The following is a 57671-nucleotide window of genomic DNA, read 5'->3' as shown; positions in this document are numbered from 1 at the left end:
TTGGATATTGTGCCGCGCATTTTTCTCTTTGGTGCCAAAGCCGCTCCGGGGTATGTGCTGGCAAAGAATATTATTTATGCCATCAACTGTGTGGCGGAGCACATCAACCGTGATAAGCGGGTTAACGATCGCCTGAAGGTCATTTTTCTGCCGGACTATCGTGTTTCACTGGCCGAGCGGATGATTCCGGCGGCGGATGTATCAGAGCAAATCTCTACTGCCGGTAAAGAGGCGTCGGGTACCGGCAATATGAAACTGGCGCTCAATGGCGCGTTGACGGTTGGCACGCTGGATGGGGCGAATGTGGAGATGGCTCAGGCCGTAGGGGCGGACAACCTGTTTATTTTCGGGCATACCGTCGATCAGGTGAAGACCCTGTTGGCGGGAGGTTATGACCCGCTGGATTACCTTGATAAAGAGCCTCTGCTGGCTGCGGTGATTAACGAGCTGGCGGATGGCACATACAGCAATGGAGATAAGACCGCGTTCGCCCCGCTATTGGATAGCCTGCTAAAACAGGGCGACCCCTATCTGGTGATGGCCGATTTTGCGCCCTATTGCCAGGCCCAACAGCGTGTGGATACGCTTTATCGTGAACCTGATGAATGGACGCGCCGCTGCATTTTGAATACCGCCCACATGGGGATATTCAGTGCCGATCGGGCAATTCATGATTATCAAAAACGCATCTGGACGGTGCGTGATTAAGGAATCAATACCATGGTGCTGAGAGCAAAAAAATCCGTACCCCCATACGTGGGGATCGCCGATACCTATAAAGATGCTTACGGTAATGAACGGACAATAGATCCCAAAATCCGCGAGCAGTTGCAGCATTTGCTCGACGAGGACACCCCAGTACACACCTCGCCACTGCCTGCGGTGTGCGTGTTTCGGGAACATCAACCACACAGTTTGCCACTGCGCGAAGCGGCTGATTACGGCTGGACGCTGTTGTATGAAAAAGGCGGCATGATTGAAGGGCGAGTGAACGCTCAGGCAACGTTAGTGTTGCCGGATAACCTGCCGCTCGGGTATCACCAGTTGACGTTAACCCAAGGCGAGCAGCAGTGGCGTTGCCGGGTGATTGTCGCCCCGGCAGGCTGCTACGAGCCGGAGCCGTTGACTCTGGGTAAACGCTGGTGGGGCGTCACGGTGCAACTGTATACCCTGCGCTCGGCGCATCACTGGGGGATTGGCGACTTTGGCGATTTAAAAACGCTGGTAGAGCAGGTGGCGCGTCGTGGCGGTGCCTTTGTCGGTCTTAATCCGCTGCATGCGCTCTACCCGGCACAACCTGAAGCCGCCAGCCCGTATAGCCCGTCGTCTCGCCACTGGCTGAATATTATTTATATTGATGTTAATCAGGTGGATGATTTTCACCACAGCGATGCGGCGCGAGACTGGTTACAGCAGGAGGATATCCAGCAGCAGCTGGCCCGCGTGCGCGCCAGTCGCTGGGTGGATTATAGTGCGGTGATGGCGCTGAAACTGGCGGCGTTACGTCTGGCGTTTGCTCATTTTAACTACCGCAGCGCGCTTGACCCGCGCCAAAGTGCCTTCCGGCAATTTCTGCAAACCCACGGCGAAAGCCTGCAACGCCAGGCAACTTACGATGCGCTACAGGCGTGGTTTAAGCAGCAGGGAGTGCCGGTAACCGGCTGGCAGCACTGGCCGCCGGAATATCAGGATGCGGGCAGTGAGGCTACGTTACGCTTTCGCAAGCAACATGCTGATGAAGTGCGTTTTTATTGCTGGTTACAGTGGCTGGCATACGATCAGCTCGCCGCCTGTTTTGCTCGCAGCAAGCAACTGGGGATGCCGATTGGCCTGTACCGCGATCTGGCAGTGGGTGTGGCGCAAGGCGGTGTCGATACCTGGGCTGCGCCGCAGTTGCACTGCCTGAAGGTTACGCTGGGAGCCCCACCAGACCCACTCGGGCCGACGGGGCAGAACTGGAACCTGACGCCGATGCACCCGGTACGGCTGCGCCAGCGTGATTATCAGCCATTCATTGATTTGCTGCGCAGCAACATGGCGCATAGCGGGGCGTTGCGTATCGATCATGTAATGGGGTTGATGCGATTGTGGTGGATCCTAAGCGGCAATGATGCCAGTCACGGTGCCTATGTGCTCTACCCATTAGACGATCTGTTGGGGATTCTGGCGCTGGAAAGCCATCGCCACCGCTGTCTGGTGATCGGTGAAGATCTGGGTACGGTGCCGGAGGCTATCGTGCATAAGCTGCGTGATAACCGCATTTATTCTTATAAGGTGCTGTTTTTCGAAAAAGACCAGCACGACTGTTTTCGCGCACCCCAAGATTACCCGCCTCGCTCCATGGCGACCATCACCACGCACGATTTGGCGACGCTGCGCGGTTACTGGCAAGGCGTTGACCTGACGCTGGGTAAAGATCTTGGCCTTTATCCCGACCCGGAGCAGCTACAGAGCCAGCTTGAGGCGCGTGAGCGAGCCAAACAGGGGTTGCTTGATGCGTTGCATGAACAGGGCCTGTTGCCGCAGCGGGTGGGGCGCAACGCCGCCCTGACAACCATGAGCGCCCAGCTTAACCGTGGCGTGCAGCGTTATATGGCGGACAGCGCCAGCGCATTGCTGGGATTGCAACTGGAGGACTGGCTGGATATGGCGGCTCCGGTGAACGTGCCAGGTACCGATCAGCAATACCCGAACTGGCGTCGTAAACTCAGTCGTCCACTGGATTCGATTTTCACCGATCGTTATCTGGAGCGATTGATCCGCGATATCGACCTGCGTCGGGGCGGGCCGGTGCCCTCGCGCATTCGTGCTAAAAAGCCTGCGCCTGAGCCAGAAAAAGAGGCGGTTGCCGAGGTGCCGAATACAGGCACAGAATTGAAGCCACAATAGCTTTGTTATCGCCTGGTGGCCCGCCTGGTGTGGGGCTGCGGGCAATGAGCGATGACCAATACCATTGAGCCTGACACATGAACATGAAAAAACGCCACGGGCGGCGGTCGCGGCCTGTGGCGTTGATGCTATTGATATCGCCTGATATTCGTCTGATAACAGAGGATCAGTGATTAATAGTAAGAGTGCTCGCCGCGCTGGTGTTCGGTCAAGTCACGTACCCCTTTCAGCTCGGGGAATTTTTGCAGCAGCTCTTTTTCAATACCCTCTTTTAGCGTGTAATCCACCATCGAGCAGCCGTTACAACCGCCGCCAAACTGCAAAATGGCATAACCTTCCTCGGTGATTTCCATCAGCGAGACGCGACCACCGTGCCCGGCCAGTTGCGGATTAATCTGTGATTGCAGCGTGTATTCCACCCGTTCCATCAGCGGGGCATCATCGCCCACTTTGCGCATTTTGGCGTTTGGCGCTTTTAGCGTTAGCTGAGAGCCTAACTGGTCGGTGACGAAATCAATCTCGGCCTCGTCCAGATAAGGGGCGCTCAATTCATCCACATAAGCAGACAGTTTTTCGAATTTTAGTTCAGTATCGTTCGCTTCAACGGCATCCGGCGGGCAATACGAGACACCGCATTCGGCGTTCGGGGTGCCGGGGTTGATGACGAAAACGCGAATCTGAGTACCTTCTTCTTGCTTTGCCAGCAGTTTGGCAAAATGCTCCTGAGCCGCATCGGTAATACGAATCATAATGTTAACTCAATAGTTGACTACGCCAGTTGGTTATAATACGCCCATCCTGACGGTTACGACAAGGTGCGGCAGAGACACCATACCTGAACCTGATGCGCACCGGCGGCGGTTAACAACCGGCTGAGCTGTGCAACCGTATTGCCGGTGGTGACGATATCATCAAGCAGCACAATGTGTTTACCGCGCAGATCCATCCGGCACTGAAAGGCTCCGTGCAGATTATGCCGCCGCGCACCGGCATCCAGCGTGTGCTGTGCGGCGGTGGCGCGCACCCGGCGCAGCGCTGCCGGGTAATAGGCGCACCCCAGCGCATGAGCCAGGTAGCACGCCAGCAGGTCGGTTTGATTAAAACCGCGTCGCCACTGACGCCAGCGGTGCAGCGGCACGGTGACGATGGCATCCGGGCGCGGGTAAGCCTGCGGCAGTGCCAGTACGGTTTCCCGACGCCGCTCGCGCCAGCGCAGTAACAGCAAGCGTGCCAGCGTGGCAGCCAGCTCGGTACGGCGTTGGTATTTCAGTTGCTTGATAAGCGAACTGAGCGGTGGCTGATAGTCACTGACAAACAGCAAGGCATGCCAGGGCGGCGGTTGTTGCAGGCAGCGGCCACAGGGTAAGGTCGCGCTGGCTGAAGGCAATCCGCAGCGCGGGCAATGGATGTGGGGGGCTTGCAGGTGACGGCGGCAGTGACTGCAAATCCCGTGATGACTATGATAGAGCGGCTGCTGGCAGAGCCAGCATTGAGCCATGATCGTCAACATCGTCTTTTCCCTGACTCATCAGGCGCAGCCGGCGGCATGGCCTGAATCATTCCATTTCTGACGGAGGACACGATAACTCATGGGATCACTGCACTGGCAAACGGAGGGGGAAGGTTCATGCGAACTTGTGATGTTGCATGGCTGGGGGATGAATTTACAGGTATGGAACAACATCGTCGTGCGACTGGCCCCGCATTTTCGGCTGCACCGCGTGGACTTGCCGGGGTATGGTCAGAGTCAGGGATTTGGCGCAATGTCGCTGGCAGAGATGACACAGCAGGTGCTGGCGCAGGCACCCGAGCGGGCGATATGGTTAGGCTGGTCGCTCGGCGGGCTGGTTGCCAGCCAGGCGGCATTAGCGGCACCAGAGCGCGTCAGTGCGCTGATTACGCTGGCCTCGTCGCCCTGTTTTAACGCGCGCGAGGACTGGCCGGGCATTCGCCCGCAGGTGTTGTCCAGCTTCCAGCGTCTGCTGAGCGATGATTTCAACGGCACCATCGAGCGTTTTCTGGCATTGCAGACGCTGGGGACGGAACATGCCAGAAAAGACGCACGGGCGCTGAAAGAGGCGTTATCCGGCCAGCCGTCGCCGTCCACCGAGGTGTTGCTCGCCGGGCTTGATATTTTGCGTGATACCGATTTACGCGTGCCGCTGAGTTCGCTCACCCTGCCGTTCCTGCGCCTGTACGGTGCACTCGACGGGCTGGTGCCGCGCAACGTCGTCGCGCTGATGGATGAGCAATATCCGCATTCAACCTCATTTGTTATTGCTAAAGCCGCCCACGCCCCGTTTATCTCCCACCCGGAGGTGTTTGTGAAACTGGTGGTGGATTTTGTCAAAGCGCAAGTGCAGGCGTAAGGCGTGACGCGAGATTTTCGCCTTATGGCATCATCTATAACAATATAAAACGGGGCGGTTAGCCGACCGCCCCGTCGCGCAATCACCCATGACGGAATATCCCAAGGCGTACGCCTTCTGCGAAACGCCTTTGCAAGGTGTTAGCGTTTTTTAAACGCCGCTGCCAGCGCATCGCTCATGGCGCTGTTGCCTGCCGAGGGGGTATTGGCCGGGCGCGATTTGGCTTTGCCCGCCGGTGCGTTGCGCGGTGCCGCGTTGTCGCGCGCTCCGCCGCCGCGACGGCTGTTGCCTTCGCCGGGCTGTTCGTCCAGCCGCATGGTCAGGGCGATACGTTTGCGCGGCAAGTCCACTTCCAGCACTTTTACCTTCACGATATCCCCGGCTTTGACCACCTGATGCGGGTCTTCTACAAAGCGGTCGGCCAGAGAAGAGATGTGCACTAACCCGTCCTGATGTACGCCGATATCGACAAATGCGCCGAAGTTGGTGACGTTGGTCACTGCGCCTTCGAGGATCATGCCGGGCATCAGGTCATTGAGCGTTTCTACACCGTCGGCAAAGGTGGCGGTTTTGAACTCGGGTCGCGGGTCACGCCCCGGTTTTTCCAGCTCTTTGAGGATGTCGGTCACGGTTGGCAGGCCAAAGCGGCTGTCTGTGAACTCGCTGGGTTTCAGCGCCCGCAGCGCGCTGGTGTTACCCATCAACTCTTGCAGTTTCTGTTCGGTGACTGCGAGAATGCGCTCGACTACCGGGTAGGCCTCCGGGTGAACGGTGGAGGCATCCAGCGGGTTGTCACCGTGGTTGATGCGCAAAAACCCCGCGCACTGCTCAAAGGCTTTCGGGCCGAGGCGGCTGACTTTTAAGAGCTGGGCACGGTTGCTAAAACGGCCATTTTCATCACGCCAGTTGACGATGTTTTGCGCCATCATGCGCGTCAGCCCGGCAACGCGGGTCAGCAAGGCGACCGAGGCGGTATTGAGATCAACGCCGACGGCGTTCACGCAGTCTTCCACCACCGCATCAAGTTTTTTCGCCAGCAACGTCTGGCTGACATCGTGCTGGTATTGGCCGACACCGATGGATTTCGGGTCAATTTTTACCAGCTCGGCCAGCGGGTCTTGCAGGCGGCGGGCGATGGACACCGCCCCGCGCAGCGAAACGTCGAGGTTCGGGAACTCTTGTGCTGCCAGCTCCGAGGCGGAATAGACCGAGGCACCCGCCTCACTGACGATCACCTTCTGGGCTTTCACCTCAGGAAATTGCTGTTGCGTATCGAGGAAAAAACGCTCGGTTTCGCGTGATGCCGTACCGTTACCGATAGCCACCAGCGCCACCTGATGCTTGATACACAGCGCCGCCACCACGGCCGCGGCCTTGGCCGCCTGACCGGTATGCGGGTAGACGGTATCGGTCGCCACCAGTTTGCCGGTGGCATCCACCACCGCGACTTTCACCCCGGTACGCAGGCCGGGGTCAAGCCCCATGGTGGCGTGTAATCCGGCAGGGGCCGCCATCAGCAGGTCACGCAGGTTGCGGGCAAACACGTTGATGGCTTCTTCTTCGGCTTTCTCGCGCACGCTGCCCATCAGCTCGGTTTCCAGATGCAACAGCACCTTGATGCGCCACGTCCAGTTCACCACCGCACGCCGCCAGTTATCCGCCGGAGCGTTATTCAGGCGCAACCCGAGATGGCTGATGATGATGTGCTCACCGTGGCTCTCTTTGGGCGGCTCATCGTATTGCGGGTCGGCATTGAGCGAAAGCTGGAGAATGCCTTCGTTGCGGCCGCGAAACATCGCCAGCGCGCGGTGAGAAGGCACCTGAGCCAGCGGCTCGTGGTGGTCAAAGTAATCGCGGAATTTCGCCCCTTCGTCGTCTTTGCCTTCGATGACGCGAGACACCAGATGGGCACTTTTCCACAGATAATCACGTACTTTGGCCAGCAGTGTGGCATCTTCGGCAAAACGCTCCATCAGAATATAGCGCGCGCCGTCCAGCGCGGCTTTGACATCGGCGACGCCGTTTTCGGCCTGCACGTAAGCCGCTGCCGCCAGCTCTGGTGTTTGCGACGGGTCGTTCCACAGGCTGTCTGCCAGCGGCTCTAGCCCGGCTTCAATGGCGATTTGCCCACGGGTGCGGCGTTTCGGTTTATAGGGCAGGTAGAGGTCTTCCAGCTCGGTTTTACTCAGCGTGCCGTGAATGGCACTGGCCAGCGCTTCGGTAAGTTTGCCCTGCTCATCAATGGATTTGAGGATGGTCTGGCGGCGGTCTTCCAGCTCGCGCAGGTAGCCCAGGCGGCTTTCCAGTTGGCGCAGTTGGGTATCATCGAGCCCGCCGGTCACTTCTTTACGGTAACGGGCGATAAATGGCACGGTGTTACCTTCGTCAAGCAGCTGAATAGCCGCGCTGACCTGTTCGGTGCGAGCCTGCAATTCGCTGGCGATAATCTGACTTAATGCGTTCGTCATAGTGTTATTTGCGAAAATGAACGTTGAAAGGATAAAGATTGGCGACAGTTATACGGATTGATGGCGGAAAATACCAGTCAGACAATGGCGGGTTTTTACGGCATTGCCGCGTTGCGGCGGCAATGCCGATAGGTTATTTCTGTGGGGTGGCGGGCGCGTCATCCACGGCAAAAGGGGCGATATAGCGCTGATAACGTGCCGGTTTGAGCTGCTGTAAATCCACCAGCACTAACCCGTCAACGCAGTGGCTGAAGTCAGGGTCAACGCCGAAATCGATGAACTGCACGCCGCCCGGCTCGCACAGTTCCGAATACTGTTTATACAGCGTCGGGATGGAGCAGCCCATGTTACTGAGCATGCTTTTCAGGCGGGTCAAATCCTGTTGATAGTCATCGCCTTCAAATTGCCGCAGCACCTCCGGCAGGGAAGCCGGGTAAGGGCGACGCGAGCGGGCCAGTGACTGACTGGGGGCGAAGTGCAGCCGGTAAAATGCTATCAGTAAATCGCGCGCCGACGACGGCATACTGCCTGACAGTGACACCGGGCCAAACAGGTAGCGGTATTGCGGGTAACGCGCCAGATACGCACCAATGCCGAGCCACAGGTAATCCAGCCCGCGTTTGCCCCAATAGCGCGGCTGGATAAAACTGCGACCCAGCTCGATGCCATTTGCCAGAATCGGTGACATCTCTTCACCGTACTGGAACAGGCTGTGGCTGTAGAGGCCATCGACCCCCTTTCGTTGCAGCAATTGCGCCGTTGGCGCGAAGCGATAAGCTCCCACGATATCGAGCTCGCGCTCGTCCCACAAAATCAGGTGCAGGTAGTCATCGTCAAAGCTGTCCAGATCGCGGCGCTTACCGGAACCTTCGCCGACGGCGCGAAAGGCGATTTCACGCAGGCGACCCAGTTCACGCAGAATCGGCACATAATCTTCACTGCCACGCTGATAAAGGTAGATTTTTTTGCCATCCGGCGTGGTGCCGAGCATTTCACAGGCTTCCAGCGCATGTTTGAGCGCCGTGCGCTCTTCCGGCAGCGCGATAGGCTTTTCTCCGGCAAAGCAGCCCGGCTTGCCCTGGCCGAGACGGTAGACGTGGCGACGAAAGCGGGCGGCCAGATCGTTTGGCTGCCATTCACCCTGACTCCAGCTGGCGTAGGGGATTTGTGCACCGATGCGAAAACGCAGCCGGTTGCCTTGCTGGCGGAACATTTCGCGCACCAGTAACAGTGTGGAAAGCGGGCGATACAGGAGGGAGGAAAGATAAAACAGGCTACTGTTCCGCCCGCTGATGTGAATGGGCACAATCGGGGCGCGCGCTTTGGCCGCAAGGCGAAGAAAACCGCTGTGCCAGTGGCCGTCGCGGATACCTTGCAGGCTCAGGCGTGACACTTCGCCAGCCGGAAAGACAATCACCGCGCCATCCCCGGCCAGATGGTCTTGAATGGCACACAGTTGCTGACGCCGGGTACGGTTGCTGAAATTATCCACCGCAAAAAACAGGTTTTTGAGCGGTTCGATGTAGCTCAGCAACTGACTGGCGACGATGCGCACATCCGGGCGCACACTGGCGACGGTACGCAGCAGTGCCAGCCCGTCCAGCGAACCTATCGGGTGGTTGGCCACCAGCACCACCGGCCCCTGAGAGGGAATATTCTCCAGCGCGCCTTCCACCATTTCACAATTCAGGTTGAAGTAATCGAGCACTTGCTCGACCAGGTCTAACCCTTTCAGGTGCGGATAACGCTGGGCGAATTGCTGAAATTCATGCTCGAACAGCAGGCTGCGCAATAGCGAGCGTTGCCAGGGGGACGTGGGTCGATGGGGGGCGAGATCGTGTAGTATGTTGTCCAGGCTAAACATAAAAGGGCCTCCAGAATCACCGAAGGCCACGGTACGGCAGGGACGTGACACCTTTATGTCAATACGGTCAACATCAACACAATGGTGTCAGAGCGCGCAGGTTATTTGTCGAGAACACCTTTTTCACGGGCATTGATTTGCCAGCGCAGCAGCGCCGGGTAGGCATCAATTTTCTGGCGCAGCGCCGGGTCGGGCGTTTGCGCATCGGGTTGGGTCAGCATCGGGTTTTCAGGATGCCAGCGGTAATAGCCACCGCCGCCCATCGGCACCACCCCCTCAGCGTTAATCCACAGTTCTTCGTTATAGCCAAACGCGCGCGTTGCATCATCCTGTTTCGCCAGAATATTGCGCCCGCCTATCGTGTAGTAGGGCGTATCCGACAGGCTATAGGCATAGAGCGTCGGGTAAACATCTTTGTGCGAGCCGGGGCGCTGGGCGTCAAAATGCCAGGCGGTATTGGCCAGAATGGTTTTCGGCACATACAGGTAAAACGGCACGGCACGATCGAGGAACTGCTCTTGCGGGTATTTGGCTTTTAAACGCCGCATTTGGTGGTCGCCGGTGGCGGCAATCAGGGTGTTATCGCCCAAAGGAGAGGCTTTTACCGCGGAGATAAAGTTGCCCAGCGCATTGGTGGCGTACTGGTAGGTTTTCGCAATCGACTCTTGCTCTGCCTGGGGCACTTCGGCATGGGCCATCATGTCGGCGGCGGCATAGGCTGGCAGGGGCTGATAGCTGGCGGGCACCTGATAAGGCGGGTGGTTCGTCACCGTCAGAATGCTGATGAAAACCGGCTGGCTCGACTGCGAGAGCAGGGTCTGGGCCAGACGGAAGGCAAATTCGTCCGGTATGCCCCAGTCGGTCAGCATGGCGCGGGACTCGGGGTAACGCTCCATCAGCGAGCTTTGGTCATAGACTTCATCCACGCCAAGTCGCGGCAGGTAGTTGCCCAGATTGCGCCACATGCGGCTGCCTGAGGTGATGAAAATTACCTTGTAACCGGCCTTTTTGTAAACGGCGTAGGGGGTGTCATTCAGTACCGTATGCTGTGCCGAGGAGTGGCTCAGGTTCTGCACCGGGCTTAGGAAAAACATGGCGGCAAACGAAGGCGCGGTGCCGTTACCTTCCGAGACAAAACGCCGGAACACGAAATCCGAGGCAAAATGCGGGCGCAGCGCGCCCAGCAGGTCAGTTTCCGGCAGGTGGTCATAAACCAGCATATTGCTGCCCATGCTTTCCATCAGCGCCATCACCACATTCGGGCGGTGTGCGGCAAGCCAGGGGTTGGCTGGCGTGCGTCCTTCCAGCGTACCCAGGCCGCTTTGCTGGCGCAGCCGTTCGCCGTTGCTGCGCGCCACCGGCTCAAGGCGCACGTCTTCTCCCCGGTCGCCAATGGCCCAGGCTGATGCCATTAAGCCGTTGGGAACCAGCTTATTGAGAATAATGACGGAAGAGATTTGCGCATCGTTGCGGCGCAGCGGAAAGGTGCTCATGCTGCCGCGAATCATGGCGAAAAACAGCAGCAGACTGACAAGCAGGTAAACGACAAAGACCGCGCTATGCCAGAAACGGCGCTGGGGCTGCGGTGCTATCGTGCGTTTGCCAAGCGCGGCCAGCGCGAGCGAAAAAAGCAGTATCAGCAACAGTGACGGCACCACCGGATAATCCTGCCAGATGTTAGCTAACACGGCGGTAGAGTCTTCATCTATCAGCCCGAAAGCGAAGATATCGATGTAGGTGTGGTAGGTCTGATAATAAAAATAGTTGCCGACAGCGATGCCGCTAATCAGCAACGCCGCCGCCGCCAGATACCAGGGGGTAATCCGCTGTAGCCAGCGCCAGCCGCTGCGATGCACGGCAATCAGCAGCCCGATAACCAGCAGCGGAGCCAGAATAATCGACACCGCGCGTAAATCGTAACGCAACCCGGTCAGCCACAGCAGGCTAACGTCGTGTTCATAACCGGATAATTGCTGCTTGTCGGTAAAAACCTGAAACATCACCAGACGGGTGGCCGACAGAAATAACGCTAAGAGCATCACCTGTAACCACAGGGTCTTCAGAAACGAGCGGGCGTGTTGTTGATACATACCTATTCTTATGCTGACCAAATTATGCGTGGCGCAATAGTATAGTTTGATGACACTGAAATCTCAGTGATGTGACGCGCAGGTGAATTGCTAAGGTAAAAAAATGTAAACGGCAGCCTGTGCTGCCGTTTTGTATCAGTTCAGCATCACCAGCCCGCAGGTTGCTGATAATCGATGTGGTTGATGTACCAGGTTCTGGGGCCTGCGGGGGTCGGGACCACCGCTTCTTCGTCTACCGCTTTTTTCAACAGCGCCCGTGCCATAGGCGCATCAATCGAGATGTAATCTTTGCGGCCATAAATTTCATCCGGGCCGACAATGCGAAACCGTTTAATATCACCGTCCTCATTTTCCACCTCGACCCAGGCACCGAAAAAGACTTTGCCATCTTGCTGCGGCGAGTAATCAACCACCCTGACCACTTGCAGGCGCTTACGCAGATAGCGCACGCGGCGGTCAATTTCGCGTAACAGGCGCTTATTGTAGAGATAGTCGGCATTCTCACTGCGATCGCCAAGGCTGGCGGCCCAGGCGACTTTTTCAGTAATTTCCGGGCGGCGTTCTTTCCACAGGTAGTTCAGTTCCTGATGCAGAGCCTCGTAGCCCTCGCGGGTTATCAAATCGGTTTTCATACGCGTTGACTGAAATGTGAAGAGAGTAGAATCGTCATAATCGTTGAGTGTGAGATAACATAGCCTATACCCGCCATACTTCAAACTGCTGGTGCGATGGCCTCTGGCTGGGTGATATAACGCGAACGGCTTGATTACAACGTGTTTTTATATTGTTTGTAACAATTTCGCCTAGAATATATACCAGAAACGGCTGTCAGTCTGTTGCCGGTTTCTTAACAATATTAGCACTGGCGGTTATCACGTCTTTTGGAGAACACGATGCAAGAGAATTATAAGATTCTGGTGGTGGATGACGATATGCGCCTGCGTGCGTTACTGGAACGTTACCTGACTGAACAGGGCTTCCAGGTGCGTAGCGTCGCCAACGCCGAACAGATGGACCGCCTGCTGACACGCGAGTCTTTTCATTTGATGGTGCTGGATTTAATGCTACCGGGCGAAGATGGGTTGTCGATTTGCCGACGCCTGCGCAGCCAGAGTAACCCGATGCCCATCATCATGGTGACGGCGAAAGGCGAAGAGGTGGATAGAATTGTCGGGCTGGAGATAGGCGCTGACGACTATATTCCCAAACCGTTTAACCCGCGCGAACTGCTGGCGCGTATTCGTGCGGTGCTGCGCCGTCAGGCCAATGAACTGCCGGGCGCACCCTCGCAGGAAGAGGCGATTATCGCGTTTGGTAAATTCAAACTGAATTTAGGCACGCGGGAAATGTTCCGTGATGACGAGCCGATGCCGTTGACCAGCGGAGAGTTTGCCGTACTCAAGGCGCTGGTCAGCCACCCGCGGGAGCCGTTATCGCGTGATAAGTTGATGAATCTGGCCCGTGGCCGTGAGTACAGCGCCATGGAGCGCTCGATTGATGTGCAGATTTCCCGCCTGCGTCGCATGGTGGAAGAAGATCCGGCGCATCCGCGTTATATCCAGACGGTCTGGGGGTTGGGGTACGTCTTTGTGCCAGACGGCAGTAAAGCATGATTCGATGGCGCTTCTCTCCGCGCAGCGCCTTTGCCCGTACGCTGTTGCTGATCGTCACGCTGCTGTTTGTCAGTCTTGTCACCACCTATCTGGTGGTGCTTAATTTCGCTATCTTGCCCAGTCTGCAACAGTTCAACAAAGTGCTGGCCTATGAGGTCAGAATGCTGATGACGGATAAATTGCAACTGGAAGACGGTTCGACTCTTGATGTGCCACCGGCATTTCGCCGGGAGATTTACCGGGAGCTTGGCATCTCGCTTTACACCAATGCGGCCGCTGAAGAGAGCGGTTTGCGCTGGGCGCAGCACTATAAGTTCCTCAGCCAGCAAATGGCCCAGCAACTGGGCGGACCGACCGAGGTGCGGGTTGAGGTGAGCAAAAATACCCCGGTTGTCTGGCTGAAAACCTGGTTATCGCCGGATATCTGGGTGCGGGTGCCGTTAACGGAAATTCATCAAGGGGATTTTTCACCGCTGTTCCGCTATACGCTGGCGATTATGTTGCTGGTGATTGGCGGGGCCTGGCTGTTTATTCGGGTGCAAAACCGGCCATTGGTCGAGCTTGAACATGCGGCGATTCAGGTCGGCAAAGGGATTATTCCGCCGCCGTTACGTGAGTATGGCGCATCAGAGGTGCGCTCGGTGACGCGGGCGTTTAATCAGATGGCAGCCGGGGTAAAACTGCTGGCTGATGACCGCACCTTGCTGATGGCGGGGGTCAGCCACGATTTGCGCACCCCGCTGACGCGCATTCGTCTGGCCACCGAGATGATGGGGCAGGAAGACGAATATCTGGCGGAATCGATCAATAAAGATATTGAAGAGTGTAATGCCATCATTGAACAGTTCATCGATTACCTGCGCACCGGGCAGGAAATGCAGATGGAGGTGGCCGATCTCAACAGTATTCTTGGCGAAGTGGTGGCGGCAGAAAGTGGCTATGAGCGTGAAATTGATAGCGAATTCGCTGATGGCGAGTTGCAGATAAAAGCCAGCCCGCTGTCAATTAAACGGGCAGCGCTCAATCTGGTGGTCAATGCCACCCGCTACGGCAATGGCTGGATTCGTGTCAGCAGCGGCCGTGAGTTACAGCGCGCCTGGTTTCAGGTGGAAGATGACGGCCCAGGTATTGACCCATCGCAGCTTAAACACCTGTTCCAGCCGTTTGTGCGTGGTGACAGCGCCCGCAGCACCAGCGGTACCGGGCTGGGGCTGGCGATTGTACAACGGATTATCGACGCGCATAACGGCTCACTGGATATCGGCACCAGTGAACGTGGCGGGTTGCGGGTGCGGGCATATCTGCCGCTGCTGTTTAACGCGCTGCCTGGTTCGGGCTCGGTACGTGAGGGATCACATCAGGTTGTAGCGACGATTGGCCCGCGCAGCCGGAAAAAACGCGGCGATAAACCGCATTTTTGACGGAAAGTGAAAAAAGCCCAAGGCACAGCGAGTGCGCCTTGGGCATTCCCCTGCATGAAAAGAAGGGGAATAAGCGGCCTTGCCGGGGCGCGTTAGCGTTTCGGCCCGGCGCTGACCAGCGCGGCACCTGCTGGCGTGTCGGTGTATTTATCAAAGTTGGTGATAAAGCGCTGCGCCAGATCGTGCGCTTTCTCTTCCCACTGTGCCGGGTCGGCGTAAGTATCGCGCGGATCCAGAATCGCCGGGTTCACGCCAGGCAGCGCGGTCGGGATCGTCAGATCAAAGATAGGCAACGTCTGGGTTTCGGCATCATCAATGCTGCCATTCAGGATTGCGTCAATAATGCCACGCGTGTCCTTGATGGAGATGCGCTTGCCGGTGCCGTTCCAGCCGGTATTGACCAGATACGCTTTGGCCCCTGCCGCCTGCATCCGCTTCACCAGCACTTCGGCATACTGCGTTGGGTGCAGCGTCAGAAACGCCGCGCCAAAGCAGGCGGAGAAAGTGGGTGTCGGCTCGGTGACACCGCGTTCAGTACCCGCCAGTTTGGCGGTAAAGCCAGACAAGAAGTGGTATTGCGTCTGGTCAGCCGTCAGGCGAGACACCGGTGGCAGCACCCCGAATGCATCAGCCGTGAGGAAGATGACCTTGGTGGCATGCCCGGCTTTGGAAACCGGCTTAACGATGTTCTCGATGTGATAAATCGGATAGGAAACACGGGTGTTTTCCGTTTTCGAGCCGTCGTTAAAATCAACGCTGCCATCAGCGCGTACCGTCACATTCTCCAGCAGCGCATCGCGGCGAATCGCATGATAAATATCGGGTTCGGCTTCGGCAGACAGGTTGATGGTCTTGGCATAGCAACCGCCTTCGAAGTTAAACACGCCGTCATCATCCCAGCCGTGCTCGTCATCGCCAATCAACTGGCGTTTCGGATCGGTGGACAGGGTGGTTTTGCCGGTGCCGGACAGGCCGAAGAACACCGCCACATCGCCTTTCTCACCGACATTCGCCGAGCAGTGCATCGAGGCGATTCCCTTGAGCGGCAGCAGGTAGTTCATGATGGAGAACAACCCTTTTTTCATCTCGCCGCCATACCAGGTGCCGCCGATTAGCTGAATCCGCTCGGTCAGGTTGAACGCCACGAAGTTTTCCGAGTTCAGGCCCTGTTCCTGCCACTGTGGGTTGGTGCATTTAGCGCCGTTCATCACGATGAAGTCCGGCTCAAAGCCTTGCAGCTCTTCTTGCGTCGGGCGGATAAACATGTTTTTCACGAAATGCGCCTGCCAGGCCACCTCGGTGATGAAGCGCACCTTCAGGCGGGTATCGGCATTGGCACCACAGAAAGCATCCACCACAAACAGGCGTTTGCCAGACAACTGCTGAGTGACCCGTTGTTTGAGATGCTGCCAGGTTTCCTGACTGAGCGGGTGGTTATCATTTTTGCCTTTGCCTTGATCAGACCACCACACCGTGTCGCGGGTAACATCATCACGCACAATGTATTTATCTTTTGGGGAACGGCCGGTAAAAATGCCGGTATCTACGGCAATAGCACCCAATTGGGTTTCGATACCGCGTTCATAGCCTTGTAGGGTAGGGGATGTTTCTTCAGTAAAAAGTAAATCGTAGCTCGGGTTGTAGACAATTTCGCGGACATCATTGATGCCATAAGCCGTCAGTGCTTGTGGCTGAATGTCGTTCATCTGCATGTTGCTACTCCTTGGTTGTTATTGTGGCACTTACTGTTAACAAGTGTAGGAGGTGAGCTTATTTTAGCCGCGATAACAATCAAAAAATTAAATAAATTCATTAATAACTTTGCTTATACATGTGAATAAAAAGTAACCAAAGGGTGATTTTTTGGGGGGATTCTGATGGTAATCCGCTGGAGGAACACCAGAGGCTGGCGTGCGTTGTTGAGCGTAATTGTAGGGTCGTCATGGCCGCGCGCATAACACAACGGCCCGCAATGGGCCGTTGTCAGAACAAAGATGACCGGGGAGAATCAGTGCAGTGTGGCGGAGGGGGCCGACTGGCGAATATCGGCAATATCCTGCGCGTTGAACAGATAGTGGCTGCCGCAATAGTCGCAATGCATGTCTATCTGCCCATCTTGTGCCAGCATATCGCTGACTTCTTCTGGCTGTAGCGTCATCAAAGCATCAGCACAGCGTGCCCTGGAACAATGGCAACGAAATGCCACCGGCTGCGGCTCATACAGCGTGACGTTTTCCTGATGATACAAGCGGTAGAGCACATCATTAGCGCTAAGGCCAAATAGCTCGTCGCTTTTTACCGTGGCGGTCAACTGCGTGAGGTGGTCAAAGTCATCCCGGTTGCCTTGCTGGGCTGGCAGCACTTGCAACAACATGCCAGCGGCACAAGCGCGGCCGTCGTGCTCACCGGTACGAATAAACAGGCGAGTGGGTAACTGTTCAGATTGCTGGAAATAGTTTTCCAGACAGCTTGCCACATTATCACCTTCCAGACCGACCACGCCCTGATAACGCTCGCCTTCGGTTGGGGTAATGGTGATGACCAGATAGCCATTGCCGATCATGTCGTGCAGCGAACTGTCGGCGGCTATCTCGCCTTGCAAGCGGGCTACACCGCGCATCTGCTGCTGGTGGTTGCCGTTGATGACGGCAAGCTTCAGCGGGCCGTCGCCTTGTAGCTGCACGGTGATGTCGCCGCTGAATTTCAGCGTAGCGGTCAGCAAACTGGTGGCAACCAGCATTTCACCGAGCACGTTTTTCACTGGCTGTGGGTAATCATGGTTGGCCAGCATCTGCTGGAATGTGTCGCTTACTGTTACCAGTTCACCGCGAACGGCATGGTTTTCAAACAGATAACGATGTAATTGGTCGTGATTGGCCATAATGCTCTCTCGTGGTGACAGTGGCTTATTCCACGTCACTGTATTTGAATTTGATTAAATCCCGGCGCTCTTTTTTATCCGGCCGCCTGTCCGGGTGCGGCATGGATAACGCATTCATTTTTCTGGCGATGGCCAGCTTTTCGCGTTTTTCAATGCTTTGTGGTGTTTCTTCATACAACGTTTGTGCCTGGGCCGCCTGACGACGTTGTGTACTGAGCAGATGAACCCTGACCGTGCGTTCATCATTGCCCTGACGCAGGGTGATTTCTGCCCCCAGCTCTACCAGTTTTCCGGGTTTGCTGCGCTGGCCGTTGTAATGCACTTTGCCGCCGTCGATCATCTCCCGTGCCAGCGCGCGGGTTTTGTAAAACCGCGCGGCCCACAGCCACTTATCCAGCCGGACGCTGTTGTCATCGTCAGGCTCATGCGCCTTGCCTTTACTCATGAGCACTCCTGAGGGGTCGTGAATGTTGACTGAGCGATGCCCGGCAGCAGTGCCAGATAATCACTCATTGACGGATGCTGGCGAAAAACGGTTTGTTCACTGCGGGTCGAATCCGGGTTGCGCACCCCCAGGCAATAACGAATGCCAAAGGCTCTCGCTGCATCCAGAATCGGCTCGCTGTCATCCACAAACAGCGTTCGTTCCGGGTCAAAGCCGGTCTGTGCCTGTACTGCCAGCCACAACCGCCTGTCCTCTTTGGGATACCCATAAGTATGGGTGGAAAGCAGTAAATCAAGGTGCTTATCAAGGCCAGTATGAGCAACTTTCACCGCCAGACTGTGTGGATGCGCATTGGTGAGCAAAATGGTGCGACGGCCACTTTCGCGCAGTGCCCGCAAAAATGGGGCCGTGTCGTCACGTAAACGCGCCCGATGCCCGATATCACTGGTCATTTGATAAATATCCAGCCCCAGCCGCTCACTCCAGTAATCAAAACAATACCAGTTAAGGGTATGACGAACGGCGTGGTATTCCGTATGAATGAGGGCGTGGGCCTGCTCAAGGCTGATGTTGCGCTGACGGCTGAGTGATTCTGGCACCAGTTGTAGCCAGAAATAGCTGTCAAATGCCAGATCGAGCAACGTACCATCCATATCCAGTAAAACGGTATCAATCGTATTCCAGTTCAGTTCGGGGTTCATATGTCCTCCAGGCTAATGCCCTGACCTGGAGAAACCGGGTATCAGGCAGTGGATATTCTCAGCGCAGCTGCTATTACCAGCATAATAAATGTTACCAGCGTAGCATCAGCGCTCAAAGCGGCAGATGACAGACCAACGCGGATACCGTATCAGGAATGGATGACGTTACCGTAGATGACGTTGCCCGTTGCGGGAGCCTCGGGCACCAGATGGCGTGCGTAATATTGCTGGATATTGGCGATACGCTGCTGACTGCGGCGGCGTTTGACCACCACTAACACCAGATTCAGTATCAGGATCACACTGAATGCCAGCAACAATACACACACGCCCAGTGAGCGCCACATTGTCACCGCATCCGGCTCACTGTGTAGTGAAATATGACGGGTGCCGTTGGCATCGATACTGAGCTGAGTAATCACACCGCTGGCTTCAAACGGCGTGTGTAACAACATGGCGGAGAGCCGCAGTAACTCCTGCCACTGCTCTTGCGGTGGGAAATCACGCAGTGGCGTGGGGGGCGGCGGGTGATTAACGAACTGGCGGCCTTCGTCACTGTGCAGCAGGAAACCGCCCGGTGATGGGCTGTTCAGCGCACTGGAAGCGGCTTTTGTCTCACGATTGTAGAAATCATCGGTGGCGTTTTTGACCAGTGATTCGAGTGACTCGGCGCTGACCGGGCGCAGCACCACATTCATCCCTTTGAGTGCGCCAGAGCGTGCCCGTTTTACCAGTGAATCCCAGTTTTTGGCATTCCCCAGATTCGCCAATGCATTTTTGAGGCGGGTGCAATCTTCCTCTCTTTCACACAGCGCATCGGTTTTAAGCACAATGTCTGAAAAGTTGTTTAGCAGGATCATCCCGGATTTCTGAATTGCATCAGCTAACTGGGCGCTGACCTGATTATCGCTTTCGGCCGGGTGTAACTGCTCCTGAACGGTTTTTTGCAGTGCGGCGGTCTTATCGATAACGTCTGATTCGGGCAACGGCAACGGAGCCGCTTTGTTCCAGTAAATACCCGCGCAGTCAAAAGGTGCAAAGGCAGATTTGTTGACCGAGTGAGCGGGCGCAGGTGGCACGTAGCACATACCGGAGCCGCGAACCTGGAGTTTGTCGCCGACGTGCAGAGCCATATGCTCGAGCTCTTCAACCTGCGTAACTTTGATGTTTTCAGCCCCTTGCACCCAGGCCAGACTGAGCTTCAGCGGTAAATCGAGTGGTACTGACGTGAGCAATAACACCAGACTGACCAGCGCCCCGGTCGCCAGAACGGCGTTTTTACCCCAGTGTTGCAGCGGGAAAAATTTGACTTCGTTATGTAATGACAGGTACTTGCCCTGACGGACTACCTGACGATTCAGGTAGATGTCTACATCGGTTTTGGTACCGAGATCGTAGCCGATATAGGGTTGCCAGTGTGGCGGATAAATCAGATCAATGTTACCCAGCGAGACGTTGTTAATCGGGTTGTTGCTGGTATCGCTGAACAGGCCCATGCACTGCGGTGTGCCGTTCAGGCAGTGCACTTCGCGCAGTTCTTTTTGTGATGCAGGACGAAGCAGTTGCCAGCATCCCCAGACCACCATCGTACATGCTGCTGCGGCCAGCCAGAACAGCACCGTAAGCGGGCTGGTCAGGCTGAACACCAGCAGTATAAACGCCAGACTTAATACCGCTGCTTCACGCAGGCCGCGTGAACGATGTACGGCGTGTTCTTCCGGTGTTTCCTTTCGGATGGCGACCAGTTCAGTATGCTCGTGAACTTCCGGCCGGATTGAAGCCTGCTCACCAGGAATATCCCCACCGGTTGCACCGTCTAGCTCATGAATAAACTCGGTGAGCGAATGACCATTTAATGAAATGACCAAGGGCATCGACCGGGTTTTGATAAGCTCGATTTCATTGTTCTGCGTAATGAATTGTTCCCAACGGGCGGGCAGATGGACTTCCTGAGTATCAATGTAATAACGCCATTTATTCGGCGCATCGGTACTGAGTCCGTAACGGGTGATGCTATGGGTAATCGGGTATACCCGATTGCCTGGTAACAGTCGGGGAAGGCGTGATGCAGGAACAGGCAGTGATGGCGTCGTTGTGCCGTCTGGGTGAATCATAGCCAGATAACGTTCAATAGCAATACGCTCTGACGCCGTCAGTTGACGATGCCCTGACGGTGTAACTGGCAAACGCTTGGCAAATAAAAGACGACGATACATGAGATAGCCAATGACCCCCCCTGACACCATCAGGCAGGCAAACAATACAGCCAATATGATGAGTATTGTGCTCATATTATCTCCAGCCAACAGTGTAAGGTTCCCCTTTGTTATTGCTTGATAGTAACAAAACTACACGAACCTTGTTAATCCATGACGGATAGTTACTGGCTGAATTAACCGGCGATTACTTGTTTAACTGTGCATCGTAGCAAGCAAAGCATGAAGCAAAAATGAGGAAAGTCTGAATTTTTTTGATGAATGCATCGCGGCTGATGTTGTTTTGGGGCTCTTCCTTCCATAAGAAAAATTAATGTGTTGAATGTGTTGCCAGGATGTGAGTTTGCCATGATAAAGTTGCAGCAGCTGTTAATGTTAACGCACAATGTGACTCACTGAATAGTCTTTAGGAAACAGCGGTTCTGCCCGATTTTTTCTGTGCGAACAGTAGCCCCGGAGATGTTTCCTTACAGAGGCCACGATGAATAATAACCTGCAAAAACCCAAAATTCTCAAGGTTGAGACTGTTGCGCGATCACGCCTGTTTAATGTGGAGTCGGTGGATCTGGAGTTTAGCAATGGCGAGCGCCGAGTCTACGAGCGGATGCGCCCATCAGGCCGTCATGCGGTAATGATAGTTCCGGTGCTGGGTGAGGAGTTGCTACTGGTTCGTGAATATGCAGTGGGGATTGAGCAATACGAGCTGGGCTTTCCGAAAGGGCTTATCGACCCCGGTGAAGGCGTGTTTGATGCGGCCAACAGAGAACTGATGGAAGAGGCTGGTTTTGGTGCACAACGCTTTGAACTGCTCTCTACCCTGACCATGGCACCTTCCTATTTTTCCAGCAGCATGAACGTGGTGGTGGCAAACGGGCTTTATCCACAGCGCCTGCAAGGCGATGAGCCAGAACCACTACAGTTGGTGCGCTGGCCGCTGGCCGAGATGATGCGGCTGTTAAACGAGCCTGATTTTCGTGAGGCGCGTAATGTCAGTGCACTGTTTTTGCTGCAACGCTGGCTGGCAGAACAATCACGCCTGTAATCAGGGTGGCAACAGTACCGGCTGGGCTGGATGTAAAAAAGGCGCGATGAACGCGCCTTTTTGCTTGTCATTCCGGCCCTGATGGGGGCCGGTTATTATGCCGGTTCGGAGGGTATTGGTCACGCTGTGTTCCCGAACGCGGTTATCAAAACAGTTCTTCTGCCTGCCCACTGCTGCTGTTGAACAACGTGGTACCGGCATCATGCACCGCACGCTCGGTTGGCTGAGTGCCTTCAATGAAGAATTCCTGACGGCTATTACCCCCGCCATCTGACAATTTGCCACTGCTGCGATCAATCGTCACAGTGACAATACCCGGCGGTGGCGGCGTTTTTTGTTCAGTCACGCCAGCGAGGGCGATTTTCATGAAGTCATCCCAGGCCGGTTCAGCGGTTTTTGCCCCCCCTTCGTAACCGGAGGCCTGATCGCGAATGACACCGGAAGCGGATGCTTTACCAAGATCGCGCCGATGGTCATCGAAACCAATCCAGACTGAGGCCACAATATTTGGGCCATAGCCGGAAAACCAGGCATCTTTCGAGTTATTGGTCGTACCGGTTTTGCCGCCAATATCGTGACGTTGCAGCACTTTACCGGCACGCCAGCCCGTGCCCATCCACCCCGGTTCACCAAACACGTTGCTGTTGAGCGCATCTTTTATCAAAAACGCCAGTGGTGTGCTGATGACGTGTGGCGCATAAGGCTGTGCCGCGGCCTGACGAGCGACTTCTGCCGGTGTAATGGCATCGGGCTGAGGCTCGGTGGCGGCGCGGCTCTCTGCTGAGGTAGCCACATTCTCCATGCTGTCATCAGATAACACGGCGGAACGCTGGGTATCGCCGTAAATCACCGGCAGATTACAGGTATCACACACCACTTTTGGTGTGGCGCTAAACAGCGTATTGCCTGCGGCGTTATCAATTTTGGTGATGAAATACGGGTCAACCAGATAACCACCGTTTGCCATCACCGCATAACCGCGCACCACTTGCAGTGGTGTGAAGGAGGCGGCACCCAGGGCCAGTGATTCGGTATGCACGATGTTTTGCTCCGGGAAGCCAAAGCGTTCCAGATAGCTGGCCGCATAATCGACCCCCATTGCCCGCATTGCGCGCACCATCACCACGTTTTTCGATTGCCCCAGCCCCTGACGCAGGCGAATCGGGCCATCATAGACGGCAGGCGAGTTTTTCGGGCTCCAGTCGGAACCGGCACCGGGGTCCCAGCGGGTGATCGGTGCGTCATTGAGGATGGTTGCCAGCGTCAGGCCTTTGTCCATCGCTGCGGTATACAGGAATGGCTTGATGTTTGAACCGACCTGCCGTAATGCCTGCGTCGCGCGGTTAAATTTGCTCTGGTTAAAATCAAAGCCGCCTACCAGTGCCAGAATGGCACCATCTTTAGGATTGAGCGAAACCAGAGCAGAATTGACATCCGGCACCTGCGCCAGCCACCAGTCGTTATCGACTTTACGTATCCAGATTTGCTGACCGGCCTCGAGCACTTCCGTTACCCGCTTGGGCGTCGGCCCCTGCTGGTCGTCAGAGCGATAGGGGCGAGCCCAGCGAACGCCTGCCAGTGGCAGTTCGATTTTCTCGCCACTTGCCATCATGGCATGGGCTTTATCGGCACTGGCATCAGTCACGACTGCCGGGAAGAGCGGGCCGTAAACCGGCAGTTTTTTCAGCGCCTCGACAATCTTATCCTGCGTCCAGGCAGGCGTACCGACTTTCCACAGCACCTGATCCGCACCGCGGTAGCCGTGGCGCATATCATAGGCGAGCACATTATTGTGCACCGCATCTTCGGCGGCGAGTTGCAGCTTGCGCGTAATGGTGGTGTACACTTTATAACCGTCGTTATACGCATCTTCACCATAGCGCTTGAACATTTCCTGGCGCACCATTTCTGCCATGTATGGCGCAGAAAACCCCATTTCCGGCGCATGGTAATCGGCGACCAGTTTTTCACTGCGCGCCTGATCGTATTGCGTCTGGGTAATGTAGTTCTCATCAAGCATACGTGAGAGCACCACATTGCGCCGTGACACCGCCCTGTCGTAGGAATAGAGCGGGTTAAAGGTGGACGGTGCTTTGGGTAGCCCGGCGATCATCGCCATCTGTGCCAGTGAGAGCTGCTCCACCGGTTTGCCAAAATAGACCTGCGCTGCCGCACCGACGCCATACGCGCGGTAGCCCAAATAGATTTTGTTCAGATACAGTTCGAGAATTTCTTCTTTCGTCAGCGTTTGCTCAATACGAATGGCCAGAAACACTTCTTTGATTTTTCTCAGTAAAGTGCGTTCCGGGCTCAGGAAGAAATTACGCGCCAACTGCTGGGTAATGGTGCTGGCCCCCTGAGAGGCGTGGCCGGATGTCAGCGCAATCACTGCCGCACGCACAATCCCTTGCGGGTCAATGCCGTGATGTTCGAAGAAACGGCTGTCTTCGGTGGCGATGAAGGCATTCACCAGCGTAGGGGGGATTTGATCCAGCTTCAGCGGAATGCGCCGTTTTTCGCCAAACTGGGCGATTAATTCACCGTCTGCGCTGTAAACCTGCATAGGTGTTTGCAGGCGCACATCCTTGAGCGTGGCGACATCAGGTAACTGTGGCTCAATATAGCGATAAAGGCCAAAGAGCGAAGCGGCTCCCAACAGAATGCAACTTACTGCAAAGATGAATAAGTACTTTACGAACTTCACCGGAGATTTTCCATTCAGTAGCAATTGAATAGTTTATAAACAGACGGGCGCTAGTATAAAGGGAAGCCAGCAAGGTGGATATGTTCTTTATGACGATATTTATGACGATAAGGAGATCGAACACCCATGGCTTATCCCATCTGGCAGGTTGGGCTGGACATACAGAACAACATGGTGCGTGCTCTGGCCGTACAGCGCCGCCGACATGGCTGGCAATTGCGTCACTGGTGGCAACTGCCTTTGCCGGACGATACGTTACGCGGCGCTAGTCTACATCATCCTGAGGCGCTTTGTACGGTTCTTCGTCAATGGCGGCAGGAATTACCCCGTTATATCTCACTGCGGCTGGGTTTTCCCGCTTCGCGGGTATTACAGCAGCGGCTGGCGATGCCTGACTCGCGTTTGCGCGAACCTTATCGCGGTGGTTATATCCGCAGCAGAATGGCTCAGCTATTACCTGTTGGCATTGAGGATGTCGCACTCGATTATCGCCCTGATCCTCAAGCGCCAGAATCACTGCTGGTTATCGCCGCCCGGCAAACGGAGCTTAATGCCTGGCTACACTGCCTGATGGCCGCAGGATTGTACGCGGATATTGTAGAGATAACGCCCTGTGCGCTGCGCTGCATGGCTGCGTGTGCCGGTTTGGCACCAAACCGGTTGTTATTGCACCGGTTTGATGACCACTGGCTGTGGGTATCGCCGCTCGAGGCCCCACTGGCATTTGGTACGCTTCACCCAGAGGAGCTGGCCGATGAATCCACGCGGCTTGCTACCATTAATGCGCGTTATCAGCAGGGCGCTGCATACGATGCTTATCTGAGCGCCAGTACACCACAGGCTGTGCCGGTCGCCTCGCCTGCTATTCTTGACTGGCCGGTGTTGAGCGCCTTTCGCGTACATCCCCCTTTACCGGCTTTTCCGGCGGCATTTGCGATTGCCGCCGGGCTGGCAGTGCGCCCGGAGGATACCCCATGTTGATGATGAATCTCTTGCCCTGGCGTCAGCGTCTGGCCTATCGGCGTCTCCGGCTGGCGGCGGTGGTGAGTGCGGGGGCGTTACTGGTGGGGCTGGTCATCGGGATGGTGCTACGGGGTGATGCGCACCAACAGCGCCTTAGATTACAGCAGCAGTTAGCCCAGACTCAGGCACAGCAGGTACGTTATGAACGGCTCTATCGTGAGGTGCACCGTGATTGGCTGATGTATGAAAAACAGCAGGCGTTGCAGGCAGCCCGGCTATATGGCCGCAGGCAGGCTCAGCGCTACCAGCAACTGCTGGAACAGTTGCCGGCACGTATGCCCGCAACGCTTTGGTTAACCGACATTGACGGGGCTGGCAGGCAACTGCATCTGTCGGGGATTAGCCATCGTTATGATGACATCATGCAGTGGGTCAACCGTCTGTCGCAGTGGCCTTTGATTGAACGCGTGGTTTTGGAACAGGCGCGGCTTGAAAAAACACAGCCAGATGAAATGCACTTTTCATTACGCCTGTACTGGCAGGTGTCCGGTGCGCCGCAGGAGCGCCAATGAAGGTGGCGTATCCCGTAAACTGGCTCATCCCATTCATGCTTCGCTGGCTTGCTGTGCCGCTGTGGCAACTACTGCTGCTGCCTGTCATGGGCGTGTTAGCGCTGGCGCTGGTTGTCATCGGGCTTTGGTCTTTGGCAGAGCGCCAGTCGCTGCAAGCAACCGAACAGCAATATCAGCATCACCGGCAGGCAATTGAACAAATACGAGACAGCATCGCGCATATACCGCTACAGGCAATGCTGCGCGATATTCCCCCGCTGACTGGCACAGAGAATACACAACCTGATGTGGCAGCACTGCTGGCTCGCCCGATAAGCCAGTCGGGCGTAGTGTTGGCCAACTGGCAGCCGGGTACCTTGCAAGGTGCAGCCACTGCGCCTGCAACCTGGCAACTGACCTTGCATGCCGATTATGCCGCCATCCTCAACTTTCTTGCCTGCCTGAATGCGCTGGACGTGGTGGTGCGCATTGACCAGCTTTCGTTGCGAAAGGGCACCACCGGGCTGATTGCCGCGCTGCAATTATCACTGCCAGCAGACACGGAGCAAGCGCAATGACTCGCATGAGGTGGTGCTTTCTTTTATCGTTCTCACTCACTGTACAGGTCGCGCCAGCTGCGGCGGAACCTCTGCGAGACCCGTTTGTGCCGCCCGTTTCAGCACAGCCTTGTGAAGCCATGTCCGCGGTAAAGACCTGGCAATTAAAAGGCGTTATCGGGTCAGCGTCCGGTTGGGTCGGTTGGCTTGCACAAGCACACCGTTGGCGGCGAGTCACCACAGGGGATGTGATTACACCAGAGGGCTGGCAAATCGGTCAGGTGGATAACCACGGTGTCGCGCTATGGCCGCTTGCCAGTACCACCGGGTGTGGCAAGGCAGCGTGGCACCTGCTTGCGCCTTTTCAGCATCGGGAGTAAGTCATTAGCGCTTGAGCAATTTAAGGAGTCAGGAATGTATACAGGATGTATAGCGCGTGGTTTGTGTGGTTTTTTACTGCTGGCAGGCCTGGCCGCAGAGGCTGGTGATACACCGCCGATTTCACTGGCTTTTGAGGATGTCCCGGTTCAAAAGGTGTTACAGGCGCTGGCGGATCATCAGCAGCTCAATCTGGTGGTAGCTCCGGGCGTCAGTGGGAACCTTAGCCTCAATTTACATCAGGTGCCCTGGCAGCAGGCGCTCGACATTATTCTTCAGATGGGGCAATTGACACTGGAAAAGCACGGTACGGTGATGATGGTGTATCCCGAAAGCCATATAAAAGTGCGCCAGCAGCAGCAAGAGGAGAATGCGGAAAAACAGCGCCAGCAATCGCCATTAGAGAATCGCGCACTGACGTTGCAGTACGCCGAGGCAAGTGACGTGCTCACGAGTCTGCAAAGTCAGCGCAGCACGCTGTTAACATCGCGCGGCAGTGCTTCGGTAGATAAACGAACCAATACGCTATTAGTGCGTGATACAGCCAGTGCGCTTGAGCAAGTAGCGGCGTGGGTTGCCGCGCTGGATAAGCCATTGGCACAAGTACAACTGGCTGCACATATTGTGACGATGAGCAGCGAGCATCTCAAAGCACTTGGTGTCAACTGGGGCATGCAAGAGGCTACGAATACGGCGCAAGCCTTACAAATGCAGCGCTTTAATGTCAGCCTGCCGGTTGAATCACCCGCAATCAATGCAGGTTTCCATCTGGCTCGTCTCAACGGACGTCTGCTGGATTTGGAGCTGATGGCGCTGGAGCAGGAAAATGAGGTGGAGATTATCGCCAGCCCGCGCTTATTTACCGCCCATCAGCAAACGGCCAGTATCAAGCAGGGCACCGAGATCCCTTATCAGGTTTCCAGCGGGGCCAGTGGCTCGACGTCGATTGAATTTAAAGAAGCGGTATTGGGCATGGAGGTCACGCCGAAGGTTTTGCATGGCGGGCAGATAACGCTCAATTTATTGATTAGCCAGAACATGCCGGGACGGGCTATCAAGCAGGGAGAGGAGGGCGAAGCGCTGGCGATTGATAAACAGGAAATTCAGACTCAGGTAACGGTTCAGGATGGTGAAACGATTGTGCTGGGCGGCATTTTCCAGCAACAAAAAAATCTGGGAGCTCGTCAGGTGCCGGGGCTGGGAGCTTTGCCGGGTATTGGTCATTGGTTTCGCAGCACCAGCCAGCAGCATACCCGCCGGGAGTTGGTTATTTTTATTACCCCAACGTTAATTCTTCCGGTAAAGCGTGTGGCCGCAGACTGACTTTCATGTCGCACTGGAGCCCTTTGTCTGCATAAATCGATGAGGTTATGGGGGATGTTATGTGTGAGGTCGGCGGTATCATTCGTCAAATAGTGTCGTTCATCGTTTGACGATACCGCCGTTTTAGCATACAAGGATAGCGGCTTGAGCACGGCAGTGGTGTTCCATCGTCGGTGTGAATCAACGAGGTGTAGATAAAATGTACATTTACCTCAGCCTGATTCATGGGGCGTTTTATTCGGTTGCCAAACTACCCTGAGTATTGAGATAATTTTTTGTCTGATTCTCGCACTATCGCTCATGAGGTTTCAGTTTAGGTTCCGCCGCAGGTTACATGGCGGGGCGGGTTATCATTAACGAATTTCTTAGTAATACCAAAAAAATGGCAGAGAAACGCAATATCTTTCTGGTTGGGCCTATGGGTGCCGGCAAAAGCACTATTGGCCGTCAGTTAGCTCAGCAGCTCAATATGGAGTTTTTCGACTCCGATCAAGAAATTGAGCGACGTACCGGGGCTGATGTGGGCTGGGTATTCGATGTGGAAGGTGAAGAAGGCTTCCGCGAGCGCGAAGAGAAAGTCATTAATGAATTGACAGAAAAGCAGGGCATTGTGCTGGCGACAGGTGGTGGGTCGGTGAAATCCCGTGAAACCCGCAACCGCTTGTCTGCACGCGGCGTGGTCGTCTATCTGGAAACGACTATCGAAAAGCAACTGGCCCGTACTCAACGCGATAAGAAACGCCCGCTGTTACAGGTAGAAACCCCACCACGCGAAGTGTTGGAGGCGTTGGCGAAAGAGCGCAATCCGCTGTATGAAGAAATCGCCGATGTCACCATTCGTACTGATGAACAAAGCGCCAAAGTCGTTGCTAACCAGATTATCAGCATGCTGGAAAACAACTGATTTTGTGTAACTTCCTGCCTATTGCAGGTTTCTGACAGATCAATGGAACGCGCATGGAAAGAGTTACCGTCACCCTTGGGGAACGCAGTTACCCTATTACGATAGCCGCTGGCCTTTTTAACGAGGCCGCCTCTTTTATGCCGCTCAAAGCGGGCGATCAGGTGATGCTGGTGACAAATGAGACACTGGCACCGCTTTACCTTGATACCGTGCGAGGTGTGTTGGAAACCAGTGGCGTGCGGGTTGATCAGGTGGTTCTGCCTGACGGCGAGCAATATAAATCGCTGGCGGTTTTAGAGCAGGTTTTTTCCGCACTGCTGGCAAAACCTCACGGGCGTGATACCACACTGGTGGCGCTGGGAGGTGGCGTAATTGGTGATTTGACCGGATTCGCTGCGGCCTGTTACCAGCGTGGCGTGCGGTTTATTCAGGTACCGACAACCTTGCTCTCGCAGGTTGATTCCTCTGTTGGGGGGAAAACCGCCGTCAATCACCCGTTGGGCAAAAACATGATCGGTGCGTTTTATCAACCGGCATCGGTGGTGGTTGATCTGAATTGTCTGAAAACGTTGCCTGCGCGCGAGCTATCCTCGGGGCTGGCGGAAGTTATCAAATACGGCATCATTCTGGATCGGGCATTTTTTGAGTGGCTCGAAACCCATATCGATGCGCTCAGAAGCTTGCAGCATGAGCCGCTGGCTTACTGTATCCGCCGTTGTTGTGAGTTGAAGGCGGACGTGGTGGCGGCGGATGAACGCGAATCCGGGTTACGCGCACTGCTGAATTTAGGCCACACTTATGGGCATGCGATTGAAGCCGAAATGGGATATGGCAACTGGCTTCATGGCGAGGCGGTAGCAGCCGGGATGATGATGGCGTCGCAGGCGGCTCATCGTCTTGGGCAGTTGAGTCTTGCCGACGTTGAGCGCATCAAAGCGCTGTTGCTGCGTGCCGGTTTGCCTGTTACCGGCCCGAAAGCGATGGCTCCCGAGGCCTATCTGCCCCATATGATGCGTGATAAGAAAGTGCTGGCCGGTGAATTGCGTCTGGTGCTGCCTACTGCGATTGGTCAGTCTGAGGTTCGGGCTGGTATCGCTCACGAACTGGTATTGGCGTCCATTGCCGATTGCCTTCCCTGAAACGCTGTTTCAGTTGGCTGAATAGCCATTGGGCCGTTTTTCGGTAGTTTACGTTTAAAATACAATGCCTTATGATTTAGCTTTCGCAGAGTCAGCCATCTGGGGAAGCTAGCCTTTCAGTTGGAGGGTATACATGGATGAGTTTAATCCAGAAGATGCGTTGAAGCCGGATACCAGCGATCGGCGGCCCGCGCGTCAGCAGAAACGCAGCAAAAGCCTTTCTGCCCCCAGTGTTTCGTTATCCAAACAACATACCATGATAGGGATCGGCATCGTTGTCTTGGTGCTGTTGATTATTGGTATTGGTTCTGCGCTTCAGTCGCCTGGTCAAAACTCGCCAGCGCCTGCGTCGTCGTCGTCCGGTTCCGGCACTGGGAAAAATATTGATTTAGCATCAGCATCATCGATGACTGACAACCCAAACGCATCGGCTCCTGCTGCCGCAGCCCCTTCTGCACCCGCCGCCGCGTCTGTGCAGAATTCAGGTTCGCCGCAGTTGCTGAGCGGGCAGCCGGTTTCCGGTACACCCACTCAGGCTCCGCTGGTGCCACAAAACGGTGGGCAGCAGCGTATCGAGTTGCCTGGGAATATTACCGATGCGTTGTCCCAGCCGCAGCAGCAAGACCGCATGAATGCATTTTCTGCCGGTCTTCCTACTGAACCTGCGACGGTGTATTCCCCGCCGACTAAAGGTGGCCGTGCGGCATCGGTAGAAAAGACACCAGCGCCTGCGCCAACGCGCACTCAGCCGGAGAAGGTTGAAAAGCCGTCATCGCATAAGTCGCCAGAGCCGAAATCCGAGCCGAAAGAGGTGGCGCGTCCGGTTGTGAATATGCACAAGACGCCGACGACGGCGTTGGTGCCCGCGCCATCGAGCAAGCCCGCAGTCGCAGTGGCAACCCCTAAACCGGCCACGGCGGTTGTGCCCCATAGTGCAGCGGCGACACCGGCAGGCGCATCGATTCAAGGCGCACCTGCCAGCCATTTCACGTTGCAGCTCAGTAGTGCTTCTCGTGAAGACTCTTTGAAAACGTATGCCAGAGAGCTGCACCTGACGAATTACTGGGTGTATGAAACAAAGCGCGATGGGCGTCCGTGGTATGTTTTGGTGAATGGTGTGTATGCCTCGCCGGAAGATGCGAAACGCGCGATATCATCGCTGCCTGCTGATGTTCAGGCGAAAAAACCATGGGTCAGGCCTATCCGTCAGGTGAAGCAGGACTTAACCAAGTAACACCAATTGGCCCTGATGTGCTGTCTTAACAGAGTACAATCCGTGGCTCTGAACTGTATGAGTAATTAACGACGGCATGAAGAAAAACCGCGCGTTCTTAAAATGGGCTGGTGGTAAATATCCGCTGGTGGAAGAGATTCGTCGATATCTGCCAGCGGGAGAGCGATTAATCGAACCTTTCGTGGGTGCCGGGTCTGTGTTTCTTAATACCGACTACGACAGCTATATTCTGGCTGATATCAACAGTGATTTGATCAATCTGTATAACATCGTCAAAAACAAAACCGATGATTTTATTGGTGACGCCCGCAAACTGTTTATTGATGAAATGAATACGTCCGATGCGTTTTATCGGTTACGGGAGGAGTTTAATCTCTGCACCCATGACTACCGCCGGGCACAGTTGTTTCTGTATCTGAACCGCCACTGTTATAACGGGTTGTGTCGCTATAACATGCGGGGGGAGTTTAATGTACCGTTCGGGCGCTATAAAAAGCCCTATTTTCCTGAAGAAGAACTGTACTGGTTTGCACAAAAAGCGCAAAACGCCACCTTTGTGTGTGAACATTACGAGCAAACACTGACCAGTGCATTATCCGGCTCGGTGGTGTATTGCGATCCGCCTTACGCGCCCTTGTCGGCAACGGCCAATTTCACGGCGTACCATACCAGCAATTTCAATACGCAAGACCAGCAAAACCTGGCGCAACTGGCGCAGCGATTGTCATCTCAGGGCCACATTCCGGTCCTGATTTCCAACCATGATACGGTGTTGACCCGCGAGTGGTATCGTGATGCGTCATCGTTATACGTGGTCAAGGCGCGTCGCACCATTAGCCGTAATATTTCGGGTCGCAGTAAGGTCAATGAATTGCTGGCGTTGTATTGCTAGCGCCGGTGGTGCGTATGGGTGTGGCGCTATCGCGGATGAAAAAAGAAATGACAGGAAACGACCGCTTGTTTCCTGACTGAGCGGCTGCACAGGTGTGTCTTCACAGTGTCGTGCCCGGCAGCGAAATACCGACTTAATGGTTTGGAGAAACGCATGAAACCGTTTTTAATCGCCCCGTCTATTTTGTCAGCCGATTTTGCCCGCCTTGGCGAGGATACGGCAAATGTGCTGGCCGCCGGGGCGGATGTCGTTCACTTTGATGTGATGGATAATCATTATGTCCCGAACTTGACCATTGGCCCGCTGGTGCTCAAGTCGCTGCGTAACTACGGTATTACTGCGCCGGTGGATGTCCATCTGATGGTTAAACCGGTTGACAGGCTGATCCCTGATTTTGCCCAGGCGGGTGCCAGTTTTATCACCTTTCACCCGGAAGCGTCTGATCACGTTGATCGCACCTTGCAGTTGATCAAAGACCACGGCTGTAAAGCCGGTCTGGTGTTTAACCCGGCCACTCCGCTCAGTTATCTTGATTATGTGATGGATAAGCTGGATATCATTTTGCTGATGTCGGTTAACCCCGGTTTTGGCGGTCAATCGTTTATTCCGGCGACGCTCGATAAACTGCGTCAGGTGCGTCAGCGGATTGATGACAGCGGTTATGATATTCGTCTCGAAGTGGACGGTGGCGTGAAGGTGGAGAACATTGCGCAAATTGCTGCCGCCGGTGCTGATATGTTTGTTGCCGGGTCGGCGATTTTTAGCCAGCCGGATTATCAGGCGGTGATTGCGCGTATGCGCCAGGAACTGGAGGCGGCCACTCATGCCTGATTTCGATGCGGTGCGTGGTATTGCGTTTGATCTTGACGGTACGCTGGTTAACAGCGCACCCGGTCTGGCCCACGCGGTTGATATGGCGTTAGGCGCGTTGTCGTTACCCCATGCCGGTGAGGCACGGGTGGCGACCTGGATTGGTAACGGTGCCGATGTGCTGGTGGAGCGCGCGCTGCGCTGGGCGGGCGTGGAGCCGACGCCACAACAAATCCACGATACCCGAACGTTATTTGATAAGTACTATGCCCGCTCGGTGGAGAGCGGCAGTCTGCTCTATCCCGGTGTGCAGGAAACACTGTCGCCATTGGCGGCGCGTGGCTTTCGCCTCGCGGTTGTGACCAACAAACCCACGCCATTTGTTGCCCCTTTGCTTGATGCGCTGGGTATCGGTGAGTATTTCTCGCTAGTTTTGGGGGCGATGATGTTGCGCAGAAAAAACCCCATCCCGCACCCTCTCTATATGGTGTTGGGCAAGCTCGGGCTGCACGCGCATGAATTGCTGTTTGTCGGTGATTCTCGCAATGATATCCAGGCCGCCCGCGCGGCCGGTTGCCCGTGCGTGGGTATGACGTATGGATATAACTACGGTGAAGCGATAACCCTTAGCCACCCTGATGCGGTGCTGGAGCGCTTTACGGATTTACTGCCCCTTGTCGGGTCATCCCTTTTAAACGATCAGGAAGCATGACATGAGTAAGCCCATTGTATTTAGCGGCGCACAGCCGTCAGGCGAGTTAACCATTGGTAACTACATGGGTGCGTTACGTCAGTGGGTTAACATGCAGGATGATTTTGACTGCATTTATTGCATCGTGGATCAGCACGCGATAACGGTGCGCCAGGACCCGCAGCAGTTGCGTAACGCGACACTGGATACGCTGGCGCTGTATCTGGCCTGCGGTATCGACCCGCAGAAAAGCACCATTTTTGTTCAATCCCATGTGCCGGAACATGCACAACTGGGCTGGCTGCTGAACTGTTACACCTATTTCGGCGAACTGAGCCGTATGACGCAGTTTAAAGATAAATCAGCACGTTATGCCGAGAACATTAACGCCGGGCTGTTCGACTATCCGGTGTTGATGGCTGCCGATATCCTGTTGTATCAGACCAATCAGGTGCCAGTAGGTGAAGACCAGAAGCAGCATCTGGAATTAAGTCGTGATATCGCCCAACGCTTTAACGCCATTTATGGCGATATTTTCCGTATTCCCGAGCCGTTTATTCCCAAATCTGGCGCGCGCGTGATGTCGCTGCTGGAGCCGACGAAAAAAATGTCCAAGTCGGATGATAACCGTAATAACGTCATTGGCCTGCTGGAAGACCCAAAATCGGTGGTGAAGAAGATCAAACGCGCCGTCACCGATTCTGACGAGCCGCCGGTGGTGCGTTATGACGTGCAAAACAAAGCCGGTGTCTCGAACCTGCTGGATATTCTCAGTGGCGTAACCGGAAAAGCGATTCCCGAACTGGAGCAGGAATTTGAAGGCCAGATGTATGGCCATCTGAAAGGGGCGGTGGCGGATGCGGTTTCCGGTATGCTCAGCGAACTGCAAGAGCGTTACCATCGTTTCCGTAACGATGACGCTTTCTTACAGCAAGTGATGCGTGACGGTGCACAAAAAGCCCGCGCCCGCGCCCAGGACACACTGAGCAAAGTCTATGATGTGGTGGGGTTTGTCGCGCGGACGTAGCCCTCAGCGCTGAAATATAACATCTCAATGGTGATGACGCCGTGCCCGCTGGGGACGGCGTTTTTTATTTTCTGAGGTCTTATCCGTTGTAAATAGGGCAAATGCATAATCATCGGGCGGATAATTTTCACAAATGTCGTAAATTGCCTAATGACGTCACAGTAGTGTTGCTCAATAATTATTAAAAATAAAACAGGGTTTTATTAAATCAGCGCTGCGTTCTTATTCCAGACATTATGGTGAATAAAAATGCAGGCTGGCAGGCGCACCTTCAGGCAGGTAATCACCGTGAAAATTGAATCTATTGACGTCACCGTCTTCACTTATCCCACGCGTCGTGTTTCCGATAGCGCAGGGCATTCACATCCAGGGGAAGAACATCAGGCTAGCATGGCGCTCTTGACCATCAGCACGGATGAGGGACATAAAGGCTATGCCTTTGCTCCGCCCGAGGTGGTGCGCCCCTATGTGGTTAACAGCTTTTTCCGCAAAGTGCTGATAGGTCAGAACCCGTTTGATCGTGAGCGGCTATGGCAGGATTTGGTGCACTGGCAGCGTGGCAGCGCACATCAACTGACGGATCGGGCGCTGGCGATTGTGGAGCAGGCGCTGTGGGATTTGGCCGGGCGAGTGCTCAATATGCCCGTGTATAAACTGCTGGGCGGCTATCGCGATAAAGTGCCTGCTTATGGCAGCACCATGTGTGGTGATGAGCTGCAAGGCGGCTTGTCTACACCGGAAGAGTATGGTCAGTTTGCCGAGAAACTGGTTCAGCGTGGTTATAAAGCGATCAAATTGCACACCTGGATGCCGCCGGTTTCTTTTGCGCCCAGCCCGCAGATGGATGTCAAAGCCTGTGCCGCGGTGCGTGAGGCGGTCGGGCCGGATATCAACCTGATGCTGGATGGCTACCATTGGTATAGCCGCAGCGAGGCGCTCTATATTGGCCGTGAATTGCAGAAGCTGAATTTCACCTGGTTTGAAGAGCCGATGGAAGAGCAGAGCATGGCGTCTTACCGCTGGCTGAGTAGCAATCTGGACATTGACGTTATCGGGCCGGAAAGCCTCGGTGGCAAATACTTCAGCCGTGCTGACTGGGTGAAAGAGGGCGCTTGTGACATTCTGCGTGCCGGTGTGCAGGGCGTGGGCGGGATTTCGCCTTGCCTGAAAGTGGCGCATCTGGCGGAAGCGTTTGGCATGGATTGTGAAATTCACGGCAATGGCGCAGCTAACTTGTCGGTGGTTGGGGCGGTGAAAAACTGCCGCTGGTATGAGCGCGGCCTGCTGCACCCCTTCATGAATTATGATGAACCGGCGGCGTACTTACATTCGCTGGTTGACCCGATGGATGACGAAGGTTTCGTGCACTTGTCTCAGCTCCCTGGCCTTGGCGAAGACATTAATTTCGACTGGATCGATGCGCACACATTGAGTAAAGCCTAACCATTCGTGTTGAGCTTTCTCGCCGCTGCATGCCCTGTTTTTCACGGCTTGCAGCGGCCGGTCGCTGTGGTTGTCATGCAATTCAGAGTAAGATGGGGGGCGTAACGCACAAATAGTGCTGTTTTTATCAGCAATGAGTGGGCAGGATCGCGTAAAAAAAAGTAAATGGGTAGCGTAGCGGTGTGTGGCTAATTAAAATCGGTACGCTTTCTGTCGTTGATCCTCAAAAGGAATTCTTCATGTCAAAACGTCTATTGGCTGCGGTAGCAACCGTGCTTTCTCTGACCGCATTTACTCCGGCTTTTGCCGCACCTTCTTCGACTCATGTGTTGCTGACCACCACCGCAGGTAATATCGAACTGGCATTGGATGACCAAAAAGCGCCGGTTTCCGTGAAAAATTTTGTTGATTACGTTAACAGCGGTTTTTATAACGGGACGCTGTTCCACCGTGTTATTCCCGGTTTCATGGTGCAGGGCGGCGGTTTTAGCAGCGACATGAAACAGAAATCCACTAATTCGCCGATTAAAAACGAAGCCGATAACGGTTTGCGCAATTTGCGTGGCACCATTTCGATGGCGCGTACCAGCGAAAAAGACAGCGCCACCAGCCAGTTTTTTATCAACGTTGCGGATAATGCCTTCCTTGACCACGGCCAGCGTGATTTCGGTTATGCCGTGTTTGGTAAAGTGGTAAAAGGCATGGAAGTGGCGGATAAAATTTCGCAGGTGCAGACAGAAAATGTAGGGCCATACCAGAATGTCCCGACCAAGCCTGTCGTCATTCAGTCTGCGAAAATCATTAAGAAATAAGCTGAACACTGCTTTTGGGTCATCGCCCCATTCCGTGGCCTGATGCCGGAATGGGGAGCGTGCGTGTTCACGACGTCAGTAACTCCAGTTTTTTATCCTCAATCAGCATATGCTGGGTGATGACTTCATACACCACGTAGTGAAACAGCTCCATCATGCCGACCTGCTGTTGCTCAAACCGCTGTTGCAGCTCGCCGGCACGCCATAACAGGTGGCTGTGTAATTGTGCATGGTGCCCGGCATCCGGGTGGCGCATTTCCCATAACAGCTGTTCTTCGTGCTGCATGTGATCGTTGAGAATATCGATAAGCTGGCTTATCTGATGTAAAAATACCTCACGCGTCCCGTTATTCAGGATTATCTGCAACAACTCGTTGGCCTGATTAAACAGATACTGATGCTCCTTATCTACATCAGCATGCCCGATTTCATAGTGAGTATGCCAGGTCAAACGGATAAGATGGGTGTCTGGCAGCGTCGTTGTCGTTAAGGTCGGGTCTACCAATAGGGCCTCGGTTTCGATACGGTTGCGCCCTGCGGCTTTTGCCCGATAGAGTGCCAGGTCGGCGCGCCCCAGCCAGCTTTCCCAGTGGTCGGTAGACTGGCAGACGGCGATGCCAATACTGGTTGTCACCTGCAAGTTTTGTGAAAAACGTTGTGATTCCAGTGCCTGTCGCAGGCGTTCTGCGGTCTGAATCGCACCGCTGATGCCAGTTGCAGGCAGGATAACCACGAACTCTTCTCCTCCCCAGCGTCCGAGTACATCGGTGGTGCGCAAAATAGAGCGAGCCGTATGGGCAAAGGCTTTTAGCACCTCATCCCCGGTGGCGTGACCGTAGTCGTCATTCACACTTTTAAAGTGATCCAAATCGAGCATCAGCAATGACACCGGATAGCCGTAGCGCTCTAACCGCGCCATCTCCTGGCGGGCTATCTCTTGTACCCGGATGCGGTTCCAGCAGCCGGTGAGATTGTCTTGTCGCAGCATCAGGCTGTTAAGGTGGTCGGAGCGGTCTTTGGCCATCATCATCAGGCCGTTGGCGACGAATAACAGCGTGGAAAAGTTTGCGACGTTAATCAGGGTTTGCAGCGGAGAACTGGTGAGTAAGGTTGCCGGGTAGTCTCCGCTAAATAACAACATGAGCAGGCGGTGAAGAATACTCACGATGTTAACGCAAAGCCCTAGCACCATCAGATTGCGTCCACGCACGGGCTGGCTGTTATCTTGCGTACTTTGTTGCGTCAACAAATAGCCGATGACTACGCAAGCCTGAAGCATGCATAACAGACCACTGACGACGGTACGCGCATTCTGGTTATCCAGCATGATGCTAAAGAATGCGGCGGCAAAGACGGCAGGCCCCCATAATAATACGCGCGGCACATGGCGTTGCTGGAAGGTGGTGACAGACAGCAGCAGCAGTGAGTAAGTTAACGCAATCAGGGTGTTTGAGGGAATTATCGATATCGCGTTGGGGATCTGTCCTCGCAGTGCGTACAGGATGTAGGCAATACCGTGGAACACCAGTGCCCAGGTGGAAATAATCAACTCTTTATCTCGCTGGCCGTGGGCTGACCAGCGTGCGCACAGTGCCAGAGCAAAGCTTGAGACGATGATCATCAGAAACATGGTTGGGACATCGACTCGCATGGTTCACCTCAAAAGAAAAAAGTTACCGCCGCTGGTGCAGGGGGTGGGCTGCTCAACGGAAAACCGGCGGGGTGTGATTTATCCTTCCATGGCGACACGGCGACAGGTTTATTGATAGTTAAACTGATACCGTGAGTAATGAAATCGAGTCATGACCTCATCCTATACAAACACAACAAGGCAGGCCCGTCTCCAAAGAGCGTGCCTGCGAGCCTTATTGCGCGCAGCGTCGTCCTGTTTATTGCTACCTTTTGGCTTGCGCCAGATCTCCTGAAGGGAGATGTTTTTATGCCACCTGATGCGGCGGAAATATACCCGTATGGCAGTGATTATCAATACCGTGAGGGACTATCAGAACCGCTATGTGCTCGCTGTTATTACGCAGTGGCAGGGATTCATTGTTTTACCGCGTGTAGTCACATTGGTATACGGTTTAGCGGGAGTTTTTGTCAACATCACCGTGATATTTCAGCCAAAAGAAAGGTATGAAGATTTATCCGTCAGATGCCTGGATTTGTCAGTGCGTCTGCGCTCAGCATATCGACACCGCATGTCAGGCGGACGTCAGCGTGGCGGAAACGTGCGATATTTTTGCCTGAATTTTTGGCCTGAAAACAAAACCGGCAGCAGGTATTTTTACTGCTGCCGGTTTTCCAGGTGGGTACTACGTCATGGCGATGATTACTCGAGGTCTTTCGCCATCTGTTGCAGCCAGCTATCCACACCGGTGCTCGGTACGGTCAGGGCCCGTGTGGTGGTAGTGGCTGTCGGATAGCCACCGACTTCGCTCTGGCTGTTCACAAACGCCCCGCTGCGTTTTTGGAAATCGCTGACGATGCGTTTGTCTACGGCATCCCGGTCTTTCGGGCGTGCTCCGGTGTGCTGGGTCACCTGATTGGCAACGGAGGATGCGCTCAGGGCGGTCAGGCCGGTTGGCCAGACGGGGGCGGATTGCAGGAGCTTAATGCCGGTAGCGCTACCGGAGGTAAGGGCAACGGCTTTCCCTGCTTTGTCGAATGCCAGGTTATCACTCATCCAGACATCGCCACCGGTGGTATTGCTGCCAACCAGCGGTAAGCCTGACTGGGTATTGGCCCCGTGATACATCACGTTACCGGCAATCGCCACTTTCGGATTGACGGGCAGCTCGCGCCCTTCCCATTCACTTTGAATGACCCCAACGCGAATGCCCCAAATGCCTGGGTTGTAAATCAGGTTGTTGACCACCACACCCGTTGCCGCGCCCTTAAACCACGGGTTGCGCTCGTTATTGTGGGCATACAGGTTGCCGATGATGGCGGCGTTGGTCACGTTATCGTGTACCAGCGTTCCCATAGAGTGAATGCCTTTTGAATGGCTGGAGTCATACAAGCCTTCGGCAATAATGTTATTGGATAAGGTGACGTTATGTGCCGTACCGGACGGGCCATCGTAACGCGGGCCGGAAATAGAGAGGTTTTCATCCGTACCCCAGGCAAAGCTACAGTGATCGACCACGACGTTGTAAGCGTCTTTTCCGTTGACTGAGACATCTTTTTCAAAGCCGCTCTTTTTGGCATGGCCGTTATCGCCGATACGAAAACGAATATGCTGCATCAGGACGTCGTGCGTGGAGATGGACATGCCGCCTTTAACCAGCGTAATACCCGGTGATGGAGCCGTCTGGCCTGCAATAGTCACAAAGGGTTCGACGAGCTTGATGTCTCTTTCACCCAGATCAATGATGCCACCGACTTCAAACACGATGATGCGCGGCCCTTTGGTGGCCAGCGCTTCACGCAAGGTACCAGCCCCCGTTGAGGCCAGCGAGGTGACGCGAATAATTTTACCGCCGCTACCGGCGACAGTTTCGGTGCCAAATCCTTTTAAATCTGGCGCAGCGGTGCTGGCGGCCTGTGCGCTCAGTACCGTGGCGCTAAACAGCAATGCGGATAATAGAGTCAGTTTCATAATGGCTTAATCCTTATGCCAAACGCAGGCCGGTTTTACGAGCAACTGCGGCAGAAGATAACCGGATAAGTCGATGAGGGTATCGCTTGTCCGAAAACAGTGATAACGGCTCCACCCGAGGCTATCGGGTGGAGCACAGCGTCTCACGCAGGTGTGAGACGCAGGGGGCGGTACTTATTTACCGCACGCGGCGGCGGTCAGTGTGGCCAGGTTTTTGCCAACACCGGCGTAGCTAGCCAGTTTGTCTTTCACACACTGGGCGCTGACCGGGCTGTAGCTATAAGGTACGGTTGGATACGTCCCGGTAGATGTCCAGGCATCGGCGTTTTTATACGCTTTGGTGTCTGCATCCCAGGTAATGTTATAGGTAGCAAAATCAGCCGGTTTGGTGATGTTGTTGCCTTTGAGTACCCAGGTGCCGAAGTTGCTGCCATCGTAACGGGATGTGACCGGGTCAACGGCGTTTTCAAACCAGTTGTTTTCGATCAGCGCTTTACCGTTCTGACGCACGTTGATGCCAGAGCTGGTGATTTTGGTGTACAGGTTGTTATAGGTATGAACGTTACCACCGCGTTGTAACGGCAGACGGGCATTCACGTCGCTGTAGATGTTGTGATGATAAGTGATGTTGCGTTCAGCGCTATCGGTGGCGCTGAAGCCTGCCAGACCGACTTTCTTCACACCGTGAATGTAGTTATAAGAGATGGTGACGTAAGTCGCGCCTTTTTTGATATCAAAGGCAGACTCAAAGGTGGTATCGCCATCTTTGGTACCATCACACTCGTGGTTGGCGGCAAACAGTTCGTTGTGATCAAGCCAGACGTTCGGCGAGTTGTCGATACGGAACATGTCGCCGTCTTGTGCGCCACCCGGCAGGTAGCCGATACGCATGTTACGAACGACCACATTCTCAGAGTTCACAATCCAGATACCAAAGTTGGCAGATGAGCCGTTAGCACCAATGATGGTGATGCCTTTGGTGAAATCTTTGATTTCCACGCCACGGGCGTCTTTGGCGGATTGACTACAGATATCGGCAGCCGCCGCGTTGATCAGGCTGTCTTCATTGCCGGTATAAGTAATAATCAGCGGGTAGGCACCGCCTTTCACTTTCTTACCGTTAGCGTCAAGTTTGGCGTCATCGATAATTTTTACAATGTCCTGCATCGAAGCGGCGGTCTTCTTCACCGCACCGGCGACATCACCGCCGTCTGTCTTGGTATAACCACCAGTATCCGCAGCCAGACTGGCGTGGCTCAGTGCCAGCAGTAAACCTGCGGCAATCGGGGCAACTAATGCTTTCATGTGTCGAGTTCCTGTTTTCGAGAGTAGTGTGATGGGCATTTATCGATCCACATGCCCTTATGTTATCGGTTGGTGCGGTAGGGGCGTCCCATCTGTCGCTTTCCTGCAACGTGAGGTCATCGGCATAGATAAGTAAAACCGAATCGCACAAATCAACCTGTGCTCAGTTTTAGCGCAAAAGAGAAACATTTCAATAGTTGGAACGCCGGTTCATTATCAGTATTGATTATGTTTTTTTGAATTTTGACAGGCGTCACTTTTGTTGGTCAGAGTTCATACCTCTCGGTTATAACCATTAATAATTAAAAAATGCTGAATTATTAGCTTTGATAGCAACGGCGGCTATCAGGGAGATAACTGCATACAAAAATGCAACATTCGCCGATGACGCAGGATTGTGAGTGCCATCACAAAGCGGGCCGAAGCCCGCTTAAATTGAACGCTGTTGACACCCTGGTCAGGGGAATTACTGGCAGGCCGCACTGGTGAGCGTTGCGAGGTTTTTATCCACCCCGGCGTAGTTGGCCAGTTTGTTTTTCACACACTGGGCGCTGACCGGGCTGTAGCTGTAGGTAACGGCAGGGAATGTTCCGTTGGATGTCCAGCTATCCGCATTGACATACGGCTTGGTGTCGCCATTCCAGGTAATGTTGTAGGTAGCGAAATCGGCCGGTTTGGTAATGTTGTTATTTTTCAGCACCCAGGTGCCGAAATTTTTCCCATCATAGCGTGATGTGACGGGGTTCACCGCGTTCTCAAACCAGTTGTTTTCAATCAGTGCCTGGCCATTCTGGCGCACATTCAGGCCAGAGCTGGTGACATTGCCGTACAGGTTGTTATAGGCATGCACCAGGCCGCCACGTTGCAGCGGCAGGCGGGCGTTAACGTCGTTATACAGGTTGTGGTGATAGGTGATATTGCGGCCGGTATCGCTGGAGCTTGAGCCATCCAGGCCGACTTTTTTCACCCCGTGGATGTAGTTGTAAGAGACGGTCACGGTATCCGATGCGCCCTTGATATCCACGGCGGATTCAAAGGTGGTGTCGTTATCCGGTGTACCGGGGCACTCATGGTTCGCCGCAAACAGCTCGTTGTGATCAATCCATACGCTCGGCGAATCATCCACCCGGATCATGTCGCCATCTTTCGCGCCGCCCGGCAAATAGCCAATACGCATGTTCTGTACCACGACGTCAGATGACTTTTTAATCCAGATACCAAAGTTGGCCGATGAGCCTTTAGCACCGATGATGGTGACACCTTTGGTGAACTCCTTGATTTCCACGCCACGCGGGTCCTTACTCCACTGCGAACAGATGTCAGCGGCGGCGGCGTTGATCAGGCTGTCTTCGTTGCCGGTGTAGGTGATAACGAGAGGATAAGCACCGCCTTTGACCTTCTTGCCATTGGCGTCCAGACGCGCAGCGGCAATGATATCGACGATATCCTGCATGGAATTGGCGGTTTTACTGACTGCGCCAGCCACGTTACCACCTGCCGTAACGGCAAAGCCTCCGGTATCGGTAGCCGCCATTGCGGTTTGACTTAATGCCAGTAACAGCCCGGCGGTAATCGGGGTAATGAGTGCTTTCATCGAAAGTGTTCCTTTGTTTTTAAACCATAACCATGATGGAGTGGGCGGAGTGATTCCCTGTGCCCGCGTAACGGGAGTGACAAGACACAATGAATAAATCCATTCGATGTATTCCTGTCACCCTGCGTCAGTTTTAGTGCAAAAATAACGCAATTCAACCAATGGAATGCCATTTCACTATCTGGATCGAAAAGAATTTTTAATAGTTTTGAGCGGGCTCACGATCGCGTGCTGGAAAGGGGTAATAGGAAACTTATTAGGAAACCTTCATGGTTTTGCTTTGGAACTAATTGTCGCACCCATCACGCCGGATAGTTTTCTCTTCAATGCTCACCCCCGTATTTCCACGTCAAAGCGCCGCGCCAGCCTGACGTGCGACTCCTTACCCTGCTGCTAACACTCCCGATATCACCTCAAGCAAGCAGGTAACACATGATGCAACAAACGGATGAACTGACCATTGCGCCCGAAGGGCTGCACGATGTGACACGAAGGCGAAAATTGCGTGATTATGGTGCGCAAATGGCTGAAAAACAGCGCTATTTTGCGGGTTTTCAAACCAATCAGCAGGGCGAGTTTGACGCACAACTGCGACCACTGCTGGAGATGAACCTGTTGAATTTGGGCGACAGCGATGAAGCCGGGGCTTATCAGGTCAACAGCAAACCGTTCGAGCGCGCCGTGGTGGATTATTACGCCCGCCTGTGGAAGATGCCGTCACCCTATTGGGGATACCTGACGGCGATGGGGTCAACCGAGGGCAATATGTTCGGGCTATGGAACGCGCGCGACTTTCTGTGCGGTGCGGCCACGATGGCGTGGCCTGCGCTGACACGCGTGCGTTATGCGCCGGTGGTGCTCTATAGCGCCAGCAGCCATTACTCGATTGCCAAGGCCTGCCGGTTACTACGACTGGCAACCCCCGCAGAGATTGGGCCGATGCTGGGGCGTTGCCCGTTGAATAACGGTATCTGGCCACAGGCGCTGGCGTGTGATGAGCGCGGCCGCATTGATGTGCCTGCCTTGCTGCAACTGGTGACCTTTTTCCACCGTTATCGGCGGCCGGTGATTATCTGCCTGACCTGCGGTACCACCTTTAGCGGAGCCTGTGATGACTGGCAGCAGATAAGCGCGTGGCTTGGGCAAAATTTGCCGCCCAACAGCGCCGAACAACGCAGTTATTGGTTGCATATGGATGGCGCACTCGGGGCGAACTACCTGTCATTTTGGCCGGAGCCGGAAGGGCGGAAACTGGCGATTGATGGTCAACTGGCAGCCCTGCATTCCCTGTGCGCCAGCCCGTATAAATGGCTCAGTATGCCCTGGCCGTGCGGTGTGGTGATGCTGGATGCGCGCTATCGCACCGCTGCGATGGAAAGCCCTCACTATATCGGCAGCCGTGATGCCACGCTTTCCGGCTCCCGACCCGGCCTGTCAGCCGTGGTGCTGTGGAATCAGCTCTGCCGCCTGGGGGATGCCGGGCAGCGCTCGCTTATCCAGCAATGCTACGACATGCAGCGCTACCTCCATCAGCAATTACGTTTTCTGTTTGCAAGGCTCGACCCGACGCAGACGCGTTTACGCCTGCTCCCCCTGTTACCGGGGTCGCTGATGGTGCAGTTTAGTGCGCCGAACCCGACTCTCATCGAGCAGTATTCTTTGTCTTGCGAGTGGGTCGAGGTGCACGGAAAACGCCAACGGCTGTGCCATGTAGTGGTACTGCCGCATTGCCAGCGCGCCCGGCTCGACAGCCTGGTGTGGGCGCTGGGCCGCCCGGGCGCATTTTTGCCAAACGAGGAGGTATAAGATGCGATATCTGCTGTGGCTTCTGTGCGGTTATTGGCTGCTGTCTTTGGCCGCATACGCCGACCCCCTTGCCACCTCTGCACCCATGATACCGGTGCTAAACCGTCCGATTGCGGCTAATCATCCAGTGGCGTTAAACCGGCCGGTGTCATCCAGCCAAACCACGCCACCAGAACCCGAGCCAGACGCTCAACCGGTAGACGTTAACGTCAGCCTGTTTATTAATAAAATCTACGGGGTGAACACGCTAGAGCAGACCTATAAAGTGGATGGCTATATCGTGGCACAGTGGAGCGAAAAACCCCGCAAGACGCCGCAGGGAAAACCACTGGTGGTTGAAAATGCCCAGATAGAGCGCTGGATAACCCGTGGCTTGTGGGTGCCGACGCTGGAGTTTATCAATGTGGTGGGCAGCCCGGATATCGGCAATAAACGGCTGATGCTGTTTCCCGACGGGCGGGTGATTTATAACGCCCGCTTTCTCGGGACGTTCAGCAACGACATGGATTTTCGTTTATTCCCGTTTGATCACCAGCAGTTTGTGCTGGAGCTGGAGCCGTTTTCCTTTAACAACCAGCAACTGCGGTTTAATTCTGTGCGGGTTTACAACGAGAACATCGATAACGAAGAGATAGACGAGTGGTGGGTCAGGGGCAATGCGCAAACCCGGATAAGCGACGTGCGTTACGATCACCTCAGCAGTGTGCAACCGAACCAGAACGTCTTCTCCCGCATCACGGTACAACTGGATGCCGTGCGTAACCCTTCTTACTACCTGTGGAGTTTTATTCTGCCGCTCGGGCTGATTATTGCTGCGTCATGGAGTGTGTTCTGGCTGGAGTCTTTTGCCGAGCGATTACAAACCTCGTTTACGTTGATGCTCACCGTGGTGGCTTATGCCTTTTACACCAGCAATATTCTGCCGCGCCTGCCTTATACCACCATCATTGACCAGATGATCATCGCCGGATATGGCAGCATTTTCGCCGCCATTTTGCTGATTATCTTCGCCCATCATCGCAAGATGCGCGGTGTTGGCGGTGAGTGGCTGATTCGGCGCTGCCGGTTGATTTTTCCACTGGGGATTTTAGTCATCAGCGGCGTGCTGATCGCCCGAGGGGTGAGCTTATGACGCGTTTATCAACACGGGGAGCGCTGGCAGAGGCGGTATTCGCCAGCCTGATTTTCGTGGCGCTATTGGGTTTTTCCACCTACATGGTGTACCACAAGTCCATCAACGCGCTGGAGCAGGAGATCAAAATAGGCTTGTTGTCTACGGTGCGCGCGGCTGCCTCAACGCTGGCAGGCGAACAGTTTCAGACCATTAGCGCCAACACATCGCGCGATGACCCGCACTATCAGCAACTGGCCGCACAACTGGAGCGGATACGCCAGGCATCCCAGGATGTGCGCTATATCTACACCACGATACAAGACGATGAGCAGGTGCGTTTTGTGGTCAATCCCAGCCCGCAAAATGACAACGACGGGGATGGCCTGCCTGACTTGCCTCCGGCGCTGATGCAGGTGTATGACCATGCGCCAGCGGAGTTGGTCAGTGCCTTACAACGCCATCAAACCGGAGTGTCAGACCAGCCGTACCGGGACGAATGGGGCATCTTCATTAGCGCGTATGCACCGTTTTACGACAGTCACGGCACCTTTTGCGGTGTGCTGGCGATGGATCTGGAGCTGTCGAGCTTCTATCAGCGGCTGGAAGCGCTCAATCAGGTATTTCGTAAAGCCATTATTACCATCGTTTTTTTAGGCCTGGTGGTGGGGCTGGCGGTCTGGTGGATGCGGCGCAACAGCCAGCAGGTGCGTGAGCAGTTAGTCAGCCGCGATAGCGCCTATGCGGCTTTGTTACAGGCGACGTCGCCGCTGCAACTGGCGCGGATGCATGACTGGCCATTACCGCTGTGTTTCTTGCGTGGCGGGCCGCCTGCTGCGCCCGCTGAGCTGCCGGTGTATCACGAGATATGCCCTGCGCCGTTTGCCTGGCAACAGCATGATTTACATGCGTGGTGGCAGGCTGCTGCGGCTGCGCTGGCTCCCTGCCCGCGTTCAACCTTAACCCTGCACCTGACCGGGCCGCTGGAAGCGCATTTTTCCCCCGACTATTACCAGCATTTCTGGCAGCACAGCCTGCAACTGTGGCGACAACTGGTGCAACAACCGCTGGTGATTGATGTCCGTTTGCATGAAGAGGCGCTGCTGCATTGGGTGATATCCATACACCTGACATTCACTGATAACACCGCCGAGAAACCTGCGAGTGATGAGGCTGACCCAGGGTGGTGGCCGGTCTTTTTGCACTGGCAGGGTCAGGCGGAGTCAGCCCAGGTGACGCTGTTTTCGCCCGCAAAAGGGCATTTATGCCTGCACTGGCGGGTAGCGAAATTCCCCGAGGGGGCATGATGCGACGTCAATTTGCTGTGTTATTTATTGTACAAACCTTTTTCATTCAACTGGTTTCCGGCATTAACTACGTCACTATTCCGGTGCTGATGAGCCAGCAGGGCAACAGCAATCTGTGGGTTGGGCTGGCGATGTCGTGTGAAATTATCGGCGTGTTGCTGTTTCATCAACGCCTTAACCGGCTGATTCAACGCGTGGGGCTGGTGTGGGCGGCACTGCTGTTGGTGGTGTTACGTGCGGCACTGTGCGCCAGTATGGCCTGGCAGCAGTATTACCCCGGCTGGCTGGCGACGATTCTGGGCTACGGGGTGTGCACCGGCATGCAACTTATCTTGCTGCAAACCTGGCTGAATCAGTTGCCGTTACGGCGTCGTGGGCTGGTGATGGGGCTATTTTCGGCGGCTTTATCACTCGGCGTTGCGCTGGGGCCGGTGATGTTGCAGATGCTGGCCTTGTCGATGCCACACCGTTTTTTCCTGACGGCGTTACTGAGCCTGAGCGCGCTGCTGCTGGTGTGGGTGGCGGGCATCAGCCCGCCAACTGACGAGGTGGCATTGGTGCGTTTTCGCTTTGTCTGCCGCCATGCCCGCGCCATTTTGGTTTCCGCCCTGGTCGGGGGCATCAGCTTTTATGGCTTGCCCAATTTTTTGATGCTCTATGGCATCAGCGACGGGCTTGGCGAAGCGCGCGCATCGTTGCTGATGACCATGTTCATGCTCGGCAGTGTGACGCTTGGTATGGTCGTCAGCCTGCTATCCGATTGGGTGAACCGGCAGTGGATCGTGGTGTGTTGTATTTTCTGCTCGGTCGTCTGTGCGGTGTTTCTGGCTTTGGCGGTCTATTCCGATTATGGCGCAACGCTGTGTTTACTCTATGTCTGGGGCGGCTGCATGGGTGGCATTTACAGCATTGGGTTATCGCTGCTTGGCGATCGGTTTCACCCGCGTCAACAGATGTCTGCCAACATGAGCTACACCATGATGGACTCGCTGGGCGGCATTGCCGGGCTGATTGGCATCGGTTTTATGATGGACCGTATGGGGTCGGAAGGGATGACGCTGGTGCTGGTAGTCGTGGGCTGTGCGTTCCTTTGCTATCTGGTGTGGGAGCTGGTTGAACACCAGACACCCTTCCAGTAATGACGTTTCGCCACGCAGCCGGAGCGGCGATACACACCGGCTGCGTGGCAGCACACGACACATCAGCTATTTGCCCGATTTTGCTGCGTATCTGCCAGCCTTTTGCCGATATCTCCCCAAGAGCGCGCGCCCCTTTCCTCTGCAAACTGGCGCTATTCGACATCATAAGGAGAAAACCCATGAGCCTTGAAATCAGTCAGGAAAAATTAAAAAAAGTGATGACCGCAGCCAGTGCCGATGATCTGGCGCAGTTTCAGCCTGCATTGCAAAAAGAGTGTCTGGCGGCCGGTCTTGATACGGTATTGCGCTTTGCGCATTTTATCGCCCAGATAGCCCATGAAAGTAGCGAGCTTCGTGCCCGGGTCGAGAATTTGAATTACAGCGCCAAGGGGCTGCGCTCAATATTCGGGCGCTATTTCACGACCGATGACATGGCCGCCCAGTATGAGCGCAAGCCGGAATCGATAGCCAATATTGTCTACGCCAACCGCATGGGGAATGGTGCAACCGAAAGCGGCGATGGCTGGAAATACCGCGGCCGCGGGTTGATTCAGTTAACCGGGCGTGACAACTACCATGCCTGCGGCAGTGCAATTGGTCAGGATTTACTGACCAACCCGGATCTGATTAGCCAAAACCCCGATGTATCGGTTGCTGCCGCCCTCTGGTTTTGGAAAAAAAATGGCTTGAGCGAGCTTGCCGATCGGGACGATATCAATACCATCACCCGCCGGATTAACGGGGGGCTCAACGGCCTGGTTGATCGCAAAAATTATCTGGCAAAAGCGAAACGCGCGTTTGGTTAACGCGGCGACAGGCGTAGCCGAGGGGGACGTGAACGTCAGGAACCCGGTTACGCCGTTGTCAGCGATGTGAGAAATGTACGGCATATATTCAGTAAACATACAGTGTCTGGCACGGATATTTAAATTAAGTCATTGAATTTTATGTTTTTCATATAAATGATACTAAAGTGATACCAAAATATTTTTAAAGTGGCGTTAGGATAAGTTCATCAACAAAATATAAATAACCTTTACCCATGTGTGCCATGAATGAGGACGTCTGACGGTATGATTTATTCGAATCATCATGAAATAGCGGCGGATAATTTATTTATTTTTAGTGTTAATTTTTGTGTGGAAAATTTGGTTTCTCTATGGTGAAAGAAATAATGTTTCATGAATGAGATGCGATTCGTGATGAAAATCGGAAATCGTGATTTCAGGCAGTTAATGCTAATTGAAACACCGGGGATTTTTAATTCCATATTCAGGAAAGAGAATGATGATGAACCCATCAAACCATCATGCTGTGTTAGCTGATAATCCGCTTGCAGGATTACAGCAATTAGGGATAAATGGAGAAGGAATAAAGGTCGCTATTATTGATGGTGCTATTGATGGTCATCATCCCGTTTTGAATCATTTAAACATTGAATGCCTTTCTGGCTGTGAGAATAAAAGTACCTCACACGGTACGGCTGTATGCAGCATTATTGGTGGCCAGGGTGTAGGTATTGCACCAGATGTGAATATTGTCAGCATTCCTGTATTTCATGAGGATGAAAGAGGAAATATACAAGGGTGTTCAGAACGCGCTATGGCAAAAGCGATCCGCGATGCCAGATTACATGGCTGCCATATTATTAATATCAGTGGTGCATCCTTGTCATCGAATGGTCATGGTACGGATGAACTGCGTAAAGCCGTCGAGGATTGCGAACAACAAGGAATATTAATTGTTGCCGCTGTTGGTAATGAAGGGCGCAATAGTGAATCGTTACCGGCATCGATGGATTTTGTTTTGGCTGTCGGAGCCTGTGATAAAGAGGGATTACCCGCCTCATTTAATAACTACGGGTTGAAATTAAGAAGGAAAATGTTGCTGGCATCAGGTGTCTCAATCCCTGTTGCTACGCCGAATTATGATCTGTCTGTTGTATCCGGTAGCAGTTTTTCTGCCCCTGTGGTGTCAGCCATATCGGCACTGATAATGGGGGCGATGAATGTAGCAAACGATCGTCGTGCACCAGAAATGATACGGGACGTGCTGTTTAATACCGCCACCCCGTTAATGTTGTCAGCGACAGCGAATCGGGAGTCAGTGATATACCGATTAAATATTCAGAAATTATTCCGGCGCATAGCACAGGAATTTTATCACCAACCATCAAAAAGGATCATGACCATGTCAACTGAAGAAAATAATATTGAGCCTGTGGCGACAGAGCTGCTGGTTCCCTCCATCATCGACACTCACCAGGATATTATTCCGGCGGGTGAGACGTTTGCGGCACCGGTGAGTGCTGGCGTGGACGCAGGCACTGCGGTGGCCGTATCTGCACGAGACAGCGGGCTGTCACTGCCGAGGATCAGCGATCCGGCTGCGAATCATTATGTCCATGCTCCCGCCCGGCGAATTGTGCCGCAATCGTCTTCGCTGGATGCGCGCACCATTCGCGATCAGGAAAAGATCTTTGCTATCGGCCAGATTGGTTATGACTTTGGTACCGAAGCCCGCCTGGATTATTTCACTCAGGTCATGGGTAATAAAAGTGGTTATCCGTTTGATCCCGTCCATATGGCTGAGCATTTAAATACCGGTGATAACGCCGAGCAATCCAACGCATTAATCTGGACGTTAAAAATAGATGGTATTCCTGTTTATGCCATTAAACCGGATGCGCAATTCGCTGTGCTGGAATATGCACGACTAGTGGAATTCCTGTATGAACAGGAAACCAAAGGTGTCGAGCGTGTTTCTATTGCTGGCACCATCAGCGGTGAAACCCGGCTGTTTAACGGCCAGGTCATCCCGACCATCAGCCCGGTATTACGTGGCATGTTTAACTGGGAGTCTCAGGATATTTCCAAAATGCTCATGGGCGAAAGTGCCGTGGGTACGCCGAAATCCAAGGAGCTGGTTAACTTTATTAATCGTATTTATTACGAACTGCGTAACCGGGGCTATGAATCGAACGAACGTGCGATTAACTATGCCGCGACCAATGCGTATCAAATGAAAGAAATCTTTGATGATGCATTCGCTGAGGGGTTATTCCTCAACAAAATCAGTGCAGAGCGCAGCCCGGTTAGCCGCCCTGAATCAGATTGCTGGGACGTGGTGCTGGAGTTCTTTAACCCTAAAGAGCGCCTGACCGCCGCCCGAAAACTATATCGCTACACCATTGATGTCAGTGATGTAATGCCTATTACCATTGGCACATTGCGCAACTGGCATGCTTATTAATGTCATTGGTTATTGCAAACGATATTACCTTACCGTCGGCTTTGGTTTTTCATATTTAAACGCCGCATGTACGGCATGGAAAGATCTCTTTTGCAATCCATGATTTAAAACCAGTACCAGTTTTAAAAGAATCGAAAGTTTTAAATTTGCCACCATTCGGGGGCATTAACCTGGGGAAATCCCCAAATAAACTGTAAATAGACTCAAGGAGAAATACACATGAAACTTCCAACTCAGTCTCAGAACGTAAACCGCGCTAACCGTATCGCTGAAGCTAAAGCTGCTGGTGTTAACCCGGCTTTCTGGGGTGATGTACTGAGCGTGCTGAAAAAAGCAGGTCAGGGCGCGCTGGCCGGTGTACTGAACGGCTAATCCGTCAAAGTGCATGGCCCTGGGCCATGCACTTTTTCACATTCTAATAAAAAAATTATTCTTATGGCCCGCAATAAATGGCCAATGAAACCAGACTTATATCACGTTATTGACATCAGGGGATATCACGTTTAGCCAAATAATATCATAAAAAATTGATATGCATCTTTTGTGGTTTATGGCGTTACTCTCCGGCGCTTTCCCGGTTTAGAGACGTTAACGAGCGCGATGCCATGAAATTTGTGTATTAATTCTCATTGTAAAGAGGAAATTATGTCTAATAACGGAGTTTTAGTGAACACAGTTGTGATTAAAAATCTCAGGCTAAAAAAAAATTGAGTCAGGAGGAGCTGTCAGAGCGAAGTCTTGAGTCAAGGTGCTATATATCAATTGCAACAATAAAAAGAGCTGAACTGGGTAAGCCCGTATCAAGACAAACACTCCATAAGCTGGCTAAATTTTTTGATGTTGCCGTGGATAACCTGATCATGCCAGTCCGTGAACGTATTTATGATAATTTTAACTACAATGATTATGTTAATTTTGTTTTTTCAAGTTCTTATAAATCATTAATTCCTCATGATGCGAATAAAAACTAAAAATAGTGCGGGAGATTAATAGTCTATTTGTTTTTTGGGAAGTGGATGCGTTTTATCTTAATAATAAAAATGGAGGAATTTATGACAGTATGGCAAATATCACATAATAAGACAGCACATAGCCTAAATGGTTTTTATCCCTGTTTAATCAGCCCTTTCATGCTGATAGCTACATCGGCTGATGTCGTCACCGGACGAAAACTGACAGTTAGCATGAGCCCTCATACTCAAGAAAGTCATGATGGTTAAGTGTTAACAGTGTCAGGGAATACATTTATTTTCATCCCAAGGCATGGGTGAATAAACAGTAAAGGGACTTACTTTTATATTTTTATTTTTTATATCATGAATGACTTTATATTTTATTTGATGTGTTATGCATTATTTTAGTTGCACCGGCTCAATGTTTTTATCTGTTCATGATGGCTGTTGTATAAAAGGAGAGTAGTTTTCCTGGTTGCTTTTTTTATATCGAATAAATTTTATTAATATTCACTATAAGAGAAATGGCGAACCATGCAATAAGGAAAGCTATTTATCTGTAAATTATAACGTGCAAGTGTTGAATAAAGGATTTTCCCGTGAAAACAGAAAACAGACTATCTGATACACAGCACAGTATTCCCGCCGGGAATATCCCTTTCAATGGCTATGAACACCGTGGTTATGCCGGTGTGCATCATATCCCCGAATTTATTTTTTTGCCTTCAGCGTTGCGCGGGAAAATAGATCTTCTTTTATCTGCCGGAACGCCGCTGCTGTTATCCGGTGAGCCGGGGGCGGATTTATCGGAAGTGATGGCCTATATTCGCGCCAGACTGCTGGCCTTACAACACACATATCTTGAATTATCGCCGGATAACGATCTGGGGACTCAATTGGCGGCGATTGCCGATGATCTGTGCTCCCATCAGGCACAGGCACTCTGTTTCCTCGATTTTGATACGCTTACCGAGTCCCGGCGTCAGGACATTTTGCCGTATGTGCGGCAGATGCGTGACAGGCATGAGCGGCTGCAATGGCTGTTTTGCCTGCATGCACAGCAGCCCTATAGCCAGGCTGTACTGGCGCAATCGGCAGTGGATCTGGTGTCAGAATTGGGCGTGGAAATGTTATCCATCCCGGCATTAAAAGGGCGCACGCAGGATATCAATGAACTGATTCACAGCGCGAGTCTGGCTTACCGGCAGTCAGCCCGTCAGACGTTACACCCTGATGTGCTAAAGCGATTGCAGCAGTATGACTGGCCGGGCAATGTGCGCCAGCTATGGCACAGTATTGCGCGGTTATTGATGCTCAGTGATGAGACGGAAATTGATTTGCGCCAGGCCGGGCGCATTCTGCCGCATATTATGACGGCATCCACGGCCGGTGATGGGCGGCGGCTTATCAACCGGGCACTGTGTGACGCGATTTTGCATCGAGATAATCAGGCGCTCCAGCAGTTTCATCCGTCTGTTATCAAGGCGCTGATGTATTTGGGCGAACATTTTCAGCGTGAGGTGACGCTGATTGAGCTGGCGGAAAATGCCCATATCAGCCCGTCGCATCTCTCTTATTTGCTGAAAAATAGCCTGAGGCTGTCGTTTAAGCAGATTTTGAATCAGGTGCGTATTTTTTATGCCTGCCAGCGGCTCGAATGCCACCCAATGAGCCGGATAACCAATCTTTATCTCGATTGCGGTTATGGCGACCTGAGCCACTTCGAGAAGATGTTTAAGCGGTATACCGGGCTGACGCCGATTGAATTTCGCAAGCAATTTAACCCTGCGGTACTGCGTGATGAAACCGGGTGAGAGCCCGGTTTTGAACCGCTGTGCGCTGGCGTTCACACTCAGCCACGCGTCACGCGATGCGACCCTGCTTTTACCTGACCTGCTCACCATATTTTAACATTAGAGGATACTAGTAATGTCCGCTGTCAATCTATCTCCCCAAATAACCAGCCGATAACTCAAACCAACACCTTCAACCCATGCTTTTGCACCACGGTAAGCAGTTTCAGCGACAACCCGCTAGGGCGTTTTGCGCCGCTTTCCCATTTCTGCACTGTTGAAACACTGGTGTTCAGGTAGCGGGCGAAAACTGGCTGGCTGACGTTTAACTTCTCACGCAGCGCTTTAATTTCCAGTGGCTGAAGAAACTCGACACTGTTAAGGCACGCTTTGTCAAAATTGCGCATGGTTTCCTGTGGGATGGCATCAACGCTGAATAAGCCAGACGCGGCGCTGTGAATGGCCTCAAATGCCGGGCTTTTGAATTTACTTTTTGCAGTCATGGCAAATCTCCACCAGTTCTTTACGCTTAATCAGTGCCGTAATCTTTTCATCGGCAAGGTTGGCATAGTGCTTCGCCAGTTCGCGGAACCCGGCCAGTTCACGATCATCAATGTTCGCCATATCCTGCTTGGCATACAGGAACGTGTAAAACCAATGTTCCCCGCCTTTCGCCAGTATGATGGCGCGATCGCGGTTTTGGTTAAGGCGTTTCTTGTAAACGCCGCCGCCGAGATCATCCGCCTTTTTCCCCTGAGTCACCGCCTCAATGGCCTGACATAACTCACTATCCTTGATAGCGTGGGATTTAGCCGCCTTAGTAAACCATTTGGTTTTGAATACACGCATCAGGCCAGCATTCCATCCCTTAACTATAGCACTTGGTGCTAGATTACTCCCTTTTGATGAATATTCAAACTACCTGAAGTCTGCAAAATTCCGTCATAATTTTATCCACGCAACACCGCTGTTGATGACAGTAATGCCAGTCAGTTAAGCCACTGACTGGCGTTTTTTATACGCTTTTCCATATTTCTGCGGTCTTTCCTTCGCCACTCGCGGGAAGCGTCCGCTCGTACACGGCCAGTGGCGACGGCTGCACCCGCGCACTGGTGCGCGACGATATGCAGGCGATGGGGTTTGATGTCTCCAAAAAGTTTACCCGCTGGCTGGATAAACTCGTCAGGGATGACCGGATCGCGCTGTATGGTGAAAACATCGTGCCATTATCAAAACGCGGAACGTGGGGGTGTTTACTCATGGCTTACTCCGGCAGAGCATGCTGTGATCTTTCCTGCATTCAAAATATAACTTTTGAGTTATTATAACTTATAACTTATAACTTATAATCCCCCACAGATAAGGGGACTGACATGTATGAATTGATTTTTCACCCCGAAGCTGCAAGCGAAATTTATGACCTCGAACCTGTTATGCAGGCAAAGGCGCTTAAAGGGCTGGAAAAGCTTGAAGCTAGAGGGCCCGGGCTAAGATATCCCGACACGGACATCATTGAAGATGGATTGTTTGAGCTACGGGTTGGTAGAAAAGACATCAGCAGAACGTTTTTTGCTTACGCCAAAGGACGTAAGATCTATATTTTAAGGACATTCATCAAGAAAACCCCTAAGACCCCGAAAGCTGAAATAGCGCTGGCAACGTCAAGATGGGAGGAATTGCAAGATGGCAGTTAAAGGTATCCGATTTTCTGATGTTAAAGCGAAAGCGCTTTCTCATCCTGAAGTTAAAAAAGCGTATGAGGACGAAACTCAAGAAGAAGCGCTTCGCGCTGTTCTGATCGAAATGAAGTCCAGGTCAGGTCTGACAAGTACAGAGATCGCCGCTCGTATGGGGGTAAGCCAACCTGCGGTAAGCCGCCTTGAGAGAAATGTTTCCAGTGCCAGTATCTCAACCTTACAACGATATGCCGCGGCCTGCGGGATGCAGCTTAAGCTGTCACTGGGTTAGGATTAGCGCGGCATTCACACGTCGGATAGCCGACTGGCTGCTGTGCTGCCTGTTCCGGCCTGTTATTTTTATACGGTGCCAGACGCTATCCTGCTATTGCAGATGCAGATTTTTCGCCAAATAAGAAAAATTGCGGGTATTTTTGTGGGTATCGCAGAGTGCTATCCGTATTTTACTTATTATATATCAGTAAGTTAAATAAAACATGCTGCTGCTTATCGATAACTACGACTCCTTTACCTACAACCTCTATCAGTATTTTTGTGAGCTGGGCGCTCAGGTGCAGGTCAGGCGTAACGACACGCTGACGCTGGCCGATATCGAACAGTTAGCCCCACAGCAACTGGTGATTTCTCCTGGCCCCTGCACGCCGGACGACGCCGGTATCTCGCTGGCCGCCATCCACCACTTTGCC

The 57671-nt window shown here is 53.7% G+C and carries 50 protein-coding genes and 1 pseudogene (2 of these 51 cut by a window edge); 33 read left to right on the top strand and 18 right to left on the bottom strand.

The genetic code is table 11. The annotated features are described in order from the left end of the window. Positions 1-708: the 3' end of a maltodextrin phosphorylase gene (malP, locus tag DAQ1742_RS18815; RefSeq protein ID WP_035344716.1), read on the top strand. It extends 1725 nt beyond the left edge of the window; only the last 708 of its 2433 coding nucleotides appear in the window; its start codon lies off the left edge, out of view; it ends in the stop codon at positions 706-708. Between the two features lie 12 nt (positions 709-720). After that, on the top strand, positions 721-2889 hold the full coding sequence (gene malQ, locus DAQ1742_RS18810; RefSeq protein ID WP_051124135.1) for a 4-alpha-glucanotransferase: 2169 nt from the start codon (positions 721-723) through the stop codon (positions 2887-2889). 173 nt (positions 2890-3062) lie between these two features. Here malQ and nfuA read toward each other — a convergent pair whose 3' ends face one another. After that, positions 3063-3638: a Fe-S biogenesis protein NfuA gene (nfuA, locus tag DAQ1742_RS18805; RefSeq protein WP_035344714.1), complete on the bottom strand. Its 576-nt coding sequence runs from the start codon at positions 3636-3638 to the stop codon at positions 3063-3065. Positions 3639-3694: 56 nt separating this feature from the next. Further along, positions 3695-4399 (bottom strand): DNA utilization protein GntX, encoded by a 705-nt coding sequence (gntX, locus tag DAQ1742_RS18800; RefSeq protein ID WP_035344711.1) that lies wholly within the window; start codon positions 4397-4399, stop codon positions 3695-3697. 79 nt (positions 4400-4478) lie between these two features. Between gntX and bioH the strand changes: the two genes are divergently transcribed. After that, positions 4479-5258 (top strand): pimeloyl-ACP methyl ester esterase BioH, encoded by a 780-nt coding sequence (gene bioH / locus DAQ1742_RS18795; protein ID WP_035344707.1) that lies wholly within the window; start codon positions 4479-4481, stop codon positions 5256-5258. 140 nt (positions 5259-5398) lie between these two features. Here the strand turns inward: bioH and DAQ1742_RS18790 are convergent, their stop codons facing one another. The 4 genes from DAQ1742_RS18790 to greB form a co-directional block, all read right to left on the bottom strand. After that, a complete protein-coding gene (locus DAQ1742_RS18790; RefSeq protein WP_035344704.1) occupies positions 5399-7726 on the bottom strand; it encodes a Tex family protein in 2328 nt (775 codons plus the stop codon). Between the two features lie 133 nt (positions 7727-7859). Then, positions 7860-9590 (bottom strand): lysophospholipid acyltransferase family protein, encoded by a 1731-nt coding sequence (locus DAQ1742_RS18785; RefSeq protein ID WP_035344700.1) that lies wholly within the window; start codon positions 9588-9590, stop codon positions 7860-7862. Between the two features lie 101 nt (positions 9591-9691). Continuing rightward, entirely contained in the window at positions 9692-11680 is a 1989-nt protein-coding gene (locus tag DAQ1742_RS18780; protein ID WP_035344697.1) for an LTA synthase family protein, read from the bottom strand. Positions 11681-11826: 146 nt separating this feature from the next. Continuing rightward, positions 11827-12312 (bottom strand): transcription elongation factor GreB, encoded by a 486-nt coding sequence (greB, locus tag DAQ1742_RS18775; protein ID WP_035344694.1) that lies wholly within the window; start codon positions 12310-12312, stop codon positions 11827-11829. A gap of 261 nt (positions 12313-12573) precedes the next feature. On the opposite strand from greB, the gene ompR reads away from it, so the two are divergent. Continuing rightward, complete coding sequence (gene ompR, locus DAQ1742_RS18770; protein ID WP_005969424.1) at positions 12574-13293, top strand: osmolarity response regulator transcription factor OmpR; 720 nt, start codon at positions 12574-12576, stop codon at positions 13291-13293. Continuing rightward, the gene (gene envZ / locus DAQ1742_RS18765) at positions 13290-14714 is read left to right on the top strand and encodes a two-component system sensor histidine kinase EnvZ (RefSeq protein WP_067487343.1); all 1425 of its coding nucleotides are present in this window, start codon (positions 13290-13292) and stop codon (positions 14712-14714) included. The genes ompR and envZ overlap by 4 nt, the downstream gene beginning before the upstream one ends. A 92-nt stretch (positions 14715-14806) precedes the next feature. Here envZ and pckA read toward each other — a convergent pair whose 3' ends face one another. The 5 genes from pckA to DAQ1742_RS18740 all read right to left on the bottom strand — a co-directional run bounded on the left by pckA (position 14807) and on the right by DAQ1742_RS18740 (position 21032). After that, on the bottom strand, positions 14807-16426 hold the full coding sequence (gene pckA / locus DAQ1742_RS18760) for a phosphoenolpyruvate carboxykinase (ATP) (protein WP_035344682.1): 1620 nt from the start codon (positions 16424-16426) through the stop codon (positions 14807-14809). A 296-nt stretch (positions 16427-16722) separates the two neighbouring features. Then, entirely contained in the window at positions 16723-17595 is an 873-nt protein-coding gene (hslO, locus tag DAQ1742_RS18755) for an Hsp33 family molecular chaperone HslO (RefSeq protein ID WP_035344679.1), read from the bottom strand. Between the two features lie 25 nt (positions 17596-17620). Next, positions 17621-18040, bottom strand: coding sequence for a ribosome-associated heat shock protein Hsp15 (gene hslR / locus DAQ1742_RS18750; RefSeq protein WP_035344676.1), 420 nt, complete (start codon positions 18038-18040; stop codon positions 17621-17623). Beyond that, on the bottom strand, positions 18037-18741 hold the full coding sequence (gene yrfG, locus DAQ1742_RS18745) for a GMP/IMP nucleotidase (RefSeq protein ID WP_035344673.1): 705 nt from the start codon (positions 18739-18741) through the stop codon (positions 18037-18039). Before yrfG ends, hslR begins: the two co-directional genes overlap by 4 nt. Positions 18742-18890: 149 nt before the next feature. Beyond that, positions 18891-21032: an intracellular growth attenuator family protein gene (locus tag DAQ1742_RS18740; protein WP_035344671.1), complete on the bottom strand. Its 2142-nt coding sequence runs from the start codon at positions 21030-21032 to the stop codon at positions 18891-18893. Between the two features lie 406 nt (positions 21033-21438). On the opposite strand from DAQ1742_RS18740, the gene nudE reads away from it, so the two are divergent. Continuing rightward, positions 21439-21999 carry an ADP compounds hydrolase NudE gene (nudE, locus tag DAQ1742_RS18735; RefSeq protein WP_035344668.1) on the top strand — a complete coding sequence of 187 codons (561 nt, stop codon included), beginning with the start codon at positions 21439-21441 and terminating at the stop codon, positions 21997-21999. A 145-nt stretch (positions 22000-22144) separates the two neighbouring features. On the opposite strand, the gene mrcA is transcribed toward nudE, so the two are convergent. Beyond that, positions 22145-24703 carry a peptidoglycan glycosyltransferase/peptidoglycan DD-transpeptidase MrcA gene (gene mrcA, locus DAQ1742_RS18730; RefSeq protein ID WP_035344666.1) on the bottom strand — a complete coding sequence of 853 codons (2559 nt, stop codon included), beginning with the start codon at positions 24701-24703 and terminating at the stop codon, positions 22145-22147. A gap of 126 nt (positions 24704-24829) precedes the next feature. On the opposite strand from mrcA, the gene pilM reads away from it, so the two are divergent. The 14 genes from pilM (at position 24830) to ppiA (ending at position 37427) form a co-directional block, all read left to right on the top strand. Continuing rightward, complete coding sequence (pilM, locus tag DAQ1742_RS18725; RefSeq protein ID WP_035344664.1) at positions 24830-25684, top strand: type IV pilus biogenesis protein PilM; 855 nt, start codon at positions 24830-24832, stop codon at positions 25682-25684. Then, positions 25678-26238 (top strand): PilN domain-containing protein, encoded by a 561-nt coding sequence (locus DAQ1742_RS18720; protein WP_035344661.1) that lies wholly within the window; start codon positions 25678-25680, stop codon positions 26236-26238. Before pilM ends, DAQ1742_RS18720 begins: the two co-directional genes overlap by 7 nt. A gap of 2 nt (positions 26239-26240) precedes the next feature. Further along, positions 26241-26795 (top strand): hypothetical protein, encoded by a 555-nt coding sequence (locus DAQ1742_RS18715; RefSeq protein WP_145916219.1) that lies wholly within the window; start codon positions 26241-26243, stop codon positions 26793-26795. Beyond that, positions 26792-27154 carry a HofP DNA utilization family protein gene (locus tag DAQ1742_RS18710; RefSeq protein WP_051124132.1) on the top strand — a complete coding sequence of 121 codons (363 nt, stop codon included), beginning with the start codon at positions 26792-26794 and terminating at the stop codon, positions 27152-27154. The genes DAQ1742_RS18715 and DAQ1742_RS18710 overlap by 4 nt, the downstream gene beginning before the upstream one ends. 34 nt (positions 27155-27188) lie before the next feature. Beyond that, the gene (gene hofQ, locus DAQ1742_RS18705) at positions 27189-28475 is read left to right on the top strand and encodes a DNA uptake porin HofQ (RefSeq protein ID WP_051124130.1); all 1287 of its coding nucleotides are present in this window, start codon (positions 27189-27191) and stop codon (positions 28473-28475) included. A 382-nt stretch (positions 28476-28857) separates the two neighbouring features. Beyond that, the gene (gene aroK, locus DAQ1742_RS18700) at positions 28858-29379 is read left to right on the top strand and encodes a shikimate kinase AroK (protein ID WP_027710718.1); all 522 of its coding nucleotides are present in this window, start codon (positions 28858-28860) and stop codon (positions 29377-29379) included. 53 nt (positions 29380-29432) lie between these two features. After that, on the top strand, positions 29433-30518 hold the full coding sequence (aroB, locus tag DAQ1742_RS18695) for a 3-dehydroquinate synthase (RefSeq protein WP_035344655.1): 1086 nt from the start codon (positions 29433-29435) through the stop codon (positions 30516-30518). A 133-nt stretch (positions 30519-30651) separates the two neighbouring features. After that, on the top strand, positions 30652-31752 hold the full coding sequence (locus DAQ1742_RS18690; RefSeq protein WP_067487340.1) for an SPOR domain-containing protein: 1101 nt from the start codon (positions 30652-30654) through the stop codon (positions 31750-31752). 76 nt (positions 31753-31828) lie between these two features. Continuing rightward, positions 31829-32644: an adenine-specific DNA-methyltransferase gene (dam, locus tag DAQ1742_RS18685; RefSeq protein ID WP_035344651.1), complete on the top strand. Its 816-nt coding sequence runs from the start codon at positions 31829-31831 to the stop codon at positions 32642-32644. Between the two features lie 153 nt (positions 32645-32797). Continuing rightward, positions 32798-33475 carry a ribulose-phosphate 3-epimerase gene (rpe, locus tag DAQ1742_RS18680; protein WP_035344649.1) on the top strand — a complete coding sequence of 226 codons (678 nt, stop codon included), beginning with the start codon at positions 32798-32800 and terminating at the stop codon, positions 33473-33475. Beyond that, positions 33468-34166 carry a phosphoglycolate phosphatase gene (locus DAQ1742_RS18675; RefSeq protein WP_180706192.1) on the top strand — a complete coding sequence of 233 codons (699 nt, stop codon included), beginning with the start codon at positions 33468-33470 and terminating at the stop codon, positions 34164-34166. Before rpe ends, DAQ1742_RS18675 begins: the two co-directional genes overlap by 8 nt. 1 nt (position 34167) lies before the next feature. After that, positions 34168-35172, top strand: a complete 1005-nt coding sequence (gene trpS / locus DAQ1742_RS18670; protein WP_035344645.1) for a tryptophan--tRNA ligase — start codon at positions 34168-34170, stop codon at positions 35170-35172. A gap of 288 nt (positions 35173-35460) precedes the next feature. Next, on the top strand, positions 35461-36615 hold the full coding sequence (locus tag DAQ1742_RS18665) for a mandelate racemase family protein (RefSeq protein WP_035346371.1): 1155 nt from the start codon (positions 35461-35463) through the stop codon (positions 36613-36615). 239 nt (positions 36616-36854) lie between these two features. Next, entirely contained in the window at positions 36855-37427 is a 573-nt protein-coding gene (ppiA, locus tag DAQ1742_RS18660; RefSeq protein ID WP_035344637.1) for a peptidylprolyl isomerase A, read from the top strand. A 67-nt stretch (positions 37428-37494) separates the two neighbouring features. Here the strand turns inward: ppiA and DAQ1742_RS18655 are convergent, their stop codons facing one another. From DAQ1742_RS18655 to DAQ1742_RS18640, 4 genes are all read right to left on the bottom strand, one after another. Next, a complete protein-coding gene (locus tag DAQ1742_RS18655; protein ID WP_232046557.1) occupies positions 37495-39078 on the bottom strand; it encodes a diguanylate cyclase in 1584 nt (527 codons plus the stop codon). A gap of 681 nt (positions 39079-39759) precedes the next feature. Then, positions 39760-41028, bottom strand: coding sequence for a pectate lyase PelZ (gene pelZ, locus DAQ1742_RS18650; RefSeq protein ID WP_035344635.1), 1269 nt, complete (start codon positions 41026-41028; stop codon positions 39760-39762). Positions 41029-41202: 174 nt separating this feature from the next. Next, positions 41203-42333 carry a polysaccharide lyase gene (locus tag DAQ1742_RS18645; RefSeq protein ID WP_035344630.1) on the bottom strand — a complete coding sequence of 377 codons (1131 nt, stop codon included), beginning with the start codon at positions 42331-42333 and terminating at the stop codon, positions 41203-41205. Between the two features lie 466 nt (positions 42334-42799). Then, positions 42800-43927 (bottom strand): polysaccharide lyase, encoded by a 1128-nt coding sequence (locus DAQ1742_RS18640; protein WP_035344629.1) that lies wholly within the window; start codon positions 43925-43927, stop codon positions 42800-42802. 432 nt (positions 43928-44359) lie between these two features. Here DAQ1742_RS18640 and DAQ1742_RS18635 point away from each other — a divergent pair, with 432 nt between their 5' ends. The 9 genes from DAQ1742_RS18635 to DAQ1742_RS18595 all read left to right on the top strand — a co-directional run bounded on the left by DAQ1742_RS18635 (position 44360) and on the right by DAQ1742_RS18595 (position 55309). Next, positions 44360-45733 (top strand): pyridoxal-dependent decarboxylase, encoded by a 1374-nt coding sequence (locus DAQ1742_RS18635; protein WP_232046556.1) that lies wholly within the window; start codon positions 44360-44362, stop codon positions 45731-45733. Between the two features lies 1 nt (position 45734). Continuing rightward, the gene (locus tag DAQ1742_RS18630; protein ID WP_232046553.1) at positions 45735-46865 is read left to right on the top strand and encodes a ligand-gated ion channel; all 1131 of its coding nucleotides are present in this window, start codon (positions 45735-45737) and stop codon (positions 46863-46865) included. Further along, positions 46862-48151 (top strand): PDC sensor domain-containing protein, encoded by a 1290-nt coding sequence (locus tag DAQ1742_RS18625; RefSeq protein WP_035344627.1) that lies wholly within the window; start codon positions 46862-46864, stop codon positions 48149-48151. The genes DAQ1742_RS18630 and DAQ1742_RS18625 overlap by 4 nt, the downstream gene beginning before the upstream one ends. Further along, entirely contained in the window at positions 48148-49290 is a 1143-nt protein-coding gene (locus DAQ1742_RS18620; protein ID WP_035344625.1) for an MFS transporter, read from the top strand. Before DAQ1742_RS18625 ends, DAQ1742_RS18620 begins: the two co-directional genes overlap by 4 nt. A 179-nt stretch (positions 49291-49469) precedes the next feature. Next, complete coding sequence (locus tag DAQ1742_RS18615; protein ID WP_035344623.1) at positions 49470-50096, top strand: glycoside hydrolase family 19 protein; 627 nt, start codon at positions 49470-49472, stop codon at positions 50094-50096. Between the two features lie 481 nt (positions 50097-50577). Beyond that, positions 50578-52542, top strand: coding sequence for a PatA/PatG family cyanobactin maturation protease (locus DAQ1742_RS18610; protein WP_371327850.1), 1965 nt, complete (start codon positions 50578-50580; stop codon positions 52540-52542). Positions 52543-52761: 219 nt separating this feature from the next. Then, positions 52762-52914, top strand: coding sequence for a hypothetical protein (locus DAQ1742_RS18605; protein WP_180706191.1), 153 nt, complete (start codon positions 52762-52764; stop codon positions 52912-52914). 335 nt (positions 52915-53249) lie between these two features. Beyond that, entirely contained in the window at positions 53250-53513 is a 264-nt protein-coding gene (locus tag DAQ1742_RS18600; protein WP_145916218.1) for a helix-turn-helix domain-containing protein, read from the top strand. Between the two features lie 581 nt (positions 53514-54094). After that, positions 54095-55309: a helix-turn-helix domain-containing protein gene (locus DAQ1742_RS18595; RefSeq protein ID WP_035344621.1), complete on the top strand. Its 1215-nt coding sequence runs from the start codon at positions 54095-54097 to the stop codon at positions 55307-55309. 158 nt (positions 55310-55467) lie between these two features. Here the strand turns inward: DAQ1742_RS18595 and DAQ1742_RS18590 are convergent, their stop codons facing one another. Together DAQ1742_RS18590 and DAQ1742_RS18585 are read right to left on the bottom strand one after the other, a co-directional pair. Then, complete coding sequence (locus DAQ1742_RS18590) at positions 55468-55791, bottom strand: helix-turn-helix domain-containing protein (protein ID WP_035344618.1); 324 nt, start codon at positions 55789-55791, stop codon at positions 55468-55470. After that, positions 55775-56137, bottom strand: a complete 363-nt coding sequence (locus DAQ1742_RS18585; RefSeq protein WP_180706190.1) for a type II toxin-antitoxin system RelE/ParE family toxin — start codon at positions 56135-56137, stop codon at positions 55775-55777. Before DAQ1742_RS18585 ends, DAQ1742_RS18590 begins: the two co-directional genes overlap by 17 nt. Before the next feature lie 215 nt (positions 56138-56352). On the opposite strand from DAQ1742_RS18585, the pseudogene DAQ1742_RS20820 reads away from it, so the two are divergent. The 4 genes and pseudogenes from DAQ1742_RS20820 to DAQ1742_RS18565 all read left to right on the top strand — a co-directional run. Further along, positions 56353-56532, top strand: a pseudogene (locus DAQ1742_RS20820) (helicase RepA family protein); the annotation flags it as partial. A 129-nt stretch (positions 56533-56661) separates the two neighbouring features. Further along, positions 56662-56982 carry a type II toxin-antitoxin system RelE/ParE family toxin gene (locus DAQ1742_RS18575; RefSeq protein ID WP_035344614.1) on the top strand — a complete coding sequence of 107 codons (321 nt, stop codon included), beginning with the start codon at positions 56662-56664 and terminating at the stop codon, positions 56980-56982. Next, a complete protein-coding gene (locus tag DAQ1742_RS18570; protein ID WP_033568481.1) occupies positions 56972-57256 on the top strand; it encodes a helix-turn-helix domain-containing protein in 285 nt (94 codons plus the stop codon). Before DAQ1742_RS18575 ends, DAQ1742_RS18570 begins: the two co-directional genes overlap by 11 nt. A gap of 205 nt (positions 57257-57461) precedes the next feature. Next, a protein-coding gene (locus tag DAQ1742_RS18565; RefSeq protein WP_035344609.1) for an aminodeoxychorismate synthase component II crosses the window boundary here: on the top strand, positions 57462-57671 show its start. Its footprint extends 366 nt past the window's final position; only the first 210 of its 576 coding nucleotides appear in the window; it begins with the start codon at positions 57462-57464; its stop codon lies beyond the right edge, outside the window.

The sequence above is a fragment of the Dickeya aquatica genome, assembly GCF_900095885.1.
GTDB lineage: Bacteria > Pseudomonadota > Gammaproteobacteria > Enterobacterales > Enterobacteriaceae > Dickeya > Dickeya aquatica.
The sequence above is the reverse complement of the archived record's forward strand: the minus strand, read 5'-3'. Positions and strand labels throughout refer to the sequence as shown.

Excerpts from the sequence above, each read along its gene's own strand:
- DAQ1742_RS18615 (WP_035344623.1), top strand. The coding sequence starts at position 49,470 with ATGAGCCTTGAAATCAGTCAGGAAAAATTAAAAAAAGTGATGACCGCA.
- DAQ1742_RS18640 (WP_035344629.1), bottom strand. The coding sequence starts at position 43,927 with ATGAAAGCACTCATTACCCCGATTACCGCCGGGCTGTTACTGGCATTA.
- DAQ1742_RS18740 (WP_035344671.1), bottom strand. The coding sequence starts at position 21,032 with ATGAGCACAATACTCATCATATTGGCTGTATTGTTTGCCTGCCTGATG.
- greB (WP_035344694.1), bottom strand. The coding sequence starts at position 12,312 with ATGAAAACCGATTTGATAACCCGCGAGGGCTACGAGGCTCTGCATCAG.
- ompR (WP_005969424.1), top strand. The coding sequence starts at position 12,574 with ATGCAAGAGAATTATAAGATTCTGGTGGTGGATGACGATATGCGCCTG.
- dam (WP_035344651.1), top strand. The coding sequence starts at position 31,829 with ATGAAGAAAAACCGCGCGTTCTTAAAATGGGCTGGTGGTAAATATCCG.
- nfuA (WP_035344714.1), bottom strand. The coding sequence starts at position 3,638 with ATGATTCGTATTACCGATGCGGCTCAGGAGCATTTTGCCAAACTGCTG.
- hofQ (WP_051124130.1), top strand. The coding sequence starts at position 27,189 with ATGTATACAGGATGTATAGCGCGTGGTTTGTGTGGTTTTTTACTGCTG.
- aroK (WP_027710718.1), top strand. The coding sequence starts at position 28,858 with ATGGCAGAGAAACGCAATATCTTTCTGGTTGGGCCTATGGGTGCCGGC.
- DAQ1742_RS18625 (WP_035344627.1), top strand. The coding sequence starts at position 46,862 with ATGACGCGTTTATCAACACGGGGAGCGCTGGCAGAGGCGGTATTCGCC.
- DAQ1742_RS18620 (WP_035344625.1), top strand. The coding sequence starts at position 48,148 with ATGATGCGACGTCAATTTGCTGTGTTATTTATTGTACAAACCTTTTTC.
- yrfG (WP_035344673.1), bottom strand. The coding sequence starts at position 18,741 with ATGAACCCCGAACTGAACTGGAATACGATTGATACCGTTTTACTGGAT.
- DAQ1742_RS18590 (WP_035344618.1), bottom strand. The coding sequence starts at position 55,791 with ATGACTGCAAAAAGTAAATTCAAAAGCCCGGCATTTGAGGCCATTCAC.
- DAQ1742_RS18570 (WP_033568481.1), top strand. The coding sequence starts at position 56,972 with ATGGCAGTTAAAGGTATCCGATTTTCTGATGTTAAAGCGAAAGCGCTT.
- DAQ1742_RS18635 (WP_232046556.1), top strand. The coding sequence starts at position 44,360 with ATGATGCAACAAACGGATGAACTGACCATTGCGCCCGAAGGGCTGCAC.
- pilM (WP_035344664.1), top strand. The coding sequence starts at position 24,830 with ATGGCTTATCCCATCTGGCAGGTTGGGCTGGACATACAGAACAACATG.
- DAQ1742_RS18655 (WP_232046557.1), bottom strand. The coding sequence starts at position 39,078 with ATGCGAGTCGATGTCCCAACCATGTTTCTGATGATCATCGTCTCAAGC.
- pckA (WP_035344682.1), bottom strand. The coding sequence starts at position 16,426 with ATGCAGATGAACGACATTCAGCCACAAGCACTGACGGCTTATGGCATC.
- DAQ1742_RS18780 (WP_035344697.1), bottom strand. The coding sequence starts at position 11,680 with ATGTATCAACAACACGCCCGCTCGTTTCTGAAGACCCTGTGGTTACAG.
- trpS (WP_035344645.1), top strand. The coding sequence starts at position 34,168 with ATGAGTAAGCCCATTGTATTTAGCGGCGCACAGCCGTCAGGCGAGTTA.
- envZ (WP_067487343.1), top strand. The coding sequence starts at position 13,290 with ATGATTCGATGGCGCTTCTCTCCGCGCAGCGCCTTTGCCCGTACGCTG.
- pelZ (WP_035344635.1), bottom strand. The coding sequence starts at position 41,028 with ATGAAACTGACTCTATTATCCGCATTGCTGTTTAGCGCCACGGTACTG.
- DAQ1742_RS18645 (WP_035344630.1), bottom strand. The coding sequence starts at position 42,333 with ATGAAAGCATTAGTTGCCCCGATTGCCGCAGGTTTACTGCTGGCACTG.
- DAQ1742_RS18585 (WP_180706190.1), bottom strand. The coding sequence starts at position 56,137 with ATGCGTGTATTCAAAACCAAATGGTTTACTAAGGCGGCTAAATCCCAC.
- hslR (WP_035344676.1), bottom strand. The coding sequence starts at position 18,040 with ATGAGTAAAGGCAAGGCGCATGAGCCTGACGATGACAACAGCGTCCGG.
- hslO (WP_035344679.1), bottom strand. The coding sequence starts at position 17,595 with ATGGCCAATCACGACCAATTACATCGTTATCTGTTTGAAAACCATGCC.
- DAQ1742_RS18605 (WP_180706191.1), top strand. The coding sequence starts at position 52,762 with ATGAAACTTCCAACTCAGTCTCAGAACGTAAACCGCGCTAACCGTATC.
- DAQ1742_RS18610 (WP_371327850.1), top strand. The coding sequence starts at position 50,578 with ATGATGAACCCATCAAACCATCATGCTGTGTTAGCTGATAATCCGCTT.
- DAQ1742_RS18710 (WP_051124132.1), top strand. The coding sequence starts at position 26,792 with ATGACTCGCATGAGGTGGTGCTTTCTTTTATCGTTCTCACTCACTGTA.
- DAQ1742_RS18575 (WP_035344614.1), top strand. The coding sequence starts at position 56,662 with ATGTATGAATTGATTTTTCACCCCGAAGCTGCAAGCGAAATTTATGAC.
- DAQ1742_RS18630 (WP_232046553.1), top strand. The coding sequence starts at position 45,735 with ATGCGATATCTGCTGTGGCTTCTGTGCGGTTATTGGCTGCTGTCTTTG.
- aroB (WP_035344655.1), top strand. The coding sequence starts at position 29,433 with ATGGAAAGAGTTACCGTCACCCTTGGGGAACGCAGTTACCCTATTACG.
- DAQ1742_RS18675 (WP_180706192.1), top strand. The coding sequence starts at position 33,468 with ATGCCTGATTTCGATGCGGTGCGTGGTATTGCGTTTGATCTTGACGGT.
- ppiA (WP_035344637.1), top strand. The coding sequence starts at position 36,855 with ATGTCAAAACGTCTATTGGCTGCGGTAGCAACCGTGCTTTCTCTGACC.
- bioH (WP_035344707.1), top strand. The coding sequence starts at position 4,479 with ATGGGATCACTGCACTGGCAAACGGAGGGGGAAGGTTCATGCGAACTT.
- gntX (WP_035344711.1), bottom strand. The coding sequence starts at position 4,399 with ATGTTGACGATCATGGCTCAATGCTGGCTCTGCCAGCAGCCGCTCTAT.
- DAQ1742_RS18785 (WP_035344700.1), bottom strand. The coding sequence starts at position 9,590 with ATGTTTAGCCTGGACAACATACTACACGATCTCGCCCCCCATCGACCC.
- DAQ1742_RS18720 (WP_035344661.1), top strand. The coding sequence starts at position 25,678 with ATGTTGATGATGAATCTCTTGCCCTGGCGTCAGCGTCTGGCCTATCGG.
- rpe (WP_035344649.1), top strand. The coding sequence starts at position 32,798 with ATGAAACCGTTTTTAATCGCCCCGTCTATTTTGTCAGCCGATTTTGCC.
- DAQ1742_RS18690 (WP_067487340.1), top strand. The coding sequence starts at position 30,652 with ATGGATGAGTTTAATCCAGAAGATGCGTTGAAGCCGGATACCAGCGAT.
- nudE (WP_035344668.1), top strand. The coding sequence starts at position 21,439 with ATGAATAATAACCTGCAAAAACCCAAAATTCTCAAGGTTGAGACTGTT.
- malQ (WP_051124135.1), top strand. The coding sequence starts at position 721 with ATGGTGCTGAGAGCAAAAAAATCCGTACCCCCATACGTGGGGATCGCC.
- DAQ1742_RS18790 (WP_035344704.1), bottom strand. The coding sequence starts at position 7,726 with ATGACGAACGCATTAAGTCAGATTATCGCCAGCGAATTGCAGGCTCGC.